The sequence below is a fragment of the Sphingomonas echinoides ATCC 14820 genome (assembly GCF_000241465.1).
Taxonomy (GTDB): Bacteria; Pseudomonadota; Alphaproteobacteria; order Sphingomonadales; family Sphingomonadaceae; genus Sphingomonas; species Sphingomonas echinoides.
Genome location: NZ_JH584235.1, coordinates 768,118 through 823,996, shown reverse-complemented (window position 1 = coordinate 823,996; position 55,879 = coordinate 768,118). Strand labels below are relative to the sequence as shown.

The 55,879-nt window shown below is 65.4% G+C and carries 56 protein-coding genes and 1 tRNA gene (1 of these 57 cut by a window edge); 32 read left to right on the top strand and 25 right to left on the bottom strand.

The window, feature by feature from the left end:
- Both dnaE and ON00_RS03855 read left to right on the top strand, forming a co-directional pair.
- Nucleotides 1-439, top strand: the 3' portion of a protein-coding gene (dnaE, locus tag ON00_RS03860; RefSeq protein WP_029622415.1) for a DNA polymerase III subunit alpha. Its footprint begins 3,140 nt before the window's first position; 439 of the gene's 3,579 nt are visible here — the last part of the coding sequence; its start codon lies beyond the left edge, outside the window; the stop codon is at nt 437-439.
- A gap of 92 nt (nt 440-531) precedes the next feature.
- Complete coding sequence (locus ON00_RS03855) at nt 532-2,115, top strand: long-chain fatty acid--CoA ligase (RefSeq protein ID WP_010403299.1); 1,584 nt, start codon at nt 532-534, stop codon at nt 2,113-2,115.
- Nucleotides 2,116-2,234: 119 nt separating this feature from the next.
- Here ON00_RS03855 and ON00_RS03850 read toward each other — a convergent pair whose 3' ends face one another.
- From ON00_RS03850 to ON00_RS03840, 3 genes are read right to left on the bottom strand one after another with little or no spacing between them, the layout of a single operon-like run.
- A complete protein-coding gene (locus tag ON00_RS03850; RefSeq protein WP_010403297.1) occupies nt 2,235-2,528 on the bottom strand; it encodes a DUF167 domain-containing protein in 294 nt (97 codons plus the stop codon).
- Nucleotides 2,528-3,871, bottom strand: coding sequence for an alginate export family protein (locus ON00_RS03845; protein WP_010403295.1), 1,344 nt, complete (start codon nt 3,869-3,871; stop codon nt 2,528-2,530). The genes ON00_RS03850 and ON00_RS03845 overlap by 1 nt, the downstream gene beginning before the upstream one ends.
- Before the next feature lie 44 nt (nt 3,872-3,915).
- The gene (locus ON00_RS03840; protein ID WP_010403292.1) at nt 3,916-4,989 is read right to left on the bottom strand and encodes a PA0069 family radical SAM protein; all 1,074 of its coding nucleotides are present in this window, start codon (nt 4,987-4,989) and stop codon (nt 3,916-3,918) included.
- 57 nt (nt 4,990-5,046) lie between these two features.
- On the opposite strand from ON00_RS03840, the gene ON00_RS03835 reads away from it, so the two are divergent.
- Nucleotides 5,047-5,382 carry a glyoxalase/bleomycin resistance/extradiol dioxygenase family protein gene (locus ON00_RS03835; protein WP_010403289.1) on the top strand — a complete coding sequence of 112 codons (336 nt, stop codon included), beginning with the start codon at nt 5,047-5,049 and terminating at the stop codon, nt 5,380-5,382.
- 61 nt (nt 5,383-5,443) lie between these two features.
- Complete coding sequence (locus ON00_RS03830; protein ID WP_010403287.1) at nt 5,444-5,947, top strand: YbjN domain-containing protein; 504 nt, start codon at nt 5,444-5,446, stop codon at nt 5,945-5,947.
- A gap of 4 nt (nt 5,948-5,951) precedes the next feature.
- Here ON00_RS03830 and moaB read toward each other — a convergent pair whose 3' ends face one another.
- From moaB to ON00_RS03815, 3 genes are read right to left on the bottom strand one after another with little or no spacing between them, the layout of a single operon-like run.
- Entirely contained in the window at nt 5,952-6,479 is a 528-nt protein-coding gene (gene moaB, locus ON00_RS03825) for a molybdenum cofactor biosynthesis protein B (RefSeq protein WP_010403283.1), read from the bottom strand.
- Nucleotides 6,469-8,289: a lytic transglycosylase domain-containing protein gene (locus tag ON00_RS03820; RefSeq protein ID WP_010403282.1), complete on the bottom strand. Its 1,821-nt coding sequence runs from the start codon at nt 8,287-8,289 to the stop codon at nt 6,469-6,471. The genes moaB and ON00_RS03820 overlap by 11 nt, the downstream gene beginning before the upstream one ends.
- A complete protein-coding gene (locus tag ON00_RS03815; protein ID WP_010403279.1) occupies nt 8,286-9,035 on the bottom strand; it encodes a uracil-DNA glycosylase in 750 nt (249 codons plus the stop codon). Before ON00_RS03815 ends, ON00_RS03820 begins: the two co-directional genes overlap by 4 nt.
- A 160-nt stretch (nt 9,036-9,195) precedes the next feature.
- Here ON00_RS03815 and ON00_RS03810 point away from each other — a divergent pair, with 160 nt between their 5' ends.
- The 7 genes from ON00_RS03810 (at nt 9,196) to ON00_RS03780 (ending at nt 17,361) form a co-directional block, all read left to right on the top strand.
- On the top strand, nt 9,196-10,839 hold the full coding sequence (locus ON00_RS03810; RefSeq protein WP_010403277.1) for an electron transfer flavoprotein-ubiquinone oxidoreductase: 1,644 nt from the start codon (nt 9,196-9,198) through the stop codon (nt 10,837-10,839).
- 72 nt (nt 10,840-10,911) lie between these two features.
- Entirely contained in the window at nt 10,912-11,736 is an 825-nt protein-coding gene (locus ON00_RS03805) for a 4-(cytidine 5'-diphospho)-2-C-methyl-D-erythritol kinase (RefSeq protein WP_010403275.1), read from the top strand.
- A 202-nt stretch (nt 11,737-11,938) separates the two neighbouring features.
- Nucleotides 11,939-12,673, top strand: a complete 735-nt coding sequence (locus ON00_RS03800; protein WP_010403273.1) for an N-formylglutamate amidohydrolase — start codon at nt 11,939-11,941, stop codon at nt 12,671-12,673.
- A 9-nt stretch (nt 12,674-12,682) separates the two neighbouring features.
- Complete coding sequence (gene ilvD / locus ON00_RS03795) at nt 12,683-14,404, top strand: dihydroxy-acid dehydratase (protein WP_010403271.1); 1,722 nt, start codon at nt 12,683-12,685, stop codon at nt 14,402-14,404.
- Nucleotides 14,385-14,792 (top strand): hypothetical protein, encoded by a 408-nt coding sequence (locus ON00_RS03790; RefSeq protein WP_040601578.1) that lies wholly within the window; start codon nt 14,385-14,387, stop codon nt 14,790-14,792. The genes ilvD and ON00_RS03790 overlap by 20 nt, the downstream gene beginning before the upstream one ends.
- Nucleotides 14,789-16,186: a bifunctional ADP-dependent NAD(P)H-hydrate dehydratase/NAD(P)H-hydrate epimerase gene (locus ON00_RS03785; protein ID WP_010403269.1), complete on the top strand. Its 1,398-nt coding sequence runs from the start codon at nt 14,789-14,791 to the stop codon at nt 16,184-16,186. The genes ON00_RS03790 and ON00_RS03785 overlap by 4 nt, the downstream gene beginning before the upstream one ends.
- The gene (locus ON00_RS03780) at nt 16,183-17,361 is read left to right on the top strand and encodes a class I SAM-dependent RNA methyltransferase (protein WP_010403267.1); all 1,179 of its coding nucleotides are present in this window, start codon (nt 16,183-16,185) and stop codon (nt 17,359-17,361) included. Before ON00_RS03785 ends, ON00_RS03780 begins: the two co-directional genes overlap by 4 nt.
- Nucleotides 17,362-17,429: 68 nt before the next feature.
- On the opposite strand, the gene truA is transcribed toward ON00_RS03780, so the two are convergent.
- Complete coding sequence (gene truA, locus ON00_RS03775) at nt 17,430-18,170, bottom strand: tRNA pseudouridine(38-40) synthase TruA (RefSeq protein WP_010403266.1); 741 nt, start codon at nt 18,168-18,170, stop codon at nt 17,430-17,432.
- Complete coding sequence (gene fmt / locus ON00_RS03770; protein WP_010403264.1) at nt 18,167-19,162, bottom strand: methionyl-tRNA formyltransferase; 996 nt, start codon at nt 19,160-19,162, stop codon at nt 18,167-18,169. Before fmt ends, truA begins: the two co-directional genes overlap by 4 nt.
- Before the next feature lie 55 nt (nt 19,163-19,217).
- On the opposite strand from fmt, the gene recR reads away from it, so the two are divergent.
- Both recR and def read left to right on the top strand, forming a co-directional pair.
- Nucleotides 19,218-19,814, top strand: a complete 597-nt coding sequence (recR, locus tag ON00_RS03765; RefSeq protein WP_010403262.1) for a recombination mediator RecR — start codon at nt 19,218-19,220, stop codon at nt 19,812-19,814.
- Between the two features lie 147 nt (nt 19,815-19,961).
- Nucleotides 19,962-20,492 (top strand): peptide deformylase, encoded by a 531-nt coding sequence (gene def, locus ON00_RS03760; RefSeq protein WP_029622413.1) that lies wholly within the window; start codon nt 19,962-19,964, stop codon nt 20,490-20,492.
- A gap of 102 nt (nt 20,493-20,594) precedes the next feature.
- Here def and ON00_RS03755 read toward each other — a convergent pair whose 3' ends face one another.
- Nucleotides 20,595-22,259, bottom strand: a complete 1,665-nt coding sequence (locus ON00_RS03755; protein ID WP_010403258.1) for a formate--tetrahydrofolate ligase — start codon at nt 22,257-22,259, stop codon at nt 20,595-20,597.
- Between the two features lie 146 nt (nt 22,260-22,405).
- On the opposite strand from ON00_RS03755, the gene ON00_RS03750 reads away from it, so the two are divergent.
- Nucleotides 22,406-23,902, top strand: coding sequence for a DNA recombination protein RmuC (locus tag ON00_RS03750; RefSeq protein ID WP_010403257.1), 1,497 nt, complete (start codon nt 22,406-22,408; stop codon nt 23,900-23,902).
- A 210-nt stretch (nt 23,903-24,112) separates the two neighbouring features.
- On the opposite strand, the gene ON00_RS03745 is transcribed toward ON00_RS03750, so the two are convergent.
- Together ON00_RS03745 and ON00_RS03740 are read right to left on the bottom strand one after the other, a co-directional pair.
- Nucleotides 24,113-24,394 carry an SWIB/MDM2 domain-containing protein gene (locus ON00_RS03745; protein WP_010403256.1) on the bottom strand — a complete coding sequence of 94 codons (282 nt, stop codon included), beginning with the start codon at nt 24,392-24,394 and terminating at the stop codon, nt 24,113-24,115.
- A gap of 193 nt (nt 24,395-24,587) precedes the next feature.
- Nucleotides 24,588-27,221, bottom strand: coding sequence for a TonB-dependent receptor (locus ON00_RS03740; protein WP_010403255.1), 2,634 nt, complete (start codon nt 27,219-27,221; stop codon nt 24,588-24,590).
- A gap of 239 nt (nt 27,222-27,460) precedes the next feature.
- Here ON00_RS03740 and folE point away from each other — a divergent pair, with 239 nt between their 5' ends.
- The 3 genes from folE to ON00_RS03725 are packed head-to-tail and all read left to right on the top strand — an operon-like array spanning nt 27,461 to nt 29,186.
- A complete protein-coding gene (folE, locus tag ON00_RS03735) occupies nt 27,461-28,081 on the top strand; it encodes a GTP cyclohydrolase I FolE (protein ID WP_010403254.1) in 621 nt (206 codons plus the stop codon).
- Between the two features lie 5 nt (nt 28,082-28,086).
- Entirely contained in the window at nt 28,087-28,833 is a 747-nt protein-coding gene (locus ON00_RS03730; protein ID WP_040601860.1) for an SDR family oxidoreductase, read from the top strand.
- Nucleotides 28,830-29,186 (top strand): dihydroneopterin aldolase, encoded by a 357-nt coding sequence (locus ON00_RS03725; protein ID WP_010403251.1) that lies wholly within the window; start codon nt 28,830-28,832, stop codon nt 29,184-29,186. The genes ON00_RS03730 and ON00_RS03725 overlap by 4 nt, the downstream gene beginning before the upstream one ends.
- Before the next feature lie 129 nt (nt 29,187-29,315).
- On the opposite strand, the gene leuA is transcribed toward ON00_RS03725, so the two are convergent.
- From leuA to miaA, 7 genes are all read right to left on the bottom strand, one after another.
- Nucleotides 29,316-30,974 (bottom strand): 2-isopropylmalate synthase, encoded by a 1,659-nt coding sequence (gene leuA / locus ON00_RS03720; protein ID WP_010403250.1) that lies wholly within the window; start codon nt 30,972-30,974, stop codon nt 29,316-29,318.
- 164 nt (nt 30,975-31,138) lie between these two features.
- Entirely contained in the window at nt 31,139-31,780 is a 642-nt protein-coding gene (locus ON00_RS03715; protein ID WP_245535529.1) for a TMEM175 family protein, read from the bottom strand.
- On the bottom strand, nt 31,777-32,406 hold the full coding sequence (locus tag ON00_RS03710; protein WP_010403248.1) for a YceI family protein: 630 nt from the start codon (nt 32,404-32,406) through the stop codon (nt 31,777-31,779). Before ON00_RS03710 ends, ON00_RS03715 begins: the two co-directional genes overlap by 4 nt.
- A gap of 126 nt (nt 32,407-32,532) precedes the next feature.
- Nucleotides 32,533-33,552, bottom strand: coding sequence for a ketol-acid reductoisomerase (gene ilvC / locus ON00_RS03705; RefSeq protein WP_010403247.1), 1,020 nt, complete (start codon nt 33,550-33,552; stop codon nt 32,533-32,535).
- A 185-nt stretch (nt 33,553-33,737) separates the two neighbouring features.
- Nucleotides 33,738-34,253, bottom strand: coding sequence for an acetolactate synthase small subunit (gene ilvN / locus ON00_RS03700; protein WP_010403246.1), 516 nt, complete (start codon nt 34,251-34,253; stop codon nt 33,738-33,740).
- A complete protein-coding gene (locus tag ON00_RS03695; RefSeq protein WP_010403245.1) occupies nt 34,253-36,010 on the bottom strand; it encodes an acetolactate synthase 3 large subunit in 1,758 nt (585 codons plus the stop codon). The genes ilvN and ON00_RS03695 overlap by 1 nt, the downstream gene beginning before the upstream one ends.
- 79 nt (nt 36,011-36,089) lie before the next feature.
- Nucleotides 36,090-37,019: a tRNA (adenosine(37)-N6)-dimethylallyltransferase MiaA gene (gene miaA, locus ON00_RS03690; protein ID WP_029622412.1), complete on the bottom strand. Its 930-nt coding sequence runs from the start codon at nt 37,017-37,019 to the stop codon at nt 36,090-36,092.
- Here miaA and serB point away from each other — a divergent pair.
- Nucleotides 37,012-37,893 carry a phosphoserine phosphatase SerB gene (serB, locus tag ON00_RS03685; RefSeq protein ID WP_010403243.1) on the top strand — a complete coding sequence of 294 codons (882 nt, stop codon included), beginning with the start codon at nt 37,012-37,014 and terminating at the stop codon, nt 37,891-37,893. The two genes, miaA and serB, sit on opposite strands and share 8 nt — an antisense overlap.
- Before the next feature lie 4 nt (nt 37,894-37,897).
- On the opposite strand, the gene ON00_RS03680 is transcribed toward serB, so the two are convergent.
- Nucleotides 37,898-38,896, bottom strand: coding sequence for an SPOR domain-containing protein (locus ON00_RS03680; RefSeq protein WP_010403242.1), 999 nt, complete (start codon nt 38,894-38,896; stop codon nt 37,898-37,900).
- 172 nt (nt 38,897-39,068) lie between these two features.
- Here ON00_RS03680 and ON00_RS03675 point away from each other — a divergent pair, with 172 nt between their 5' ends.
- Genes ON00_RS03675 through ON00_RS03665 form a run of 3 tightly spaced genes read left to right on the top strand, consistent with a single transcriptional unit; the run spans nt 39,069 to nt 41,704 of the window.
- Complete coding sequence (locus ON00_RS03675) at nt 39,069-39,785, top strand: ParA family protein (RefSeq protein ID WP_010403240.1); 717 nt, start codon at nt 39,069-39,071, stop codon at nt 39,783-39,785.
- A 1-nt stretch (nt 39,786) separates the two neighbouring features.
- Nucleotides 39,787-40,338: a hypothetical protein gene (locus ON00_RS03670; protein ID WP_010403237.1), complete on the top strand. Its 552-nt coding sequence runs from the start codon at nt 39,787-39,789 to the stop codon at nt 40,336-40,338.
- A gap of 22 nt (nt 40,339-40,360) precedes the next feature.
- Nucleotides 40,361-41,704, top strand: a complete 1,344-nt coding sequence (locus ON00_RS03665; protein WP_010403236.1) for an SPOR domain-containing protein — start codon at nt 40,361-40,363, stop codon at nt 41,702-41,704.
- Nucleotides 41,705-41,707: 3 nt separating this feature from the next.
- Here ON00_RS03665 and ON00_RS03660 read toward each other — a convergent pair whose 3' ends face one another.
- The gene (locus tag ON00_RS03660) at nt 41,708-42,943 is read right to left on the bottom strand and encodes a dihydroorotase (protein WP_010403235.1); all 1,236 of its coding nucleotides are present in this window, start codon (nt 42,941-42,943) and stop codon (nt 41,708-41,710) included.
- A complete protein-coding gene (locus ON00_RS03655) occupies nt 42,940-43,926 on the bottom strand; it encodes an aspartate carbamoyltransferase catalytic subunit (protein ID WP_010403234.1) in 987 nt (328 codons plus the stop codon). The genes ON00_RS03660 and ON00_RS03655 overlap by 4 nt, the downstream gene beginning before the upstream one ends.
- Before the next feature lie 148 nt (nt 43,927-44,074).
- Here ON00_RS03655 and ON00_RS03650 point away from each other — a divergent pair, with 148 nt between their 5' ends.
- Nucleotides 44,075-44,488, top strand: a complete 414-nt coding sequence (locus ON00_RS03650; RefSeq protein ID WP_010403232.1) for a hemerythrin domain-containing protein — start codon at nt 44,075-44,077, stop codon at nt 44,486-44,488.
- Here the strand turns inward: ON00_RS03650 and ruvX are convergent.
- Nucleotides 44,485-44,949, bottom strand: coding sequence for a Holliday junction resolvase RuvX (gene ruvX / locus ON00_RS03645; protein WP_010403230.1), 465 nt, complete (start codon nt 44,947-44,949; stop codon nt 44,485-44,487). The two genes, ON00_RS03650 and ruvX, sit on opposite strands and share 4 nt — an antisense overlap.
- Before the next feature lie 115 nt (nt 44,950-45,064).
- Nucleotides 45,065-46,168: a DUF3089 domain-containing protein gene (locus tag ON00_RS03640; protein WP_010403229.1), complete on the bottom strand. Its 1,104-nt coding sequence runs from the start codon at nt 46,166-46,168 to the stop codon at nt 45,065-45,067.
- 39 nt (nt 46,169-46,207) lie between these two features.
- Between ON00_RS03640 and ON00_RS03635 the strand changes: the two genes are divergently transcribed.
- From ON00_RS03635 to ON00_RS03600, 8 genes are all read left to right on the top strand, one after another.
- Entirely contained in the window at nt 46,208-48,091 is a 1,884-nt protein-coding gene (locus tag ON00_RS03635; protein WP_010403227.1) for a DUF4153 domain-containing protein, read from the top strand.
- 37 nt (nt 48,092-48,128) lie between these two features.
- Nucleotides 48,129-48,431, top strand: a complete 303-nt coding sequence (gatC, locus tag ON00_RS03630; protein ID WP_010403225.1) for an Asp-tRNA(Asn)/Glu-tRNA(Gln) amidotransferase subunit GatC — start codon at nt 48,129-48,131, stop codon at nt 48,429-48,431.
- Nucleotides 48,431-49,915: an Asp-tRNA(Asn)/Glu-tRNA(Gln) amidotransferase subunit GatA gene (gene gatA, locus ON00_RS03625; protein ID WP_010403224.1), complete on the top strand. Its 1,485-nt coding sequence runs from the start codon at nt 48,431-48,433 to the stop codon at nt 49,913-49,915. The genes gatC and gatA overlap by 1 nt, the downstream gene beginning before the upstream one ends.
- 70 nt (nt 49,916-49,985) lie before the next feature.
- Nucleotides 49,986-50,264 (top strand): AbrB/MazE/SpoVT family DNA-binding domain-containing protein, encoded by a 279-nt coding sequence (locus ON00_RS03620; protein ID WP_010403223.1) that lies wholly within the window; start codon nt 49,986-49,988, stop codon nt 50,262-50,264.
- Nucleotides 50,261-50,671, top strand: a complete 411-nt coding sequence (locus ON00_RS20075; protein ID WP_029622410.1) for a type II toxin-antitoxin system VapC family toxin — start codon at nt 50,261-50,263, stop codon at nt 50,669-50,671. The genes ON00_RS03620 and ON00_RS20075 overlap by 4 nt, the downstream gene beginning before the upstream one ends.
- The gene (gene gatB, locus ON00_RS03610; RefSeq protein ID WP_010403221.1) at nt 50,668-52,149 is read left to right on the top strand and encodes an Asp-tRNA(Asn)/Glu-tRNA(Gln) amidotransferase subunit GatB; all 1,482 of its coding nucleotides are present in this window, start codon (nt 50,668-50,670) and stop codon (nt 52,147-52,149) included. Before ON00_RS20075 ends, gatB begins: the two co-directional genes overlap by 4 nt.
- 35 nt (nt 52,150-52,184) lie before the next feature.
- Nucleotides 52,185-53,030 (top strand): hypothetical protein, encoded by an 846-nt coding sequence (locus tag ON00_RS03605; RefSeq protein WP_010403220.1) that lies wholly within the window; start codon nt 52,185-52,187, stop codon nt 53,028-53,030.
- Nucleotides 53,031-53,098: 68 nt separating this feature from the next.
- Nucleotides 53,099-53,479: a hypothetical protein gene (locus ON00_RS03600; RefSeq protein ID WP_245535528.1), complete on the top strand. Its 381-nt coding sequence runs from the start codon at nt 53,099-53,101 to the stop codon at nt 53,477-53,479.
- Nucleotides 53,480-53,547: 68 nt separating this feature from the next.
- On the opposite strand, the gene ON00_RS03595 is transcribed toward ON00_RS03600, so the two are convergent.
- A complete protein-coding gene (locus ON00_RS03595; RefSeq protein ID WP_010403218.1) occupies nt 53,548-53,760 on the bottom strand; it encodes a hypothetical protein in 213 nt (70 codons plus the stop codon).
- Entirely contained in the window at nt 53,757-53,936 is a 180-nt protein-coding gene (locus ON00_RS03590; RefSeq protein WP_010403216.1) for a hypothetical protein, read from the bottom strand. The genes ON00_RS03595 and ON00_RS03590 overlap by 4 nt, the downstream gene beginning before the upstream one ends.
- Nucleotides 53,937-54,067: 131 nt before the next feature.
- Between ON00_RS03590 and ON00_RS03585 the strand changes: the two genes are divergently transcribed.
- Together ON00_RS03585 and tig are read left to right on the top strand one after the other, a co-directional pair.
- Nucleotides 54,068-54,152 (top strand) — tRNA-Leu (locus tag ON00_RS03585).
- Between the two features lie 61 nt (nt 54,153-54,213).
- The coding region (gene tig / locus ON00_RS03580) for a trigger factor (RefSeq protein ID WP_010403214.1) at nt 54,214-55,879 on the top strand (1,666 nt) is incomplete at its 3' end.

Here is a 55,879-nt window from a genome sequence, read left to right as displayed (position 1 = left end):
GTCGGACCCGTCGGGCCAGTTCATGGCGACCTGCTTCGATGATGCGGTCGCCGCCGAGCTGGAGGAATGCGCGCGCACCGGCGGCTGCGGATTGGCGACGGTCGAGCTCGATCGTCGCCCTGGCGAGGAAACCCCGCGCGTATCGGTCAAGCGGCTGCAATCGTTCGAATCGCTCGCCTCCAACGCGCGCTTCTGCCTGGAACTTTCGGTCGATACGCCGGGCGCGATGGCGGCGCTCGCCAGCATGTTGTCCGAAGCGCGCGGCGCGCGCGGCGAAGTGTGGGCGACGGTGACGGTTTCGCCTGGCGAGACCACGCGCGTGCTGCTCGGGCGCGACTTTCTGCTCGACGGGGAGCTTGCCGCGCGGATCGAAGCCTTGCAGGATGTTTCAAACGTAGTGCTGAGAACCGCAGAGGCGCGGCTGGCACTCGTCGGATAATCCCCCTCCCGCCTGCGGGAGGGGTTAGGGGAGGGCACGCGACCGGGCACCATGATGCCTCCGCCACCCCTCCCGCAGGCGGAGGGATGTCTATGCTCGGTGGAATGCAGGATTTTGAATTGCGGGTGCCGCGGCTGCTGGACCACGCCGCGCGCGAACATGGCGCGCGCGAGATTGTCAGCTATTGGGCCGATGGCCGCGAAACCCGCAGTGATTGGGCCGGTGTCGCCCGCGATGCCCGCAAACTCGCGCAAGCCCTGGAGCGGATCGGGCTGAAGCCCGGCGACCGCGTCGCCACGCTGGCGATGAACCACAGCCACCATCTGGTCGCCTGGTATGGCACGATCGGGATGGGCGGGGTGATCCACACCATCAACCCGCGCCTGTTCGACGAACAACTCGTTTATATCGCCAACCATGCCGAAGACCGCGTGCTGCTCTATGACAAGCAGTTCCGGCCTTTGGTCGATCGGCTGAAACCGCTGTGGACCAGCATCGAACGCTATGTTTGTTTCGACGATGGCAGCTTCGACGCGCTGATCGCACAGGAGGATGGCGACTATCGCTGGCATGAAGGCCCGGAGCGGGATCCCTGCATGTTGTGCTACACCAGCGGCACCACCGGTAACCCCAAGGGCGTGCTGTACGAACACCGCTCGACCGTGATCCACGCCATGGCCGAAGTCGCGCCCTGGGTGTTCAACCTGTCGCCGAGCGCGGTCGTGCTGCCGGTGGTGCCGATGTTCCACGCCGCCTCCTGGGGCCTGCCCTTTGCCGGCGCGCTGGCGGGCGCGAAATTCGTTTATGCCGCGGTCAACGATCCGGCGGTGCTGTGCCGCCTGATGAACCAGGAAAAGGTGACGCATTCGGCAGGCGTGCCGACTGTTTGGCTGGCGCTGTTCGGCCATATCGATGCGACGGGCGAGGTGCCGCGCTTCCTGCGCCAGGCGACGATCGGTGGTTCGGCCGCGCCGCGCGCGATGATCGAGCGGATCATGGGCATGGGCGTCGAGGTCAAGCATCTGTGGGGCATGACCGAAACCTCGCCGGTCGGCACTGCGGGTTTCCAACCGCCGCATTGGGACGAGATGAGCGCCGATGCGCAGGTCGATCATGTCGGCAAGCAGGGGCAAGTGCCGTTCGGGATCGAACTGCAAGTGGTGGATGACGCAGGCGCGGTGCTGCCGCGCGACGGCACCAGTTCGGGCCGATTGCAAGTGCGCGGGCCGTGGGTGGTGAAGCGCTATTTCAAGGCGGCGGAGGACGCGGTCGATGCCGACAATTGGTTCGACACCGGCGATGTCGCGGTGCTCCACACCGACGGCACGATGCAGATCACCGATCGCGCCAAGGACGTCATCAAATCGGGCGGAGAGTGGATTTCCTCGGTCGATCTGGAAAATGCCGCGATCGGCTGCGCTGGGGTGGCGGAGGCAGCGGCAATCGGCGTGCCCCATCCGAAATGGGATGAGCGCCCTCTACTGATCGTGGTGCGCAAACCCGGCAGCGCGGTGACCCCGCACGAAATCCGCGCGCATCTGGCCCAGCATGTCGCGAAATGGTGGCTGCCCGACGACATCGTCTTCGTCGACGATTTGCCGCACACCGCGACCGGAAAATTGCTGAAAACCGCGCTGCGCGAGCGGTTCAAGGATCATGTGCTGGCGGCGGCCTGAGGTTTCGTCCGCTTACATAGCTCGGTCCCATCGCCGTTCGCTCCACGCGCGTCCCGCGCTTTGAGAGGAGCCCTTCGACAAGCTCAGGGCGAACGGGGATTCGCGGCAATGCTCCCGCGCTAGCGCGTCACCTGCACCACCTTGTCGCGCGCGGTCGCGCCGCGGACCAGCGTCAGCGCGGAGCGCGGGCGGCCCAGTGCCTTGGCGAGCAAGGCGAGGATCGCGTCATTGGCCTTGCCGTCCTCCGGCGTCACCGTCGTGCGGATGTTGATCACGCCCGGCGCGCCGTCTGCGGGCAGGCGGATTTCATTGGCACCGGCATTGGGCGTGGCGCGGATCGTCAAATGCCCGTTCGCGTCGATCAGCGCTTCCAGCTCCTCGCGCTCGGGCAGGCGGTTCTTGATCCGGCTCATCAGAAGAAGGCCGAGGCGTTGAGCGACAGATACAGCGTGTCGTGATCGTTCGATCGGTTGGGCGCTTCGGTCAGGAAGCGCCCTTTGGCCAGCCACACGCCGTCCGCCTCCAATTGCAGCCGCTTGGGGATCGCCCAGAAGCGCAGGCGCGCGTCGCTCTGCCACCCGGCGTCGCGGCCTGACTTCCCCGTCGCATCGACCACCGCCGTCGATGCAAACGCATCGCGCGCCGAGGCGAGCCACAATTTCTTGACCGACAGCATCGCGTCCAGGCGGCGCGACGGCGTCACCTCCAGCCGTGGCCCGAGCGACACCACATTGCTGCGCGTCACCGCATTATACAGGCCCGCCGGGGCGAAATCGCCGCGGCGCATGCCGTAGAGCGTGTCGAAGCGACGATAGCTGCCGTCGCGCCGGTCGCCCGAGGCATAGTCGCCTTCCACTGCGAAATGCGGCGTCCAGGCGGTCTTCCATTGATGGCCGACACTGGCATGGGCGAACCAGGCGATCACCGGCAGCCACGCCGCGTTGCCCGCCACGCTGGCGGAGATCGTGCCGGTCTGGCGCATCACCTCGATTTCACCATCGCTGTGGCCGGGGCTGGGCGGCGCGACCACGCGCGCGGTAAGCGTCGTCAAGTGCCGATCGCGCGTCGCCTGTCCCGGCCGGTCGCGTTCCTCGAAACGGTAGACGCCGACATCCCCGGCGATGCGCCCGAGCAGCGTGGGCCGCGCCACTGTCGCGCCCCAGATCCGCGTGTCGACCCCTTCGCGGTCCAGCGCGATGCGCCCGCTGCGCAAGCCCGCCGCATCATCGGGCAAGCGCTGTTGCGGCAGGAAGTAGAAAACGGTCAGGTTCCAGCGCTCGCCATCCGCGATATCGAAGCGCGCACCGGTGAAGCTGGTCGCGGTGTTGCGATAATCGTCGCGCGCGATCAGCCGACGCGAGCGCAGTTCGGCGGTCTGGCGGCCCAGCGTCAGATGGCCGAACAGGCCCTTGCGCGTCGCATCGCCCACATCCAGCCCGACAAAGGCTTCGATCGGTTCCAGCGTGTTGACTTCATTGGTCGACAGCGCACTGCGCGTCGGCGCATCGAGCGCGCGGCTGTCGGCGAGCGTCCCGCCCAGCGTCAGCGGGCCGGTGCGATACGTTCCATGCACGATGGTGCGCAACTGGGTCGAGGCTTCGTCTGCGGGCACATTCGCGCGCGCTTCGCCGTCGATCGTTTCGTAGCGCAGGCGGATGTTCGCCGAGACATCAACACCGTCTTGCGCGCGCGGCAACACTTGGCCGTGGGCCGGCACAGCGGCGACCAGCACCGTAAATGTCAGAAGCCCCCGCATCTCCGGCGCGCATAGCAAAGATCGCGGGCGACGCCCACCCGCCTTCAGCCAAACAAATCGCCTTGCGGCCCCGGCGGCGGGCGGAACAGGTCGCTGCGCAGCACCATCCGCTCCTGGTTCATCCCATGCTTGCGGCAGGCGATATGGAAGCGTGTGCGCAGCAAATCCGCCCACGGGCCACTCCCGCGCATCCGCGAGAAGAAGCCCGGATCGTTCTCGCGGCCCTGCCGGATCGAGGCGATCGTCGCCATCACCTTGCCCGCCCGGTCGGGGAAGTGCGTGTCGAGCCACGCCTTGAACAAGGGTGCGACCTCCCACGGCAGCCGCACCGGAATGAACGAGATCGACCGCGCGCCCGCTTCTGCGGCGCGTTCCACCAGATGCTCGATCTCGTGATCGGTGATTGCGGGGATGACCGGCGCGATCGAGACATGCGTCGGCACGCCCGCCGCGACCAGCGCGCGCACCGCCGCCAGCCGCCGCGTGGGGGCGGGCGCGCGCGGCTCGACCGTCATCGCGATTTTGGGGTCGAGCGAGGTGATCGAAATCGCCACCGCCGCCAGCCCCTTCGCCGCCATCGGCGCGATCAGGTCGAGATCGTGCACCACCCGGTCCGATTTGGTGGTGACGGTGAGGGGGTGGTTGGTCTCGGCCAGCACCGCGATGCACCCACGCGTGATCCGCCATTCGCGCTCGATCGGCTGATACGGGTCGGTATTGGTGCCAAAGGCGATCGGCTGCGCGACATAGCCGCGCTTCGCGAGTTCGGCGCGCAGCAGTGCGGGCGCATCGGGCTTGGCGAAGAGCTTGCTCTCGAAGTCCAGCCCCGGCGACAGGTCGTGAAACGCATGGGTCGGCCGCGCGAAGCAATAGATGCAGCCATGCTCGCACCCACGATACGGGTTGATCGAACGGTCGAACGGAATGTCGGGCGAGCTGTTGCGGCTGATAATCGTGCGCGGCCGCTCGACGGTGACGCTGGTGCGCAAGCGGGGCGGGGCACCGTCCAGACCCTCGCGATCATCCAGCCAGTCGCCATCCGCCTCGCGCTCGGGCAAGTTGAAGCGGCGGCTTTCACCATTGAGCGTTGCGCCGCGCTGGGGGCGTTTGTCGGCCATTGACAGCGTCTAGCAGATCGATGAGAACGTAACAAGAACATGTGGAGGGAATGAGCAATGGCGCGCTTGAACTATCTCGAACTGCCGGTCGGCGATCTCGCCGGGGCCAAGGCGTTTTATGCGGCGGCCTTTGGCTTCGACTTTACCGATTTCGGCCCGAGCTATGCGTCCACGATGAGCGGCGACACCGATATCGGCCTGCAAGCCGACGTCCCCGAACAGACCGCCGCCGCCTTGCCGGTGATCGACGTCGCGGATCTTGACGAGACTGAAGCGGCGGTGCTTGCGGCGGGTGGCATCCTTACGCGGGCGACCTTCGCCTTTCCCGGCGGGCGGCGCTTTCACTTCCGCGATGTCGCCGGGCATGAAATCGCGGTGATGCAGAGCGCGTGACCGGCTTGCCGCGCCGATGATGATCGATAGAAGAGGGGGAATATTCGCCGGGGGAGGTTTCATGATTCGACTGCGCACGCTCTTCGTTCTTGCAGCGGCGATGCTGCCGGTCGCGGCGCAGGCGGCGGACGACAAGGAGCGGCTGCTCGATCTGCGCCAGCCGCCGGTGGTGGTGCAGGCGCTGCAGGATGCTGGCTACAAGGCCGAACTCAAGACCAACAAGGCCGGCGAACCCTATGTGCTGAGCGGTGCCAACGGATCGTCCTTCACCATCGAATTTTACGGCTGCACCGGGGTGAAGGACTGCAACTCCTACCAATTCTCCAGTTGGTACAAGGCCGAGCCGCTGTTCACGCCCGAACTGGCCAATGCCTGGAACGTGTCGAAACGCTTTCTCAAAGTGTCGATCGGCAAGGATGGCGCGTTGAACGAGTGGATGGATTTCTCCGCCGTCGGCAAGACCACCTTTGCCAATTTCGCCGACATCGTTGATTGGTATCAGACGATGGACGCCGACCTCACCAAATTCCTCGACGAAAAACGCGCGGCGGCGAAGGCGAAATGACCCGTCACCGCTCGCGCAAACGCGGCATCAGCTCGACGAAATTGCACGGGCGGTGGCGGCTGTCGAGCTGGCTTGCCAATATGCCGTCCCAGCCGTCCTTCACCGCTCCGGTCGATCCCGGCAGCGCGAAGATATAGGTGCCGCGCGTCACGCAGGCGCAGGCGCGCGATTGTACGGTTGAGGTGCCGATCGTCTGGAAGCTGAGCCAGCGGAACAGCTCGCCAAAGCCGGGGATCATCTTGTCGGCCACGCGCTCGATCGCCTCGGGCGTCACGTCGCGCCCGGTCACGCCGGTGCCGCCAGTGGTGATCACGCAATCGATCTGCTCGTCATCGATCCAGCGGTGCAGCGTGCCGACGATGAGGTCGACATCGTCGCGCACGATCTCGCGTGCGGCCAGCACATGCCCCGCACCCTCCAGCCGCGCGACCAAAGTGTCACCCGAACGATCCTCGGCGAGGCCGCGCGTGTCGGAAACGGTGAGGACGGCGATGCGGACGGGCTGGAAGATCAGGCTTTCGTCAATCGGCACGGGCGATCGCTCGTCCTGAAGTGCTGGTCGCCGTGGTGCTCGCCATCGTGCGGCCGGAGGACGCGCTCGACGTCAGGCGAACCGCCGCAGCCCCCGGCAAACCGGGGAAGCGCGGCCACAGGCCCTGCGACAAAGCGGCACGGCTGACCGAGGCGGTTTTGCCAGTCTGCGCCTCATAGACCCAATAGTTGCGCAGCACCGTGGTCACGTAACCGCGCGTCTCCCAGAACGGGATCGATTCGATGTAGAGCAGCGGATCGCCGCCATCGCGCGCTTGCGCGTTCCACGCCTCGACCGGCCCGGGTCCGGCATTATAGGCCGCAATCACCTTGGGCAGCAGGCCATCGGTGCAATGCTGGTCGCGCAGTTGCTCGAGATAGCTTTGCCCGACTTCGAAATTGGTGCCGGGTCGGGAGAGGGCGCTGCGGTCGAAATTGCGGCCCTGTTTGCGCGCAATGTCGGTCGCGGCACCGGGGCGCACCTGCATCAGGCCGTAAGCCCCCGCCGGGCTGACGACATCGGTGCGGAAGCGCGATTCCTGCAGCGTGTGCGCAAATACCAGCGCCTTGTCGACGCGCCAGCCGCCATCGGGGGCCCAATTGGGCGCGGGGAAGCGCGCCTCGACCGGCGGCGTCGCGCCGACCGGGCCATTGTGCGACAGCCAGATCAACGTGGCAGGCAAATCGAGCGCGGCGGTCAGGCGGACCAAAGCGGGATATTCGGCTGGGTCGCCGATCCGCGCCTGTTGCCGGATCACGCTATCGGCGAGCGCGGTCTCGCCAATCTCGACCAAGGCCGCCGCAACGCGCACATTCGGACGGCGACCAAGCGTCTGCCAGTCGCTCGCGACCACCGCCGCCATCGGGTGCGCGGCGGTTTCGCGGATGCCGAGCGCCTGGCGTGCGAGCAGGCCGTAAAAAGTCTCGCGATATTGCGCGGCGTTCTTCAGCCGGTTTTCGACGCGATCGGGCCGCGCGCACTGCATGTCGGCGCGGGCCGCCCAATAGAGTGCCGCCGCGCGCAGATCGACATCGCTGGCGCGGGCGGCGACACCCTCGAACAGCGTAGCGGCGGCGGCGCAATCATGCTGCCGCCACGCCGCCAGCGCGCCCACCCACTGGCCCTCAACCGCGAAATCGCCATATCCGGCGGCGGCCTTCTGTGCCATCGCGCGGGCGTTGGTATCGTCCCCCGCCAGGAAATACATCCAGGCGATCTTGCGCTGCCATTCGGTCTGCAGGTCGCTGGAAAGCCCCGGCGTCGCCTCGAGCAAGGCCTGCGCATCCGCCCCGCGATCTTCCTTGATCATCGGCTGCATCTTCAGCGCGAGTTCGACCGCGAGCAGATCGCCCTTGCCGAAGCTCTTCGCGCGCTTGCGGGCCGGCGCGCCGTCGATCCAGGTGAGCGCGCGCGCTTCGGGCAGCGGCGGCAGGCCGACGCCGCCGCGCGAAGCGGCCATCGTCAAGATCTGCTTGGCCTGGGGCAATTCGGGTGCGCTGGCGAGCAGCTTCATCAGCGGGTCGAGATCGGCCTTGGGGGAACCCTTGGCGGTCAGCAATTCGGCCTGGGCGATCGCATGGAGCGGGCCGGGCTTGAGGGCGGCGAGTTGAAGCTGGGCGTCCTGCCATCTCTGGCTGCGGATGCTGGCGAAGACCGCGCGATAGCCTTCGCGCTGTTCGACATCGAGCTGGGCGGGGATGGTGGGGCGGGCACTGGTCGTCTCGACCGAAACGGGGGGCTCGCCGGCCGCATAAGCGGTCGCGGGAACGGTAAGGGCAAGCGTGGCGAGGGCCGCCAGTCTAGCGCTCATGCGTCCAATCCTGCGATCAGCATCTGCAAATCCTTCCACGCGCGCGCCTTTTCGGCGGGCCGTTCCAGTAAGAGTCGCGGATGGAAACTGGCCACCACCTCGACCAGCTTACCCATGCCACCTTCCGGGTTAATCGGGTGCAAAGTACCGCGCGCACGCGCTACGTCCATCCCGGTAAATCCACGACTCGGCGCATTCCCTAACAGAAGCACCCGTTTCGGCGCGACCAGCGCGACATGATGGCGCGCAATCTCGACCAGCCGGGTTTCGATTTCCGGCGCGATTCGGCCCGCCATCGGGCGCACCGTGCACATCGGCGCGAGGTAGACCGAGTCGCGACTCCGCCCGATCGCGGCCAGCATCCGGTCGAACAACCGCCCGACTGCGCCGCTCAGTAGCACGCCGGTATCGCTATCGTCGCGATCGGGCACATCCACCAAAATCATGATGTCGGCGGCGGGATTGCCCGATGCCGCGATCGGATCGCCGCGCCACGCCGCCTCCGGCGCATCGGGACCGATGCGCCATGCGAGGAACGCCTCGAGCGTCGCGGGCAGTGGCACGATGACCGGTGCCGCTACGGCACGCGGGGCCGGGCGTTGTGGCTGCTGTGTGGGCGGGGCGGGCGGTGCCGCCGTCCAGTCGCGCGGGTCTTCGTCGACCAGCGTGTCGATGCCGACATCGCGCCACCATTCCAGCGCGCTCGCTGCCGCCAAACGCCAATCGATATTCTGGTCAGCCCCCATGCGTTCCTTTAGACTCCTATGTTGACGTGAAGGTCAATTCGCTGGCACGCGGAGATGGACAGGACGTTCCGCGCGCACGACGAGACTGCGCAGTCGGCGTCCGCGACGGAGATGAGATGTGAGCAGCCAAGACACTGGGGCCGAGAACCACCGCGAATCCATGCCCTATGACGTCGTGATCGTCGGGGCTGGCCCTGCCGGTCTGTCGGCGGCGATCCGGCTGAAACAGGTCGCGGCCGAAAAGGGCGCGGAGCTGTCGGTCTGCATCCTCGAAAAAGGCTCCGAAGTCGGCGCGCACATCCTGTCGGGCGCGGTGATCGATCCGCGCTCGCTCGATGAGCTGATCCCCGATTGGCGCGAAAAGGGCTGCCCGCTCGCCGACGTGCCCGTCACCGACAACCAGCATTGGATGCTGTCCAAGACCGGCAAGATTTCGGTCCCGCATTTCCTCACGCCGCCCTTCATGCACAATAAGGGCACCTATACCGGCAGCCTTGGCAATCTGTGCCGCTGGCTGGCGTCCCAGGCCGAGGAACTGGGCGTCGAGATCTTCCCCGGCTTTGCCGCCGCTGAAATCCTGTACAATGACGATGGCTTGGTAAAGGGCGTCGCCACTGGCGACATGGGCGTGGCGCGCGATGGCACGCACAAGCCCGATTATACGCCGGGCCTCGAAATCCACGCCAAATACACTTTCTTCGGGGAAGGCGTGCGCGGCCATCTGTCCAAGCAGATCATCCGCACCTTCGATCTGGCCAAGGACAGCCAGCCGCAGGTTTACGGCATCGGCATCAAGGAATTGTGGGACATCGCGCCTGAGAACCATGTGCCGGGCCGCGTTATCCACACGCAGGGCTGGCCGTTGAACGAGACAGAGGGCTCGAATGGCGGTGGGTTCCTGTATCATCAGGCCAATGGGCAGGTCGCGCTCGGTTTCGTCACCTGGCTCAGCTATTCCAACCCCTATCTCTCGCCCTTCCAGGAAATGCAGCGCTGGAAGACCCACCCCGAGATCGCCAAGATCCTCAAGGGTGCCAAGCGTGTGTCCTATGGCGCGCGCGCGATCAGCGATGGCGGGTTGCAGTCGATCCCCAAGCTGGTCTTCCCCGGCGGCGCGCTGATCGGCTGTTCGGCGGGCTTCCTCAACGTGCCGCGCATCAAGGGCACGCACACCGCGATGAAGAGCGGCATGATGGCGGCGGAGGCTGCGGTCGACGCGATCCTGTCGCAGCGCCAGCATGATGAGCTGGCGGCGTATCCGGAGGCGTTCGAGGCGAGCTGGGTCAAGAAGGAGCTGTCGATCGTCCGCAACGTCGTGCCGCTGGTCGAAAAGTTCGGCGAGTTGATCGGCTCGGCGCTGGCGAACGTGACGATGTGGGCGGAATATATCGGTCTGAAAATGCCCTTCACGATGAAGCACCATGCCAACCACAAGAGCCTGTGGCGCAAGGATCAGGTCAAGCCGATCGCCTATCCCAAGCCCGATGGTGTGTTGACCTTCGATCGTCTCTCCTCGGTGTTCATTTCGAACACCAATCATGAGGAGGATCAGCCCGTCCACCTGACGCTGAAGGACCCGAACATCCCGGTCGAATACGACCTGCCGATGTATGACGAACCGGCGCAGCGCTATTGCCCGGCGGGCGTGTACGAAATCGTCGGGCAGGATGAGGGCAACCCGAAGTTCGTGATCAACGCGCAGAATTGCGTCCACTGCAAGACCTGCGACATCAAGGATCCGACGCAGAACATCAACTGGGTCGTGCCGGAGGGCGGCGGCGGACCGAATTATCCGAACATGTGATGGGGGCTTCCCCGGCGAAGGCGCGCATCGCTGTTTTCAACCGGTGTGATCTTGTTCTAGGGGCTGCCGCCGATGATCACCGAAAACGCCCCCGCCAAGATCAACCTCGCGCTGCATGTCCGCGCGCGCCGCGCCGATGGCTATCATGAGCTGGAAACGCTGTTTGCCTTCGTCGCGGATGGCGACACCGTTACGCTGGAGCCGGGGCCGCTCTCGCTGACCATCACCGGCCCGTTCGCGCATGGCCTGTCGGGCGAGGGCGACAATCTCGTCACGCGCGCCGCGCGCGCCTTTGCCGATCGCTTCGGCGTGGCCGTGGGCGGGGCCTTGACGCTCGACAAGCATTTGCCGGTCGCCTCGGGCATTGGCGGCGGCTCCGCCGATGCGGCGGCCGCGCTGCGCGCTTTGGCGCGGCTGCACGAGATCGCGATCGACGATCCGCGCTTGTTCGAAATCGCTGCCGCGCTTGGCTCGGATGTCCCCGCTTGCCTGCTCGGCCGCACCGCCATGGGGCAGGGGCGCGGCGAGCGGCTGGAAGCGCTGGAGGGTTTGGGCGGCATGGCGGCCTTGCTGGTGAATCCCGGCGTCGCGGTGTCGACCGCGGCGGTGTTCAAGGCGTGGGACGGCGTCGACCGCGGTCCGATGCCGCCGGGCGATGTGCTGGCGATGGCATTGGGCGGCCGCAACGATCTCGAAGCCCCGGCGCGCGCACTCGCGCCCGCGATCGATGCCGTGCTCGACGCGCTCGCCATTGGCGACCCGCTGCTCGCGCGCATGTCGGGCTCGGGCGCGACGTGCTTTGCGCTCTATGCCGATGAGGCCGAGCGTGCCGCTGCTGCCGCCAGGATTCGCGCGGCGTGGCCCGCATGGTGGTGTCTCGAAACGCGACTCCTGTGACAGTTTCGCGTGCCATTGTGGGGCAATTGGCCTGGCCCGGACGCGCGGATCGCCGGAAATGCGCGCTTGGCATTGGTCTTGCTGTGATCCGTTCGAACGGGTCCGCCGCCCCCAGCGGAGCGCCCGTTGATGGTCCACGGTCCCCCCGCGCGCCATCTTTGCAGCGGGACGGCGGGGGCAACCTCGCCGTCCCCTCGCGCGCATGACCGCCCCGCGCTATATCCCCGGTATGCCGGGCGCGATCCTGCTGATTTGCGATCACGCGTCCAATGCGGTGCCGCCCGACATCGACCTCGGCATCGCACCCGACATGTTCGGCAAGCATATCGCGATTGATCTTGGCAGCGCTGCGCTGACCGAGGCGTTGGCCGAAGCGCTGGACGCCCCCGCCATTCTTGCCAGCGCGTCGCGACTGGTGATCGATCTCAACCGACCGGTCGATTCACCCGGACTCATTCCGCTCGTCAGCGATGGCCATCCCATCCCCGGCAATGTGGATGCCGACCGGGCCGACCGCATTGCGCGGCTTTATGTGCCGTATCACGAGGCCATCGCCTCGGCGATTGCGGTGCAGAGGCCGGTGTTGCTGGCAGCGATCCACAGCTTCACGCCGCAGCTCGAAAGCGTCGGCGGGCCGCTGCGCCCCTGGGAAATCGGCATATTGTCGAACAACGACCGCCGCGCCGCGGAGATCGCGCTGTCGCTGCTGACGGCGCAGGGTCTGGTCACCGGCGACAATGAACCCTATTCGGGCCGCCTGCTCAACGCAACGCTCGACCGGCACGGCGAAGCCAATGGAATCGCTAGCCTTTCGATCGAAATCCGCAACGATCTGATTGCGGATGCGGGCGATGTTGCGCGTTGGGCCATGATCCTCGCGCCAATTTTAGCCGAGATACGTAACAGACTTGCGTCGAACGGGGGTTTGGCGACATAGGCTTTCGCCATGACTCGCACCTTCGACAAAGCCAAGCTCCCCAGCCGTCACGTTTCGGTTGGTCCCGAACGCTCCCCGCATCGCAGCTATTATTATGCGATGGGCATCGCCGAGGAGGACATCGCCAAGCCGTTCGTCGCGCTCGCCTCGGCCGGCAACAACTCCGCGCCGTGCAACACCAAGCTCGATGCGCAGGCCGATGCCGCGCAGGCCGGCGTCATCACCGGCGGCGGAATGCCGCGGCGTTTCAATACGATAACCGTTACCGATGGCATCGCCATGGGGCATCAGGGGATGAAGTCCTCGCTCGTCAGCCGCGAAGTGATTGCGGATTCGGTCGAACTCAGCGTGCGCGGCCATTGCTATGATGCGCTGGTCGGCTTTGCTGGCTGCGACAAGTCGCTGCCGGGCATGATGATGGCGATGCTGCGGCTGAACGTGCCGAGCATCTTCGTCTATGGCGGATCGATCCTGCCCGGCCGTTTCCATGATCGCGACGTCACTGTGGTCGATGTGTTCGAGGCGGTCGGCCAATATGCGGCAGGCGGGTGCCCGCTGCAGGAGTTGATCGAGCTGGAAAAGGTCGCGTGCCCCGGCCACGGCGCGTGCGGCGGCCAGTTCACCGCCAACACCATGGCGTGTGTCGGCGAGGCGATCGGCCTGTCGCTGCCCAATTCCAACATGATGCCCGCCCCCTATCGCGGCCGCGACGAGATCGCGATCGCGGCGGGTGAGCAAGTGATGGAGCTGATCGCGCGCAACATCCGCCCGCGCGACATCTGCACGCGCGAAGCCTTTATCAACGCAGCGCGCGTTGTCGCGGCGACGGGCGGATCGACCAACGCCGCCTTGCATCTCCCTGCGATGGCCAATGAAGCGGGCATCGACTTTGACTTGTTCGACGTGGCAGAGGCGTTCAAATCAACGCCTTATATCGCCGATCTCAAACCCGGTGGTAAGTATGTCGCCAAGGATATGTATGAGGCCGGTGGCGTCTACATGCTGATGAAGACGATGCTCGAAGGCGGCTTCCTAGACGGCAACTGCCTGACGGTGACGGGTAAGACGCTGGGCGAGAATATCGATCAGGTCACCTGGAACCCCGACCAGAAGGTCATTTACGACGTGAAGACGCCGCTGTCGGCGACGGGCGGCGTGGTCGGCTTGCGCGGCACGCTCGCCCCCGATGGCGCGATCGTGAAGGTCGCGGGGATGCACCGGCTCCAGTTTACCGGCCCGGCGCGCGTGTTCGATTGCGAGGAGGAGTGTTTCGCCGCAGTCGAGGCGCGCCAGATCAACGAGGGCGAAGTCATCATCATCCGCTATGAAGGCCCCAAGGGCGGCCCCGGCATGCGTGAGATGCTTTCGACCACGGCTGCGCTTTATGGCCTTGGGCTGGGCGAAAAGGTCGCGTTGATCACCGATGGGCGCTTCTCCGGCGCGACGCGCGGCTTCTGCATCGGCCATGTCGGGCCGGAAGCTGCCGAAGGCGGGCCGATCGGCCTGGTCGAAAATGGCGATATCATCCGCATCGATGCCGAAGCGGGCACGATCGACCTCGATGTCACCCCGGAAACGCTGGCTGCGCGCAAGGCGGCCTGGGTACCGCGCGTCAACGATTACCAGGCGGGTGCGCTGTGGCGCTATTCCCAGACGGTCGGGCCTGCCTATAAGGGTGCCGTTACGCACCCGGGAGCCAGCGCCGAAACTCATGTCTACGCGGATATCTAGTCTAGTCCTGCTGGCCCTTTCGCTCGCCGCTTGCGGTGAGCAACGTACCGATCACGCCACGCTTGCCAAAGTGGAGGCCGAGCAACGCCAGGCGCGCGACGATAGCGGGAACATCGTCTGCGCGCCGCGCGGCTCGGCGGATTTCGCGCGAACCTGTACGGTGGACCGGAGCGAGACCGATGCCGGGCTGGTGCTGACCGTGCGCCACCCGGACGGGGCGTTCCACCGCTTGCTGGTGACCAAGGACGGGCGTGGCGTGATCGCGGCGGATGGTGCGGAGACCGCCGTGGTGACGATCATTGCCAATGGCGAGATCGAGGTCGCTTTGGGCGGGGACCGCTACCGTCTTCCCGCCACCGTTAAAGGCAAGGCCGCGGCCGCATCATGACCCCCATTGCAGGGCAGCCGATCCTGACCGCCGCCGAAATGCGCGCGGCCGAACAGCGCGCGATCGATGCGGGAACCAGCGTTACCGCGCTGATGGAGCGCGCCGGGGCGGGCGTGGCCGAGGCAGTGCGGCGGCTGGCGGGGGATGCACCGGTGCTGGTGCTGTGCGGACCCGGCAATAATGGCGGCGACGGCTATGTCGCGGCGCGGATTTTGCGCGCGAACGGCGTGGCGGTGCGCGTGGCGGCGACGGGGGCTCCGATGAGCGAGGCCGCGATCCAAGCGCGCACCGGGTGGGACGGGCCGGTCGAAACGCTAGCCGATGCCGCCCCTGCGCCCGTTGTGCTGGATGCGATTTTCGGGACCGGTCTGTCGCGGCGGGTCGATGGCGGCATTGCCACGCCGCTTGCCGCGTTGGTGCAGGCGGCACGGCTTTCGATCACGGTCGATGTGCCGACCGGCCTTGCCACCGATACGGGCGACGCGTTGATCGATACCGTCAGCCACTTTGATATCACGCTCGCACTGGGTGCGTTGAAACCGGTGCATGTGCTTGCGGCTTCTGCGCAAATTTGCGGAACGGTGCGATTGGTGGAGATCGGCCTGGACACGCGCAGCGGCGCGCGCGCGGAGGTGATCGATCGCCCCACGCTGCAAGCCCCCGGCATCGACAGCACCAAATATACGCGCGGCATGGTGGCGGTGGTCGGCGGGATCATGCCCGGAGCCGCTGCGCTCGCGTCCGAGGCGGCGATGCGCGCGGGAGCGGGCTATGTGCTGTTGCTGTCGGACACGCTGCCGCCGAACACGCCGCACGCGCTTGTGTGTCGGGCTTGGGCACCGGACGCGCTTGCGGACGCGCGGATCGGGGCGATCCTGATCGGCCCTGGTCTGGGGCGCGACGATGCCGTGCGATCGAAGCTCGCAGTGGCGCTGGCGAGCGATCGCCCGCTGGTGATCGATGGCGATGCGCTGCATTTGCTGGAGGGCCGGACCTTCCATGATCGGCGCGCGCCGACGATCCTGACCCCGCATGGGGGCGAGTTCGTCGCGGTGTTTGGCGCGTGGAGCGGCAGCAAGATCGAGGCGGCGCGGGCCGCCGCAGCGACATCGGGGGCGGTGGTGGTGTTCAAGGGGGCAGACACGGTCATCGCCGATCCGGACGGCAGCGTCGTGGTGGCTCCGCACGGCTCGTCCTGGCTTTCGACCGCAGGCACGGGTGACGTGCTGGCGGGGGCGGTCGCCGCGCTGGCGGCAAGCGATTCGCCGCTGGCGAGGCATGCGCGCGCAGCGGCAGCGGTGTGGATGCACGGCGCGGCGGCGCGGCGGTTGGGCAGCGCGTTTCTGGCGGACGATCTGGCGCGTGAAATATCGGCAGTAAGGGCGGCGTTGTGAGTGATGTGATTGTGCGGGTGGCGGCGCGGGGCGATGGTGTGACCGCCGATGGTCGGCACGCTGCCTTTGCCGCACCGGGTGACACGCTGACGCCCGACAATGTCGTGATTCCGGGGCCGCACCACCAGACTCCGCCATGCCGTCACTTTCCCGTGTGCGGCGGGTGTCAGCTTCAGCATTTGGATGATGCCAGCTACGCCGATTTCCTCACCGATCGCATTTCGGGCGCGCTCGCCGCGCAGGCGCTGACCGCGCCGCTTCGACCGCCACTCCTGTCCCCCGAACGCACGCGGCGGCGGGCCGCGTTGCATGCTGAAGTCAAAGGCGGCGCGGTACGGTTGGGGTTCAGCGAACCCGCCAGCCATGCGATCGTCGATGTGCAGGAATGCTGGATCCTAACGCCCGCTTTGCTTGCGGTGCTGGCACCCTTGCGCAAACTGCTCGCGCGCGCGCTGAAGGGGCGGGCGCGGCTGCATGTGACCGAGGTCGATCAGGGCATTGACCTGTTGATCGAGGGCAAGCTGGCCGAGGGGCTGGCGATTGCCGAAGGGATCACGACGTTTTGCGGGGCGCACGGTATCGCGCGCTTGGCGGTCGATGACGGGATCGGCCCGGAAACGCGCTGGGAGCCCGAGCCGGTGACGATCACGCTCGGTGGCGTGGCGGTGCCGTTCCCGACCGCCAGTTTCCTGCAAGCGACGCGCGAGGGCGAGGCGAGCCTGGTCGCGGCGGTGCGCGAGGCGGTGGGCGCGGTGCGCGTGAGCGCGGATCTGTTCGCCGGCCTGGGCACGCTGGCGCTGTCGCTGCCGGGCAAGGTCTATGCTGCCGAGGCGGGGCGCGACGCGATCTTCGCGTTGAAGGCAGGCGCAGCGCAGGCGGGCCGGGCGGTGTTCGCCGAACATCGCGACCTGTTCCGGCGTCCGCTGACCAGCGCGGAATGCGACCGCTTCGAGGCGATCGTGCTCGATCCGCCGCGGGCTGGCGCGCGCGAGCAGGTGACGCAACTGGCGGCATCGAAAGTGCCGGTGGTCGCCTATGTTTCGTGCAATCCCAGCAGCTTTGCGCGCGATGCGGAGATATTGTGCAAGGGTGGTTACACGCTCGATTGGGTGCAACCGGTCGGCCAGTTCCGCTGGTCGACCCATGCCGAATTGGCGGCGCGTTTCAGCCGATAGCCTCTTAGCGTCTTCGCGGCTTCGCGTGATCCATTTTCACGCGAAGCCGCGAAGGCGCGAAGAAGGGTTCAGGGATAATCGGCGCGTAGGAAATACAGGCCGTCGGGCGGCGCGTTGAAGCCCAATGCGGTGCGGTCGCGCGCTTCCAACGCGGCGGTGATGTCCTCAGGGGTCCATTTCCCTTCGCCGACCAACGCGAGGCAGCCGACCATCGAGCGCACCTGATGATGCAGGAAGGAGCGCGCAGAAGCGAACACGCTGATCCGATCGCCTTCCGCCACCACATCGAGCCGGTCGAGCGTGCGCAGCGGGCTGTCGGCCTGGCAATGCGCCGAGCGGAAGGTGGTGAAGTCATGCCGCCCCACCAGCCGCGCGGCACCATCCGCCATCGCCGCGACATCGAGCGGGGCAGGGATGCGCCACGCCAGCCCGCGCTCGACCGTCAGCGGCGCGCGGCGCGTGACGATGCGGAACTCGTAATGCCGCCCGATGCACGAAAAGCGCGCGTGCCAGTCATCGGGCACGATTTCACAGTCGAGGATCGCGATCGGGTCGGGCCGCAGCTTGGCGTTGAGCGCTTCCATCAGGCGAAACGGAGTGAAGGGGCGGGTCAGGTCGAGATGCGCGCGCATGCCAAGGCCGTGGACGCCGGCATCGGTGCGACCGGCGGCGTGGACCGCGATCTCCTCCCCGGTGATGGCGTGCGCGGCGCGTTCGATCGCGGCCTGCACGCTTGGCCCATGATGCTGGCGCTGCCAGCCCATATAGGGGCGTCCGTCGAACTCGACCGTCAGCGCGAACCGCGTCAAAGCTGTGTGCCCGCAGGGATGGGGAAGCCGCGCAGGAGTTCGTCGGTGGTCATGACGCCACGCCCGGCGCGTTGCAGCAAGGTCGGGCGGATCGCGCCGCTGCCGCAGGCGATGGTGAGAAGCGTGTCGAGCACTTCTCCCTCTCCCCGCTGGCGGGGAGAGGGGCTGTGCGCATCGTCGGCGTTCTGCTGGACTTCCCCTCTCCCGACCTCGCTACGCTCGGCCACCCTCTCCCCGCTTGCGGGGAGAGGGAGAAGGTCTGCCGCCAGCACTTTGATGCGTTCGCCCTGAACTTCGAAGAACGCGCCCGGCACTGGGTTGAAAGCGCGAATTTGCCGCTCGACCGCGTCGGCCGATTGCGTCCAGTCGATCCGCGCCTCGGCCTTGTCGATCTTGGCGGCATAGGTGACGCCGTTCTCGGGTTGCACCTCGGGCGGATAGGCGTCGAAGTCGCTTAGCACCTCCACCATCAGCCGTGCGCCCATCGCGCTCAATTCGTCGGTCAGCGTGCCCGCTGTCTTGCTGTCGATCGCGGTCGTGTCACGCAGCAGCACCGGGCCGGTGTCGAGCCCGGCTTCCATCTGCATGATGCACACGCCCGTTTCTCCGTCGCCCGCGAGGATCGCGCGCTGGATGGGGGCCGCGCCGCGCCAACGCGGCAGCAGCGAGGCGTGGACGTTGAGGCAGCCGCGCGCAGGCGCGTCGAGCACCGCGCGGGGCAGGATCAGGCCATAAGCGGCGACCACCGCGACATCGGCCCCGAACGCGGCAAATTCGGCCTGCGCTTCGGCATCACGCAGCGTGACGGGGGTGCGCACGGCAATGCCGAGCGCTTCGGCACGCGCCTGGACCGGGGAGGGCGTGAGCGCCTTGCCCCGTCCGGCGCGGCGCGGCGGTTGGCTGTAGGACGCCACGACATCATGTCCGGCATCGACCAAGGCTTGCAGCACCGGCACCGAGAAGTCCGGGGTTCCCATGAAAATGATCCGCATGGCGACATGCTCTGGCCGCTTGCGCAGGCGCAACGCAACCCCCTATCTGTTCTCTATGGCCTCTCCCGAAATCGAAGCGCTGACACAGGCCCTTGCCAAATTGCCAGGGTTGGGGCCGCGCTCCGCCCGACGTGCGGTGCTGCACTTGCTGAAGAAGCGGGAGGCGGCGCTGGGGCCGTTGCTGAGTGCGTTGATGGCGGTTGAGGAACGGCTCTCAACCTGTTCGATTTGCGGCAATATCGACACCACCAATCCCTGTGGCGTATGCGCTGATCCGCGCCGCGATGCGCGCGCGCTGTGCGTGGTGGAGGAGGTGGCCGATCTGTGGGCGTTGGATCGGTCGCGGCTGTTTCCGGGGCGGTTCCATGTGTTGGGCGGACGGCTGTCGGCGCTGGAGGGCGTGCGGCCCGAGGATCTCGCGATCGATTCGCTGGTGCGCCGCATCGCCGAGGGCGGGATCGACGAGGTCGTGCTGGCGATGAACGCGACGTTGGAGGGGCAGACCACGGCGCATTACATCATCGAGCGGATCGAGCGCTTTCCGGTGCGCATCACCCAATTGGCGCACGGCCTGCCGGTGGGCGGCGAACTCGATTATCTCGATGAAGGCACGCTGGCCCAGGCACTGCGCGCGCGCCGACCGGTGGGGTAATTTACACAGCGGAACGTGTTCTTCGGGTCTTCGCGCCTTCGCGCCTTCGTGCGAAAATTGAATCACGCGAAGGCGCGAAGACGCAAAGCTATCAAGAGTGGAGGCTCCGAACTTGACGGACGGCTGTTGCCTTCCTAGCTCGCAGGAATGGCTGTCCTAGAAATTCTTGAAGTCCCGCATCCCGGTCTCCGCGCCGTCGCCAAGCCCGTTGAAACGGTCGATGATTCCGTGCGGAAAATCGTCGCTGACATGTTCGACACGATGTACGCCGCGCGCGGGATCGGTCTCGCTGCGACGCAGGTTGCGATCGAGCAGCGCATTGTCGTGATCGATCTGCAGGAGCCCGAAAGCGACGCGGAAGATGCCAAGCCGGTGCGCAAGCCGCTCGTTTATATCAACCCGGAACTGCTGTCGCTGAGCGAGGAAACCTCCTTCTATAACGAAGGCTGCCTGTCGATCCCCGAGCAATATGCCGAAGTGGAGCGCCCGACCCGGTGCCGCGCGAGCTGGCTCGACGAGCAGGGCGCGCGCCACGAGGCCGATTTCGATGGTTTGCTGGCGACGGCGTTGCAGCATGAGATCGACCATCTGAACGGCGTGCTGTTCATCGACCACATCTCCGAGCTGAAGCGCGATATGCTGCTCAAGAAGCTGGCAAAGCAGCGCAAGGCGGCTTGACCGATTCTCCCTCTCCCCTTCAGGGGAGAGGGTCGGGGAGAGGGGCAGTAACGGCGGTTGCGGTCTGTGCTGCCCCTCTCCCGTGAAGGGGAGAGGGACAGATTAGAACAGCCCCTCAATCTCGCCCTCAGCCCCGAACCGGATCCCCTCTGCCGCCGGAACGCGCGGCAGGCCGGGCATCGTCATGATCTCCCCGCAGATTGCCACGACGAAGCCGGCACCCGCGCTCAGCCGAACCTCGCGCACCGGCACGACATGGCCGGTCGGCGCGCCGAGCTTGGCCGGGTCGGTCGAGAAGCTGTATTGCGTCTTCGCCATGCATACCGGCAAATGCCCGAAACCCGCGGCTTCCCAGCGGGCGAGCTGCGCGCGGACCGAGGCATCGGCAATCGCTTCCTCGGCGCGGTAGATGCGGGTGGCGACGGTGTTGATCTTGTCGAACAGCGATAGCGCGTCCGAATAGAGCGGGGCGAATTGACCGGCCTTATGGTCGCACAGCGCCACGACCGCTTCGGCCAGCGCTTCGGCCCCAGCACCGCCTTCGGCCCAATGCGTGCAGAGCACGGCTTCGCAGCCTTGGGCGGCGGCGATTTCCTCGATCACGGCAAATTCAGCGGGCGTATCGCCGTCGAAGCGATTGACCGCGACCACCACTGGCACTCCGAAGGCGCGGACATTTTCAATGTGGCGCGCGAGATTGACGCCACCGCGCCGCACCGCCTCTGCATCGGGCGCGTTGAGATCGGCCTTGGCGACGCCACCATGCATCTTGAGCGCGCGTACCGTCGCCACGATCACCGCGGCTGCGGGCTTCAAACCGGCCTGGCGGCACTTGATATCAAAGAACTTTTCCGCGCCGAGATCGGCCCCGAACCCGGCCTCGGTCACCACATAATCGGCGAGACCCAGCGCAGTGCGCGTGGCGATCACCGAATTGCAGCCATGCGCGATATTGGCGAACGGCCCGCCGTGGATGAGGGCAGGGGTGCCCTCCAGCGTCTGGACGAGGTTGGGCTTGATCGCTTGCGCGAGCAACACCGCCATCGCGCCATCGGCCTTCAGGTCGCGCGCGGTGACCGGACGCCGGTCGCGGGTATAGGCGACGACGATGCGCCCGAGCCGGGCTTCGAGATCGTGCAGGTCACTGGCGAGGCACAGAATTGCCATGACTTCGGAGGCGACGGTAATGTCGAACCCGCTTTCGCGCGGGTAGCCATTGGCGGGGCCGCCGAGCGATTGGGCGATGTCGCGCAAGGCGCGGTCGTTCATGTCGAGCACGCGCCGCCACACGATCCGGCGCACATCGATGTCGAGTGCGTTGCCCCAATGGACATGGTTGTCGATCATCGCCGCCAGCAAATTGTGCGCGCTGGTGATGGCGTGGAAATCGCCGGTGAAATGGAGGTTGATGTCTTCCATCGGCACCACTTGCGCATAGCCGCCGCCGGTCGCGCCGCCCTTGGTGCCGAAGCAGGGGCCGAGCGACGGTTCGCGCAGCGCCAGCATCGTCTTGCGCCCGGTGCGGTTGAGCGCGTCGGCAAGGCCGACCGACGTTGTCGACTTGCCTTCGCCGGCCGGGGTCGGGCTAATGGCGGTGACCAGGATCAGGCGGCCGTGCGCGGTTGAGGCGGGCAGGCGGGAGAGGTCGATCTTGGCCTTGTGATGGCCGTAAGGTTCAACCGCTTCGGGCGGGATCCCGGCGGTGGCGGCGATCGCGCCGATGGGTTGCAAGGTGGCGGCGCGCGAGATGGCGATGTCGGTCAGCATAAGCGCGCTGTAGCAACTCCTCCCCGGTACGGGGAGGGGGACCGTTTTGCTTCTTCAGCAAAAGGGTGGAGGGGGCGTGCCGGGGAGGATTTACGGCGCGGGTCGTGGTAGCTACAGGTTCACAGAATGTTCCAGAGAGATTTCGTATGACGGGTGTGACGATGGCCTTGTTTGGAGTGGCGGCCTTGCTGGTTGGCCTGGCGATCGGTTTCCTGCTCGGGATCCGCGGTACGGCGCAGGCCCGCGCCGAGCGCGATGCGCGCAATGAGGATTTCAAGCGCGCGATCGTCGATCTGGCGAGCGCCGAGGAACGGGCGCGAGAAACCGCCCAATTGCGCACCGAGCTGGCCGCGATCCGAGATGAACGCGATGTCGCGCGGCTGGAAAACACCGCATTGAAGACGCACAGTTCGGCCTTTGAAAGCCGCCTTGCCGAAATGCGCGAGGCCGATGAAGCGCGCCTCCAGATGGTGCGCGAAACGCATGAGGCCCGCATCGCCGAACTGCTCCACGCCAAGGAACTGCTCGCCGCGCAATTTGCCGAAGTGTCGAACAAATTGCTCAACGAGGCGCAGGAGGTTTTCCTCAAGCGCGCCGATGAGCGTTTCCGCCAGTCGGAGGAAACCGCCGGGCAGAACCTCAAATCGATGCTGCAGCCGGTCAGCGACCGCTTGCTGAAATATGAGGAAGCGGTGACCAAGGTCGAAAGCGAGCGGCTGAGCGCCTTCGACCAGCTCAAGGGGCAGTTGGAAGGGCTTCGGGTTGGGCAGGAGAAGGTCTCGTCGGAGGCGGCCAAGCTGGTCAATTCGCTGCGCAACGCGCCCAAATCGCGCGGGCGCTGGGGCGAGCAGCAATTGAAGAACGTGCTCGAAAGCTGCGGCCTGTCCGAACATACCGATTTCCAGACCGAAGTGTCGGTGTCGGGCGGTGACGAAGGCGGGCGGTTGCGCCCCGATGCTATCGTCACCGTGCCGGGCGGGCGCAGCCTGGTGATCGACGCCAAGGTTTCGCTCAATGCCTATCAGGATGCGTTCGGCGCGGTCGACGAGGCCGAGCGCGCGCGTGGCTTGGCGCTGCACGCAGCGGCGATGCGCGCACACGTCAACGGGCTTGGCAACAAAGCCTATTGGAGCCAGTTCGCCGATGCGCCCGATTATGTCATCATGTTCGTGCCCGGCGAGCATTTCCTGTCCGCAGCGCTCGAGCAGGACCCGACCTTGTGGGACTTTGCGTTCGACAAGCGCGTGCTGCTGGCGACGCCAACCAATCTAATCGCGATCGCGCGCACGGTGGCGGCGGTGTGGCGGCAGGAGCGGCTGGCCAAGGAAGCCGCCGAAATCGGGCGACTGGGCAAGGAAATGCATGACCGCCTTGCCAAGGTTGCCGACGATTTGCGCAAGGTCGGTGCGGGGCTGAACAGCGCGGTCAACAATTTCAACAGCTTTTCCAACTCGTTCAACGGTCGCCTGATGGTGACCGGGCGCAAATTCCGCGACCTGAACATCGAGACGGGCGCGCGGGAACTGGAGGATGTAGCGCCGGTGGAAGCGCTGGCGCGCTATAGCGACAGCGAACCGCTGCAACTGGCGGAGCCGGGTGTGGTGTCGGTGGGGGAGGCTGAGGCCGAGGTGGCCAAGCCGTAGGGCGGGTGTTTCTCGCGCCTCCCCTCCCTGGAAGGGAGGGGATTGAGGGGTGGGTCGGCTGATGGTGGGCGTTGCGCCCGCTTACGGGCCTACCCACCCCCAGCCCCTCCCTTTCAGGGAGGGGAGGAGGAAGATTCAGGCCCCCAAACGCAAAACGCCGACATCCGGGGGGATGTCGGCGTTCGACGGTTCAAACCTGTCCGGGGAGGATCAGGCCTTCATGTGGCCTGCCAGGTGCTTGTTCATTTCGAACATCGTCACCTTGTCCTTGCCGAAAACCTTCTTCAGCTTTTCGTCGGCGACGATCTCGCGCTTGTTCTCCGGGTTCTGGAGATTGTGCGCCTTGATATAGGCCCACACCTTGCTGATGACTTCGCTACGCGGCAGCTTGTCGGTGCCGACGATCGCGCCGAGCTCGGCCGAGGGGGTGATGGGCGCGAAGATGCCGCCGGTCTTGGGCGCATCGCTCTTCGCGGTTGGGGTCTTGGCCATTATGTGTCCTTCCTGAGTGTCGTTACAACCGACATCGGTTTCACGCCTTGAATAGCGCTGCGCTCCTTGTGCGCTGCCTTTTTGCCCTTGTCACGCCTTACAATGCCCTGAAATGCGTCAGTTTCGCGGTTGTAACGCAAAAAGACCCGCTCTCCGGTTCGGAGAGCGGGCCGTTAAGCACCAAAAGCTTTGCTCAGAATTTGAAGCGGATCGTCCCGCCATAGGTAACCGGCTGGTTGGGATAGGCCGAAACGCTGCCCGATTGCGCCACCGACGAGAAGATCGTCGTGATATAGTGGTTGTTGGTGACGTTGCGCCCCCAGGCCGAAACTTCGAGCCCGTTCTCGAACTGCAGCGTCGCGGCAAGGTTGAGTTCCTTGACCTCACGCTCAAGGGTGATGACGCCCTCGGCGATCTGCACCGGCGTCTGATAGTCAAAGTCGCCGCGCAACAACAGCTTCATTCCGTGCGACAGCGGCTGGGTATAGGTAGCCCCCATCGACGCCGCGAATTCGGGGATGCCAGCCGGGCGCGTGCCTGACAGATTGACCGGCCCGACCGTATACGTCCCCGCCACGATCGCACCGCCGGTGGGGAAGGAATCGTATTTCGGATCGAGATAGGTCACCGCACCGTTGAGCGTCAGCCGCGGAACCGGGGTCACGCTGCCGTCAAACTCGACGCCGAAGGTCGATTGCTTCGGCGCATTGAGCAGAGAGAAGCCAGTCCCGGTGAAGACGTTGCTCTGGAAACCGGTAATCTGCTGCTGGAACACCGCCATGTTGAAGGCGAAGTTGCGATATTGTCCCTTGATGCCGCCTTCGATCACGCGCGACTTTTCAGGGCCGGCAAAACGCGAGCCCGAGCCGAGATTGACGACGGCCAGGCCGGCGGTACGCAGCGCGACCAGATCGGCCGCCGTCGGGCGGCTGTCGCGTGACAGGTTGACCGAGCTCGCCTTGAAGCCCGTCGCATAGGTGACATAGGCGTTCAAATGGTTGTCGAGCTTGTACGCGGCGCGCAGCGTGTAGGAGAAGTTGCTGTCATTGGTCTTGCCGGGTTCGACCGCGTTGGGCACGTTTTGGAACGGCGGCAAGAATTGCAGCGGGCGCAGCGCGGCCAGCGGGTTGGCGGCGGGGTTATTCTGGTTGGCATTGGCATTGGCCTGCGCGCCCGCGTTGATCGCGTTGAACGCCGCCGGATTGGCTCCGGCAAACGCCCCGATCTCGGCTGCGGTCGCCGACCGGCCGAGCCCCAATTGCGTCCCGATCAACTGTGCAAGGCCGCCCTGGTACAGCAACTGGTTGCGGAAGGGGGCATATTGCGGCGCATCGAAGTTGATGCTGGAGAACACGTCGGTGCTGACGACGTTGGTGGTGAAGTGCTTGCGGTCGTCGGTATAGTTGAACCCGGCGGTCAGCGTCAGGCGATCGACGGGTTTGAAATCGGCCGTGCCGAAAATCGAAAAGGACTCGTCTTTCAGCGTATAGGATTCATTCAACCCGTCGCCGGTGCGGAAGAAGGTGCCGGTATATTTCGCCGGATTGCCCTCGAGCGCGCCGAAGGTCGATTCCAGCGTGGCGACGCTGAGCGCACCCCCGGTCGCGCCCTGGATCAGCGCATTGCCATAGGGGCGGAATTGCGAGCCGAAGGTGATCTGGTTCTTCTGGTTGATCTTTTCGTTGAAATAGAAGCCGCCGAGCAGGAAGTTGAGCGGCCCTTCGAAATCGGTGGCGAGGCGCAATTCCTGCGTGAACGTATCGATGCCGACATTGGCCGAGTTCCGCCCGATCAAATCGGCACCGGTGAAATCCGAATCCTGGTTGGTGGCGCTCTTCACTTCACGATAGGCCGTGATCGAGGTCAGGGAGAACTTTCCAAGATTGTAATCGGCCTGGACCGATCCACCGTAATTCTCGATTTTGTTGCTCGACAGGAAGTTGTTGTAGACCTTGTATGAGAACACATTCTGCGGATCGAGCCCGTTGCCACCGGCCAGCGCCTGGACGATCGCGCCGGTCGCGCCATTGATGAGATTGCCGGCCACGCAGCAATTTTCGTCGATCTTGTCATAATCGCCGATCACGCGGATCTTGAAGTCGGCATTGGGCTGGAACAGCAATTGCCCGCGAATGCCCCAGCGGTTGCGATCGTTGACGTTGGTCTTCTGCAAGGCGTCATAGGCGTACCCGTCGCGCCGATTGTAATTGCCGCCGATGCTGAACGCGAGCGTATCGCTGATCGGGCCGGTCACCGCGCCCTTCAGGACGACGGCGTTGTAATTGCCATAGGTCGCCTCGGCATTGCCCGCGAATTTGAAAGCGGGTTCGGCGGTGACGATGCTGATGATGCCGGCCGACGCATTCTTGCCGAACAGCGTCGATTGCGGCCCGCGCAGCACTTCGATGCGCTTCAGATTGGGCAAGTCGGAAATCTGCGCGGCCGAGCGCGAGCGATAGACGCCGTCGATGAACACGCCGACCGACGGCTCGATCCCGGCATTGTTGGCACCGTTGCCAAAGCCGCGGATGATGAAGTTGGTGTTGGCCGAGCTTTGCAGCTGGTTCACGCGCAGCGACGGCACGACGCTTTGCAAATCCTTCAGATCGCGAATTTGCGCTTGCTCGATGGTTGCGCCACTGGTTACCGACACCGCAACGGGCGTGTCGAGCAAGGTCTGCTCGCGCTTGGTCGCGGTGACGACGATGTCATCGCCATCGACCGTGGTTTGGGGCGCAGGGGCCGGGGGAGGAGTGGTTTGCGACAATGCGGGCGTGGCCGAAAGCATCGCCAAAGCCGACGCGGCAAGCAATTCGAACTTCTTCATGATGGCATCCCCTTGATGGTCAGCCCCAATCTAATGTCGGGTGCTGGTTTTCGAATGTACGGTTTGTGAAATAGCGTGTCGTTGAATCGCCCGTCAATGACATAATAGTAGGGGAACTGCGGCTTTGCCCAGCTGTGGTCAAAATAGAACAGTCTCCCGGGCGACCGGAATTTATGTTGCAGTACGGCAAAACCCACTTGCCGTAACGTCAATCGCACTGATCGGGGTAAGGGAAGATAATGGACGATAGTTCCGACGCTGGCGGCAATGGTGATCTGGTGGCCGGGCCAGCGAAAATTCCTGTGCCACACGAGGTGGCCGAAGCGGTCCGCACGCTGATCCGCTGGGCCGGCGATGACCCTGCGCGCGAGGGATTGCGCGAAACGCCGCAGCGAGTCGCGCGGGCGTGGAAGGAATATTGCGCCGGCTATGGCGACGATCCAGCGATCCATCTCGCGCGGATTTTCGAAGAGGTCGGCGGCTATGACGAGATCGTGCTGCTGAAGGACATTCCGTTCCAGTCGCATTGCGAACATCACATGGCCCCGATCATCGGCAAGGCGCACATTGCGTATCTTCCGGGCAATTACGTCGTCGGTATTTCGAAGCTGGCGCGCGTGCTCCACGCCTTTGCCCGCCGCCTGCAAGTGCAGGAGCGGCTGACGGCGGAGGTCGCGGATTGCATTTGGGACAATCTCAAGCCGCAGGGTGTGGCGGTGGTGATCGAGGCGAGCCATGCCTGCATGACCGCGCGCGGCGTGCGCACGCCGGGCGTGGCGATGGTCACCAGCCGGATGATGGGCGTGTTCCGCGACGATGAACGCAGCCGCAAGGAAATCCTCGCCTTGATGGGATGCTGATCGCGATGCCGCGAACCGTTTTGGTGACCGGTGCCGCCCGCCGCCTTGGCGCGGTGATTGCGCGGCATCTGGCCGGGGAGGGGTGGCGCGTTGCGATCCACCACCTCCATTCGGCCGAGGATGCGGACCGACTGTCGGCGGCCTTGTCGGGCTCGACCGTGCTGACGGGTGATCTGTCGGACCCGACGGTGCCGGGCGCGTTGGTGGAGGCGGCGCGGGCGGCGTTTGGCGGGCCGCTCACCGCGGTGGTGAACAGCGCGTCGCTGTTCGACTATGACACCCCGCCGCAGGTAAACGCCGCGTTGTTGCGCGACCATTATGCCGTCAATCTGGCGGCCCCGGTGCTGCTGGCCAATGCCTTGGCCGCGCAGGACGATCTGGCGGAGGGGGCGGTGGTCAATCTGCTCGACCAGAAGATCGTCAATCTCAACCCCGATTTCTTCTCTTATACCTGCGCCAAGCTCGCGCTGGCGGGCGCGACCACGATGCTGGCGCAGGCGCTGGGGCCGCGTATCCGCGTCAATGCGGTGTCGCCCGGCCTGTCCTTGCCCAGCGCCGATCAGAGCGACGCCGAATTCGCCGAAGCGGCGCGCAAGAACTTGTTGCAGCGTCCGGTCGACCCGGTCGACATCGCCCGCGCGGTCGCCTTCCTGCTGGAGGCGCGGGGCGTGCAGGGGCAGAATGTGTTCGTCGATTGCGGCCAGCGCTTCCTGCCGCGCGCGCGTGACGTGATGTTCGAGGGGCGGGTATGACGGTTCGGTTCACCACCATGCTCGAGGGCCTTCAAGTGACGATGGGGCTCGGCATCCATCCGCACGAACTGGCGGCGCGGCAAAGGGTGATCGTGTCGGTGCGGATGGAGGTGGTCTATCCAACGCCCCCCGCTGAGGACCGCATCGATGCGGTGCTCGATTATGATTTCGTGCGCGCAGGCGTGAAGGCGCTGGTCGCGGACCGCCATTTCCATTTGCAGGAAACGCTGTGCGAGGCGATCGCGGCGCTGTGCCTTGCCGACCCGCGCGTCGAGCGCGTGACGGTGCGGACGTCGAAGCCGGACGTGTACCCCGATGCGGCGGTCGGGTGCGAGATTGTGCGCGGGCGGTAGCGCACACCCGGTCTCGTCCGATTGCGCCCCGTTCGGGCTGAGCCTGTCGAAGCCCCGCTCTCCCCTGGCGAGGCCGGAGTCTGCGAAGACGGGCCCTTCGACAGGCTCAGGGCGAACGGGAAGGGGGGGCTAAACCCGGTTGGCTGCGCTAAGCACCGCGCGCACCGAGGCGGTGGCGATGTCGGCGTCGATCCCGACTCCGAACACGGTGCGCCCATCCCCGGTGCGGCATTCGACATAGGCCGCGGCTTGCGCATCGGCACCGTGGCCGATGGCGTGCTCGCTATAGTCGACCACGTCGAGCTGCGGGCCGGTTGTCTCACCCAGCGCCGCGATGACGCCCGAGATCAAGCCATTGCCGCGCCCGGAGATCGAGCGCTCCTCGCCATCGACCGCGACATGGCCGACGAACAGCCGGTCGCCGACGCTGCCGCTTTCAGTATAATCGAGCAGCCGGAAGCGATCTTCGCCGCGCGCGAGATAGGTTGCCTCGAACAGGCCCCAAATATCGCTCGCGTTCATTTCGCGGCTGGTTTCGTCGGCGAGGCGCTGGACGTGGCGGCTGAAATCGGCCTGCAGGCGCTTGGGCAGTTTCAGGCCCTTATCCTGCTCGATCACCCAGGCGACGCCACCCTTGCCCGACTGCGAATTGACGCGGATCACCGCTTCATAACTGCGACCAAGATCGGCCGGATCGATCGGCAGATAGGGGACTTCCCACAGCGTATCGTTCTTGGCTTCCTGTGCGGCAAAGCCCTTCTTGATCGCGTCCTGATGGCTGCCCGAGAAGGCGGTGAACACCAGATCGCCCGCATAGGGCGTGCGCGGATGCACGGGGAGCTGCGTGCAATAGGTAACGGTGTTGACGATCGCGTCGATGTCCGAAAAGTCCAGTTTCGGATCAAGGCCTTGCGTGTACATGTTGAGCGCGACGGTCACCAGGTCGCAATTGCCGGTGCGCTCGCCATTGCCGAGCAGGCAGCCCTCGACGCGGTCGGCGCCCGCCATCAGCCCCAGTTCGGCGGCGGCGACGCCGGTGCCGCGATCGTTATGCGGGTGCAGGCTGAGCGCTACGCAATCGCGGCCCCGGATGTTGCGGCCAAACCATTCGATCTGGTCGGCATAGACGTTGGGCGTCGCGCATTCGACCGTGGCGGGCAGGTTGAGGATCAATTTGTGGTCGGGCGTCGGGCGCAGCACGTCCATCACCGCCTCACACACTTCAAGGCTGAAATCGAGCTCGGCGGTCGAGAAGGTTTCCGGGCTATATTCGAAAAACCAGTCGGTGTCGGGCTGGGCGGCGGCCTGGTCGCGCAGGATCATCGCGCCGTCGATGGCGATCTGCTTCACTTCTGCGCGAGTCATGCCGAACACGATCTTGCGCCACGCCGGGCTGACGGCGTTGTAGAGGTGAACGATCGCCGCCCGCGCGCCGCGCAGCGACTGGAAGCTGGTTTCGATCAAATCGCGGCGTGACTGGGTCAGCACCTGGATCATCGTATCGTCGGGGATGCGGCCGCTTTTGACGAGGCCTGAGATGAAATCGAATTCGGTCGCGCCGGCGGCGGGGAAGCCGACTTCGATTTCCTTGATGCCGACCTTTACGATCAGATCGAACATCCGGGTCTTCTTCTCGGCGTCCATCGGGTCGATCAGCGCCTGATTGCCGTCGCGCAAATCGGTCGAGAGCCAGCGCGGGGCAGTGGTGATCGTCTGCGACGGCCAGCGCCGATCGGGCAGATCGATGGTCGGGAAGGGGCGGTATTTGGTCGAAGGGTCACGCAGCATGGTTGGTCTCGCTCGGATATCGCGGATCGACGTTCGGGGGCGGTCTGTCCCTTAGGCGGGTCGCGCGCAGCCCGGGGGCGCGCAGCGAGGGGCGCGCCTAAGGGCGCGTAAGTCGAAGCAGCGAAAGAAGCAGAGCCTGCGTCATTGTCCGGCGCGTTAGCAAGTCACGGGGTAGGCTGTCCAGTCCGGGATTCAAACAGTCGATCAAACGGACTGTTGGGCAGGAACCACAGCACCGCCACCAGCATCGCGCAGGCAATGCCGAGCCAGGGCGAGACGAAGCTGAGCGGCATGCCCGCCAGATAGAGGAGGATTGCGACGATACCCTTGCGCAGCGTCGCCACGTGATAGCGAGTGGCGCGTACGCCTTGCACGCCGGTTGCGCGGATCACGCGCTGTAGCCAAGCATAAGCGATGGAGGGGACGAACATGGTGACGAGATAGACGAGGGTCGCATCGCGGCTGAAATGCTGCTCGCCGAGATAGGCGGTCGAGAACGGCACCAGCGACAGCGCGAACAGCAGCGCCATGTTCGACCAGATAAGACCGTTGCTGACCACGCTCGCATGGCTGAACAGCCGGTGATGGTTCGACCAGTAAAGCGCGACGTAGAGATAGCTGAGCGCGTAAGCGAAGAAGATCGGCCATAGTGACCATAAATGCCCGAGCCCCGCCTCCACCGGCGGGTGCAGCTCGAGCACCATGATCGTGACGATGATCGCGATCACCCCGTCCGAAAACGCCTCGACGCGGCCCACGCCGGGGCGGCCTTCGGTGTCCTCGGACGGGGGGATCGTTGGGCTCACTGAAGCTCGAACGCCGCGTTGATGACCAGCACGGTTTCATCCGACACGACCGGCACATATTTGCTGACGCCGAAGTCCGAACGATGGATCACCATCCGGCCAAGGAAGCCGATCGAGGCCTTCTTGCTCATCGGATTGGTCGCCGCGCCGAACAGCTTTGCGCGGAAGGTGACGGGCTTGGTCACGCCGTGCAGGGTAAGCGTGCCATCAACTGCCACCGCATCGCCGCTGATCTGGGTGACCTTGGTCGAATGGAAGGTCGCGGTCGGGAATTTGGCGGCGTCGAACCAGTCGGCGCTTTTCAGTTCGCCGGTCAGCACGCTGCTGGTGGTCTGCACGCTGGCGATCGGCAGGGTGACGTCGAGCTGGGTCTCGGCGGGCTTGGCCGGATCGAGCTTGAGCGTACCGCTGGCATCCGAAAAGGTGCCGGCATACGGCGAAATACCGAAATGGCTAACGCTGAAGGTCACCTGGGTGTGGTGTGGCTCAACCGCATAGGTGCCGGCCTTGACGTCGGTTACGGTGCCGGCACCGCGCAGCATTTCGGGCGGTGCCATTTGCGCGACGACGGGGGCACCAAAGAGCAATACGGCGGCGGTGGCGGTGTAGAGATGGGTAAGGCGCATTGCGGTCTCCTGTTACGTGGGGCGCAAATGCGGTGCAACAGGTGGAAGCGTCAAACGCTGTTTCGGCAACGATCCGTTTCGTGGAGGGCGCGTGACGCGCCCTCCACCGGAGCTTAGGAATGCGGTTCAGTTCTTGGTCTGGTCCACCAGCTTGTTCGCGCCGATCCACGGCATCATCGCGCGCAATTCCGTGCCGACCTTCTCGATCGGATGCGCGGCAGCCAGCTTGCGCGCGGCCTTCAGTTCGGGCTGGCCAGCGCGATTGTCGAGCACGAAATTCTTGACGAAGCGGCCCGACTGGATGTCGGCGAGGACGCGCTTCATCTCGGCCTTGGTCTCATCGGTGATGATGCGCGGGCCGGTGGTGATGTCGCCATATTCGGCGGTGTTGCTGATCGAATAGCGCATGTTGGCGATGCCGCCTTCATAGAGCAGATCGACGATCAGCTTGGTCTCGTGCAGGCACTCGAAATAGGCCATTTCCGGGGCATAGCCCGCTTCGACCAGTGTTTCGAACCCGGCCTGGATGAGGTGGGTGATGCCGCCGCACAGCACGGCCTGCTCGCCGAACAGATCGGTTTCGCACTCTTCCTTGAAGTTGGTCTCGATGATGCCCGAGCGACCGCCGCCGACGCCCGATGCGTAAGCGAGGCCGATGTCATGCGCGTTGCCCGACTTGTCCTGGTGGATCGCGATCAGGCAGGGGACGCCGCCGCCACGCACATATTCGCTGCGCACAGTGTGGCCGGGGCCCTTGGGCGCGATCATGATGACGTCGAGATCGGCGCGCGGCTCGATCAGGCCGAAATGCACGTTGAGGCCGTGCGCGAAAGCGATCGTCGCGCCCTGCTTCAGGTTCGCGTGGAGATCGTCGGCATAGATGGCGGCCTGATGCTCGTCGGGGGCGAGGATCATGGTGATGTCGGCCCAGGCAGCGGCTTCGGCATTGGTCATCACCTTGAAGCCGGCGTCGGTCGCCTTCTTGGCGGTCGCAGACCCGGCGCGCAGCGCAATGGCGATGTCCTTGACGCCCGAATCGCGCAGGTTCTGGGCATGGGCATGGCCCTGGCTGCCATAGCCGACGATGGCGATCTTCTTGGTCGAGATCAGGTTCAGATCGGCATCGGCATCATAATAAACGCGCATTCTTTGGTTCCCTATCAAAGCCCTCTCCCCGTGGGAGAGGATACGAAGACTTGGCCGCTTTGCCGCCTAGTCGGAGTTGGTGAGGGTGATGGGTTGGGGCGCCGTCGCCCTCACCCTCCCACCGCTTCGCGGCGGGCCCCTCCCTCTCCCGGCGGGAGAGGGGTATTCATTTCAAATCGCCCGCTTCAAATCGCTTTGTCCCCGCGGGCGATGGCGACGATGCCGGTGCGCGCGACTTCGCACAGCCCGACCTGTCGCATCAGCGCGATGAAGCCATCGATCTTCTCGCGCCCGCCGGTCAGTTCGAACACGAAGCTGTTGATCGTGGTGTCGACCACGCGCGCGCGGAACACGTCGGCAAGGCGCAGCGCCTCGATCCGGTGTTCGCCGTGCCCGGAGACCTTGAGCAGCGCCAGTTCGCGCTCGACATGCGGCCCGAGCGCGGTGAGGTCGGTCACCGAATGCACCGGCACCAGCCGGTCGAGCTGTGCCATGATCTGTTCCATCACATGCGCGCTGGCCGAGGTGACGATGGTGATGCGGCTGACGGCCTGGTCGGCGGTAACGTCCGACACGGTCAGGCTCTCGATATTGTAACCGCGTGCGGTGAACAGGCCGGCGATGCGGGCGAGAATGCCCGGCTCGTTATCGACCATCACGGCCAGCGTGTGCCGCTGCGTTTTTTCTTCGGTGATATGCATTAGACCAGCGCCTTCGCTTCGTCGTCCATTTCGCCCGACACTTCGCTCGATGCGAGCAGCATGTCGGTATGGGCTGCGCCTGAGGGGATCATCGGGAAACAGTTGGTGAGTTTGGCCACGCGGCAATCCACCAGCACCGGCCCGTCATGATCGAGCATCGCGGCGATGCCGTCGTCCAACTGATCATTGCCTTCGATGCGGATGCCCTTCCAGCCATAGGCTTCGGCCAGCTTCACGAAATCGGGCAGCGTGTCCGAATAGCTTTCGGCATAGCGGCTCGAATAGGTCAGTTCCTGCCACTGGCGGACCATGCCCATATATTCGTTGTTGAGGATGAAGATCTTGACCGGCAGGCGATATTGCATCGCCGTTGCCAGCTCCTGGATGTTCATCTGGATCGAGGCCTCGCCGGCAATGTCGATCACCAGCGCCTTGGGGTTGCCGAGCTGCGCGCCGATCGCGGCGGGCAGGCCATAGCCCATCGTGCCGAGCCCGCCCGAGGTCAGCCATTTGTTCGGGCCTTCGAAGCCGAAATGCTGTGCGGCCCACATCTGATGCTGGCCGACTTCGGTGGTGATGATCGGGCTGCGCTTGTGTGTCGCCTCCCACAAAGCGCGGATCGCGCGTTGCGGCATGATCTCGGAACCGGTCTCGGCGAAATCGAGGCTCTTCACCGCGCGCCAGCCCGCGATCATCCGCCACCATTCGGCGAGATCGGGCTTGGGATGGCGGCGCGCCTTGAACACGCGCACCATGTCTTCCAGCGCATGGCCGACATCGGCGACGATCGGCAAATCGACGCGGACATTCTTGTTGATCGACGAGCGATCGATATCGACATGGATCTTGCGCGAATAGGGGCTGAAGGCATCGAGCCGCCCGGTCACGCGATCATCGAAGCGCGCGCCGAGGCAGACGATCAGATCGGCCTTGTTCATCGCCAGATTGGCTTCGTACGTGCCGTGCATGCCGAGCATGCCGAGCCATTGCGGGCCGCTCGCCGGATAGGCACCCAGGCCCATCAGCGTCGAGGTAACGGGGGCACCCGTGATCCGCGCCAGTTCGCACAGCAATTGGCTGGCCGCCGGGCCGGCATTGATGATGCCGCCGCCAGTATAGAGGATCGGGCGCTCGGCAGCAGCGAGCATGTCCACCGCTTGCTCGATCGCGCTCTGGTCGGCCTTGACCTGCGGGCGATAGGTCTTGTGGCGGATCGGGCCGGGCTTGGTGTAGCGCGCGGTGGCGACCTGAACGTCCTTCGGGATGTCGATCACGACGGGGCCGGGGCGACCCGAGGTGGCGATGTGAAACGCCTCGTGGATGGTGTTGCCGAGCTTGGCCGGATCCTTCACCAGATAATTATGCTTGGTGCAGTGGCGCGTGATGCCGACGGTGTCGGCCTCCTGAAAGGCGTCGGTGCCGATCAGCGTGGTCGGCACCTGGCCGGTGATGACCACCATCGGGATCGAATCCATCAGCGCATCGGTGATGCCGGTGACGGCATTGGTCGCGCCGGGGCCCGACGTGACGAGCACGACACCGGGCTTGCCGGTCGAGCGGGCATAGCCCTCTGCGGCATGCGTTGCGGCTTGTTCGTGGCGCACCAGAATATGCTTGATTCGGCCGCCTGCGGCATTGTGGCGGAAGAGCGCGTCGTAAATCGGTAGCACCGCACCACCCGGATAGCCGAACACGACCTCCACGCCGAGATCGCCCAGCGCCTCGATCAGGATGTCTGCTCCGCTTTTCTCGGTCACGTTCGGTCTCCTTTTGCGCTGCGGCCTTTAGCAGCGTTGGAGCGGCGCTGCTAGTTGCACGAAATGTACGTGTCAACCACTAATCATGTAATAATATGTCTATTTCATGCATTAGTTCGATTGTTTCTAACATATGACTGCGCCGCCAGCTGGGTGGGGGCTGGTTGCGGAACCAGGTATATTGCCGTTTCGCATATTGCCGAGTGGCGATGCGGGTTAGGTCAAGTGCTTGATTTTCGGTCATTTCGCTGGCCAGAACCGCCAGCATTTCGGGCACGCCGATCGCGCGGCGGATCGGTGCGGAGGAGGGGATGTCGGCGCGGTCGCGCAATGCCGCGACTTCCGCGCGCGCACCGTCAGCAAACATCGCCGCCGCGCGGGCATCGCACCGCGCCATCAGCCAGTCGCGATCGGGCAGCAGCACCAGCGCGGCGAGCGAAACGCGGTCGCCGATGCCACCGCTGCGCGCCGCTTGCCACTCCGTCAGTGGCTTGCCGGTCGAGCGCACCACCTCCAACGCGCGCGCCACCCGGGTGGTGTCGGCGGGGGCGAGCCGGGCGGCGGCGGGCGGATCCAGCACGGCAAGTGCAGCATGGGCCTCCGCCACCGGCAGCGCGCGGACCGCCTCGCGAATCTGCGGATCGATCTCGGGCACAGGTGCGATGCCGTCGAGCAGGGTACGCAGATAGAGGCCGGTGCCGCCCACCAGTACCGGCAGCTTGCCTGCAGCGTGCGCCGCGTCGATCTCGCGCGCGGCCTCGTTCGCCCAGCGCGCGGCCGAATAGCTGTCGGCACCATCGACATGGCCGAACAGCCGGTGCGGCACGAGCGCTTCGTCCTCCGCAGTCGGGCGTGCCGTCAAGACGCGCAAATCCCGATAGACCTGCGCCGAATCCGCATTGATGACCACGCCGTCGTGTCGTTCGGCAACCGCAATCGCGAGAGCGGACTTGCCGCTGGCGGTTGGCCCTGCGATGAGCGCGAGCCTTGGGAGGTGACGTGTGTTCATTGCGACGCTGATAGCATCGGATAGTCTGGCTGCGGGTGAAATTTCGGCGGCGATGGACCGGCTGGAAGCGGCTGGCTGTTCGCCGGTCGCGCAGGGCTGGATCGAGCAGGGCAAGGCGGCGGACATTGCGTTCGGCCTGGCCTCGGATGCCGCGCGCACGGCGCTGGAGGGCGCGTTTCCCGGCGTCGACGTCGTCGTGCAGCAGGCTGAGGGCCGCGAGAAGAAGCTGCTCGTCGCCGACATGGATTCGACGATGATCACCGTCGAGTGCATCGACGAACTCGCCGATTATGCCGGGATCAAGCCGCAAATCGCGGCGATTACCGAGGCGGCGATGCGCGGCGAGCTCGATTTTGAAGGCGCACTCGATGCGCGCGTCGCGTTGCTGGCGGGGCTGGACGAGGCGGTGATCGAGCGCTGCCTCGCCGAGCGCGTGACGATCATGCCGGGCGCTGTCGCCTTGATCGGCACGATGCGCGCGCGCGGGGCCACCGCCATTCTCGTTTCGGGCGGTTTTACGCGCTTTGCCGAGCCGGTGGCGGCGCAGATCGGTTTTCACCGCGCCATCGCCAATCGGCTCGAGATTGCGGGTGGTGTGCTGTCGGGCACCGTGACCAAGCCGATCGTCGGCTCTGACACCAAATTGCAGACGCTGTTGGCGGCGATGGCCGAGCTGAACCTGCCGCCCGAGGCGACGCTGGCGGTGGGCGATGGTGCCAATGACCTGGCGATGATCCGCGCCGCTGGCCTGGGCGTCGCGTACCACGCCAAGCCTGTCGTCGCCGCAGCGGCGGATGCGCGGATCGATCAGGGTGATCTGTCCGCCTTGCTCTACGCGCAGGGCATCCCCCGCGCGGAATGGGTCGTCGCGTAACGCGCTATGGGTTGACCGGCACGCACGGACGCACCGCGCCGCATGCCGCCGCTGCTGCCGCGCGCGAAGGATAAGGCCCGACCAGCACGCGCGTCAGCGCGCCGCTCTTGACGTAGCTGACGCTCGCCCCGGCAAACCGTCCGCTGACTTGACCCCACAATTTGCGGGCATTGCCGGGATCGCCAAACGCGCCAAGCTGAACGTGCCAGCCGCCACGCCCAGCCGCCGGGGCGGGAGCCGCTTCAGCCACTGCGGCGGCACGGGGCGGTACGCGCGGCTTCGTTGGCTTGGCGGCGGGCGGTGGAGCGAGCGCGACGATCTGGGGCCGGTTGCCGACATTCGGATCATATTGCGACGGCGGCAAGTCGGTGGCGCGCATCGCGGTGCTGGTGCCGCGCCCGGAGATTTCGGGCGGAAGCTGCGGGCGTTGCGCCTCGGCTTCATATTGCCGGGCGAGCAGCAACCCCTGCTGGCGCTGGTCGGTCGGGATCAGTGTATCCATTTGCGCCTGCACTTCGGACGCGCCGGGCGTGCTGGCGGCCGCCGAGCGCACCAGCAGCGCATAGGCGCGCGGCCAGTCCTTCGCGACGCTGTCGCCATTGAACAGCATCGTCCCCAACACCAGCTGGGCACGCGGCTCGCCGCGCTTCGCCGCCTTTTCGAGCCAGGGCAGCGCCTCGGCGCGCTTTTTCTGGTCGAACAGCACCAGGCCATATTTCGCCTCTGCCTCGGCATGGCCTTGAAGCGCGGCCTTGCGGAACCAGCTTTCGGCCATCGGAATGTCGACCGGAACGCCGCGACCGAGCGAATAGGCTTGCCCCAAGTTGAACTGTGCATCGGCGTCGCCAGCAATGGCCGCCGGCCGCCATTGCTCGACGGCCTTCTTATATTCGCCCCGGCTCCACGCATCGACGCCCTCGCGCACGTCCGCAACGGCGGGTGCCGATGCCGCACCGATTGCGAGCAAGAGCCCGGCCATGCCGAGGATGAGCGCCTTGCGCATAACAATGGTCCCGTTCCGTTTCTTCAATCGATCATGCCCTGTAGCCGCATCATGGCAAAGATTTTGTTACCCACGCTCATCCTAAAGAGGGAGCGCAGCCCCGGTCGTTAACCGTTCCTTGAGGGATGGCATGGCAGGCATGGCTCTCGATTAGCGGGAGTGAAAGGGGCTCATGCGCGTCCTCGCGATGGCATCTCAAAAAGGCGGATCGGGCAAGACAACCTTGTCCGGGCATCTGGCCGTTCAGGCGCAGCTCTCCGGGGCTGGCCCCGTCGTCCTGATCGACATCGATCCGCAAGGGTCGCTGTCGGATTGGTGGAACGAGCGGCAGAGCGAATTTCCGGCCTTCGCCCAGACCACGGTCGCGCGGCTGGCGGCCGATCTGGAGGTGCTGCGTCAGCAGGGCTTCCGCCTGGCCATGATCGACACGCCGCCCGCCATCACCATGGCGATCCAGAGCGTGATCGCGGTGGCCGAGCTGATCGTCATCCCCACACGCCCGAGCCCGCACGATCTGCGCGCGGTCGGGGCGACGGTCGATTTGTGCGAACGCGCGGGCAAGCCGCTGCTGTTCGTCGTCAATGGCGCGACGCCCAAGGCGCGGATCACCTCCGAAGCAGCGGTTGCCTTGTCACAACACGGCACGGTCGCGCCGATCACGGTCCACCACCGCACCGATTTTGCGGCCTCGATGATCGACGGGCGCACGGTCATGGAAGTCGATGGCAATGGCAAATCGGCGCAGGAAATCCGCGATCTGTGGACCTATATTTCTGATCGCCTTGAAAAGAATTTCCGGCGCACCGTGTTCGCCGCCCCCAATGTCGCCAATGGTTTCGGGGCACAGCGTCCTGCAGCGGGTGGTTTCGGCCGCCGGGTGGTGAGCTGACATGAACATGTTCGGCCAACAAAAACCGCTCGCCTCGCTGTCCTCGACGCTGCTCGCACGCAAGGGCCAGGCCAAGCCTGCGATGCGCCCGCAGGGTTTTGGCGGGTTCGGCACGATGCCGGGCGCGCAGGATGATCTCGGCTGGAACGACATGGGTGGCGATCATCCGCCGGTGGTGGAGCCTGCGCCGATCGTGGCGGCAGTCCCGCCGGTCCCGGTTCCGCCGGTCCTGATCCAGCGCGAGGTGCTGCACGAAGAATTTGCCGCGCCCGAGCCGGTCGAGACCGCACGCCCGATCGCGATGAAGCCGGTATCGGTCGCCACCGCCAGCCGGATCGAACGCGAAACCAAGAAAAAGCATGGCAAGAGCCGCCCGAAATCGGCCTTTACGCTGCGGCTCGATCAGGATCGCCACCTGCGGCTGCGGCTGGCCAGCGCGCTGCACAATGCGTCGGCGCAAACGCTGGTCACCGAAGCGCTCGACCATTTCCTGCAATCCCTGCCCGAAGTCGAGGATCTGGTGCGCCAGCTCCCGACCCGGGCGAAGCGCTGACAACCCTGAAGGGGGAGATACGATGAAGACTCGGTCCGCCATCACTTTCGGTCCCCTGACATTGGGGGTCGCGCTCTGCCTCGCTGGCGGCACGCTTGCCGCCGTCACCACCGCGACGATCGCCGCAGCCAGCGCGCGCGCGCAATCGCGGGCGGAAAAGCAAGGGCGTGAGGAATTTGCGGCTGCGCAAGCCGCGCTCTCACATGGTAAATTCGACGTTGCGATTCGGCATGCCGAGGCCGCGGTTGGCGATCAGCCGCAGGTTGCGGCCTATCGCCTGCTGCTTGGCCAAAGCTATCTGAAGGGCGGCCGCTTTGCTTCGGCGCGCGATGTGTTCGCCGATGTGCTGACGCTCGACGATGGCAACGGGAAGGTGGCGCTGAACCTGGCGCTGGCGCAAATCGCAACGGGCGATTGGGCTGGCGCGCGCAAGACGCTCGACACCCATGCGGCGACGATCCCGGTCGCGGATCGTGGCCTCGCAATCGCGCTGGCGGGCGATCCGGCGACGGCGGTCGAAGTGCTGGGGCCCGCCGCGCGCGCACCCGAGGCCGATGCCAAGATCCGCCAGAACTTTGCGCTGAGCCTGGCGCTCGCCGGGCGCTGGCGCGAGGCGCAGACGGTGGTGGCGATGGACGTCGCCCCCGCCGATGTCGCCAGACGCATCCTCGATTGGTCGACCTTCTCGCGCCCGACTTCGGCGTCGGATCAAGTCGCGACCTTGCTTGGCGTGACGCCTGTGGTCGACCCCGGCCTGCCGGTCGCGCTCGCCTTGAATGGCCGTCCCGCCGCAACGGCGATGGCCGCAGCCGAAGCCCCGGTCGATGCCTTCATGCCCGGCAAGCCCGAAGCTGCGCCTGCACCGACGCCAGCACCGGTCGCGGTCGCCGCAGTCGAGCCGGACGCGAAGCCGGTCGTTGGGCCGAGCATCGCCGGTGTGGTGTTTGCTGAACGCAAGGAAGTCGTGCAGGCGTTGCCCGTCGCGGTTGCCAACACCCGCGCAAAGCATGGCGCGGTTGCGCCGCGCGCGGCCGTCGCCGTTGCGGTCACCTCGACTCCGCGTGCTGTCGCCAAGGGCAGTTTCTATGTCCAGCTTGGTGCCTATCAGACTGCGGGCGTCGCGCATGACGCCTGGGGCCGCGTTTCGCGCCGCTTTGCCGGTTTCGCCGGACACACGCCGCAGGGCATGAGCGTCACGACCAAGGGCAAGAGCTTCTATCGCTTGTCGGTCGGCGGGTTCGCGCGCGGCGATGCGGTGGCGCTGTGCCTGGGGTATCGCGCGACGGGCGGAAGCTGCTTCGTGCGCGCAGGTGCCGGCGATCAGGTCGCGATGTGGGCCAAGGGTCGCGAACTGGCGTCGCGCTAAGCCTTATGCCGGCAAGGGGAGCGCGTTGCCGCCCTTGAACACGCGCACCACCTTGCCCTGAACCGGCAACCCGTCGAACGGCGTGTTGCCGGCCTTGGCGTGCAGGCGGCTGCCATCGACTTGCCATGGCGCTTGCGGATCGAGCACGATCAGATCGGCGGGCGCGCCGATGGCGAGCGTGCCGGTGGCCACGCCCAGCACGCGTGCCGGATTGGCGGCGAGCAAGGCGAACAGCCGCTCGATCGTAATCGTCTCGTCGCACACCAGCCCCAGCCCCAAAGCGAGCAGCGTCTCGGCCCCCGCCATGCCCGATGCCGAATCGGCGAAGGGCAGGCGCTTTTCTTCGGGCCCATGCGGATCATGGCCCGAACAAAGCACGTCGATCGTGCCATCGGCCAAAGCCGTCAGCGCCGCTTGCCGATCGCTTTCCGAGCGCAGTGGCGGCGACAGATGCGCGAAGGTGCGGAAATCGCTCATCGCAATGTCGGACAGCATGAAGTGCGCGGGTGTGATGCCGCACGTCACCCGCACGCCGCGCCGCTTGGCCGCGCGGACCAGATCGAAACCGGCGGCGGTCGTGACTTGGCGAATGTGCAGTGCAGCCCCGGTTTCCTCGGCCAGCATCAGGTCGCGCGCGATCGCCAGCGGCTCGGCAATGGCGGGGGCGGCGGGCAGGCCCATGCGCGTCGCGGTTTCGCCCGCCGTCGCCACCGTGCCCGCCGTCACGCCGCCATCTTCGGCATGGGTGATGACGGCGAGGCCCAGGTCGCCCGCATAAGCCAGCACTTTGCGCATCACGCCCGAATCTGCGATCCAGCGTGCACCGGTGCCGACCGCGCGCGCGCCCGCATCGCGGTTGATCGCCATTTCGGCAAGATCAGTGCCCGCCAGCCCGCGCGTTGCCGCCGCGATCGGGTGAATCCACAGGCCGGGGCGCCCGATCAGCGCGGCGCGCTGCACGATGCCGGGGTCGTCGAGCACCGGCGACTGATCGGGCATCAACCCGACGCGGACGATGCCACCGGCATGGAAAGCGGGCAGGTCGATCGCGAACACGCCCAGATCTACGATCGCCGGGGCCAGCACCAGGCCGCCACAATCGATCGTCTCGATCCCTTCGGGCACTTCGATCAGGCCGGTCGCGACGATCGTGTCGCCCTCGATCAGCACGCCGCCCGCCGAGACGCCCGCAACCGGGCAGACCAGCGTCGCGTTGAGCAGGGCCAGCATCCGGCTCATGCCCAGCCCGCCACGCCGCGCGAGCGCCGCGTCAAGACGTCCAGACAGGCCATGCGCACCGCCACTCCCATTTCGACCTGTTCGGTAATCGCCGAGCGGGCGTGATCGGCCACGACCGAATCGATTTCGACGCCGCGGTTCATCGGACCCGGATGCATCACCAGCGCATCGGGCTTGGCGCGCGCGAGCCGCTTTTCGGTGAGGCCGTAGCGCAGATGATATTCGCGGTTGGAGGGGACGAAGCCGCCATTCATCCGCTCATTCTGCAAGCGCAGCATCATCACGACATCGGCACCCTCCAGCGCTTCGTCGAAATCGGTGAAGGGGGTGACGCCCATCCGCTCGATCGCGGCGGGCATCAGCGTGGTCGGCGCGCACACGCGCACTTCGGCAGCGAGCGCGGTCAGCGCGAGGATATTGGAACGCGCAACGCGACTGTGCAGCACGTCGCCGCAAATCACCACGCGCTGCCCCGCGATTGCGCCGCGCCGCCGTCGGATCGTCAGCGCATCGAGCAGCGCCTGCGTTGGATGTTCGTGCTGCCCGTCACCGGCGTTGAGCACCGGGCAATCGACCTTGCCCGCGATCAGCCGCACCGCGCCCGAGGACATGTGGCGAATGACAATCACGTCGGCGCGCATCGCGTTGAGCGTCATCGCCGTGTCGATCAGCGTTTCGCCTTTCTTCACCGAGCTTTGCGCCGCGTGCATGTTGACGACATCGGCCCCCAGGCGCTTTCCGGCGATTTCGAAAGACAGCAAGGTCCGCGTCGAATTCTCGAAGAAAGCGTTGATCTGGGTCAGCCCGCCGAGTCGCTTGTCGCTGATCGCGCGCGTGCGATTGGCGGCGACCCAGCCATTGGCCTCATCGAGCAGAAACACGATTTCGTGCGGCTGCAATCCCTCGATTCCGGTCAAATGCCGGTGCGGGAACACGGCACGCCCGGGGATGAGCGAGGCGGGGCGGTGATCGGAGGGCTGCATCGAGAGTGCCGGGTAGCGGCGCCCGCGCGCGGTGACAAGGTGGGCCTTTCAATCCGTCGCGCAAATGATAATGTTTGATAATATTTCATTAGGATAGGAACGATACGCAGACGTAACGTCGGTTTGGACGCTGGGGCGGGGGATCGTATTGATTAAGCGTGCGGTTCTGTCCGACGAGCATCGCGAACTCGAGGCGTTGGCAAAGCGTATCTTGGTCGAGGTCGGGGGCGATGGCCCGAGCGTGGAATTGTCGTCGCTGCGCTGGCGGCTCAATCGCGTGCTGACCAAGCACCTCGCGCTGGAGGACCAACTCCTGTATCCGATTTTACGCGCGAACCCGGTGACGGCTTCGCTGGCAGAGCAAGTGCTAAAGGAGGTTGGCGGGACCGCAGCCACCTATGCGGCATATCACGCGGCGTGGCCGATCGAGCGCATTCAGGAGGATTGGGAGGCGTTTCGCGCGGCAACACGCGATGTCATGACCGTGCTGCGGCGACGCATTTTGCGCGAGGAGCGCGATCTTTTCCCACGCGCCTCCTGGCCCGGGGCGGACGGCCGCTAAACCGCCACCAGCGCATCGATCGCGCCCTGCAAAATATAGGCCGCTGCCATCTTGTCGACCAGTTCGGCGCGTTTGGCGCGGCTGGCGTCCTGTTCGATCAGCGTGCGCGTGACCGCGACGGTCGACCAGCGTTCGTCCTGCAGGAAGATCGGCAGGCAGAGGTCGGCCATGTTGCGGGCAAACGCGCGGCTCGATTGGCTGCGCGGGCTTTCGCTGCCGTCGGAGAGGTTGAGCGGCAGGCCGATGACGATGCCCTTCACTTGCTGCGCCGCGATCAGCTCGGCGAGCGCGAGTTTGTCCTTCTGGAACTTGGTGCGGCGGATGAGCAAAGCGGGCGAGGCGAAGCTCCACCCGGCGTCGCACAAAGCGGTGCCGATCGTCTTGGTGCCGACATCGAGGCCGATCAGGCGACCACCGGCGGGGAGGGCTGCGCGGAATTCGGTGCGGTCGGTGGTGATCATGCGCACCTTCCGTTCGTGCTGAGCGTGTCGAAGCACAGCTCTCCACACGCGACCGGTCCGCTTGCGGAAACGGGCCCTTCGACAGGCTCAGGGCGAACGGGGCGGGGGGGCGGCATCATTGCTTGTCGAACGCCGCCAGCCGCCGTGCCGCGTCCGCCCGCACGTTCGCCCAGAACAGGCTGTAGTCATAGACGTGGTAATTGTTGCCGGGCAGCACATAGCCGCCGAGCGCGGGCGGGGTGCCGATCAGCAACAGGCCGCGCGCATCGCAGCGCGCTGGGACGCGCCTGGGTTCGATCGTCGCGCTGGCGAGATCGGGGGCGGGGAACAGCGTGCCGAGATTGGCTTCGGCGGGGGCGGCGGCATCGGGCGTGCCGGTGAGCGGGTTGGTGCAGATCATCGGCGTGCCGCGGCGCGGTTTGCCATCGGTGCCGCTGCTGGCGGCATAAGCATCGAGGATCAGCGCGGGGTCGGCAGGCTCGGCGAAGCTCTGCCACGACAGCAGGCACCCGGCCTGATCGGCGGTGCGGCATTCGGGCAAGCCGAGCGTCGGCACATCGACGGTGCGCGAGACCGGCCAGCCGATGAGATAGGCCGCGACGATGCGCCGGGCGAGCGGCTTGCCCGCGACCTTCTCCCGCAACAGCCGCAGCAGATGCAGTGCGCCTTGGCTGTGCCCGGCGAGGATGATCGGTCGATCGCCCGCTTGCGTAAGGAAGGCGTCGAAGGCGGTGGCAACGTCGCCATAAGCAAGGTTCAGCGCCTGGTTGGCGGCGGCTTGCGTCGTCAGGAACGCACCGAAGGTCGCCTGCCGATAGCGCGGTGCCCAGACCGCGCCGACTTGGTTGAACACGCTCGCCTGCGCGCGGAGGAACAACTCGGCGCGGGCATTGGCCTCGGCATCGTCGAGCGGCGCATTCCAGCGTGCGCGGTTGAGGTAGGAGGTCGGGTGGATGAAGAACACCGCCGCCTTGCTGTCCTTGCCCGGGGTATAGCCAGCCGGGGTCCACAAGGCAGGATTGCCGGGCTTGTCGGGCCGCGCCAGCCACATATCGGCGCGGCCATAAGCGGCGGCGGGCTCGGGCGGCAGGGCGACGAAGGCGGCGCGCGGCACCATCGCCAGCCGGATCAGATCGACGCCCCAGATCGCATAAGCGAACGCGCCCGCGATCACGAGCACGATCAGGACCGCAAAGGCATAAAGGAATTTGCGTGCCACGCGCGGGGTCAGCCTTTCTGGAGGAGCGATGCACTGGTCATGCGATTTCCGTGCAGCAGGACGACGGCGCTTGCAATCGCCTTGGCGCTGGCGTTCCGTCCGGCGCGACTGTTGGGGAGCATGGCGATGGACCGATCGGGCGATTTCGAAGCGGATGCGGGATGGCGGTTGCGGCCGCTGATCCTGGCCATCGTGGGCGCGCTGGCGGCACTGGTGGTGCAGCAGTTGCTCGATGTCGGTGGTCCGGTTCGCTATCCCGCGATCGACCCGGAAAATTGGCGAATCGCGTTGGCGACGGCGGTTGGCACCGGCGCTGCCAGCTTTGGCTTCGCGCTGGAGCGGCAGCGCGCGCCTTGGGCGGTGCTGTTCGGACTGGTGGTCGGCGCGGTTGCCGGGCTGGTGTTCTACTGGAATGGCGGCGGCTGGGGCCTGTGGCATGACTGGCACAGCGCCAGCCTGTTCCTGTCGATCGCGATCGCGGTGCCCTTGTTCCAGACCGCGCGGAACGAGGCGGCGTGGCGATTTCCCTATGCCGATGTCCACGGCAATGCCTGGACCAATGTCGTCTTGTGGTGCGCGTGCTGGCTGTTCACCGGCGTCGTGTTCGCGCTCGCGTGGCTATTGTCATCGCTGTTCGATCTGATCGGACTGCATTTCCTGCGCGATCTGTTGCAGCACAATTGGTTCAATGCGCTGTTGGTCGGCGCGAGTTTCGGGGCGTCGCTCGGGTTGCTGCGGGAACGCGACGGGGTGCTGCGGCTGCTGCAGCGCGTGGTGACCGCGGTGTTGGCGGTGCTGGCACCCGTGCTGGGGCTGGGGCTGCTGGTGTTTCTCGTCGCCTTGCCGTTCACCGGGCTGAATGCGCTGTGGGAGGCGACCAAATCGACCACGCCAATCCTGCTGAGCTGCGTCATCGGCGCGCTGATCCTGGCCAATGCGGTGATCGGCAATGGCGAGCAGGAGGAGTTGCGCAATCCGGTGTTGCGTGTCGGCGCGATGGTGCTGGCGCTGGCGACGCTGCCGCTGGCGGTGATTGCGGCGATCGCGACGGGCCTGCGCATCGATCAATATGGCCTGACGCCGGACCGCTTGTGGGCGGTGGTGTTCGTTGCTTTGGCCACGGCTTATGGTGTCGCGTATCTCGTCGCGCTGGTGCGGGGGCGGATGCACTGGGGTGCGTGGGTGCGGCCGAGCAATTTGCGGCTGGCGTTCGTCGTCGCGGGTGTCGGGCTGGTGCTGGCGACGCCGCTGCTGAGCTTCAATGCGCTGTCGACTGCGGACCAGGTCGCGCGGCTCGAATCCGGCAAGACGAGCCCTGAAAAATTCGACTGGGCGGCGCTGGCGTTCGATTTCGGTGATCCCGGCAAGGCGGCGCTGAAGCGGCTGGAAGGATCGAAGAATGCGGTGATCGCGGCGCGGGCCAAGGGGGTGTCGAGCAAGACCAATCGCTGGGACGTCGCGGCGATCGACCGCACGCAGACCGACGCGGATCTGCTGGTGAAGCGGTTGCGCGTGCTGCCGGTGGCGGTGCCCGTGCCGCTCGCTTTGCGGACCCAGCTCACCGATTGGCAGGGGTGTGGCACGGATCGAGAGGATCGCTGTATGCTACTTTACACGCCAGGTGCCAGCGAGGCGGTGTCGCTGTCGCAAAGGTGCATCGACAATCTCGCGCGCAATCCCAGAGAAAAAGGCGTGCGGGGTGTTCCGGTGATCTCGGACGCGCGACCGGGCTGCGGCGCGGCGCGCTACCAACGGACGGGCAACACATGGGAGCGTCTCGATGAAAACGCGCAAGCCCCGCTCACGCCCGCCGAGCGCGCTGCGCTGAAAGCCGGGGATGCCGCAGGCAAGGTGGAGATCCGCGCCGTGCCCGCGCGGCGCGTCTTTGTCGGGGGCGTTCCGGTCGGCGATCCGTTCGAATAGGTTGCGCAAGGCTTGGGCGCTCTGCTAGCCGCGATCCATGCCAGTCGACATCGCCACCGTCCGCAAGATCGCGAGTCTTGCCCGTATCGCCATTACCGAGGAAGACGCCGCGCGCATCGCGCCCGAGCTCGACAACATCATGGGATGGATCGAGCAATTGGGCGAGGTGGATTGCACCGGCGTCCAACCGATGACCGCAGTCATCCCCAACCATCTGCGCCTGCGCGACGATGTCGTGAATGCCGATCCGCTGACTGGCGGTGGCATTCGTGACGCCGTGCTCGCCAATGCGCCCCAGGCCGAACACGGTTTCTTCACCGTGCCCAAGGTGATCGAATAATGACCGACCTTACCGATCTTGGCGTAGCCGCCATCCGCGATGGCGTGCGCGACGGCAGCTTTTCCGCGCGCGAAGTGGCCGAGGGCTTCATTGCCAACGTCTCCGCCGCCACGGCGCTCAACGCCTTCCTCGTCGAAACCCCCGATCATGCGCTGGCCGCCGCCGACGCCGCCGATGCCGCGCGTGCCGCTGGCGAAACGCTGAAGCCGCTGGCGGGCGTGCCGATCGGCATGAAGGATCTGTTCTGCACCAACGGCGTGCCGACCACCGCCGCCAGCCGCATATTGGAGGGGTTCACCCCGCCTTATGAATCGACCGTCTCCGCCAATCTGTGGAAGGCTGGCGCGGGGATGCTGGGCAAGCTGAACCTCGACCAGTTCGCGATGGGATCGTCGAACGAGACCAGCGCGTTCGGCAACGTGATCTCACCGTGGCGGCGCAACACTGGCGATACCGCGCCGCTCGCGCCCGGTGGGTCTTCGGGCGGGTCGTCCTCGGCGATCGCGGCGCGGCTGTGCCCGGCGGCGACCGGCACCGATACCGGCGGATCGATCCGCCAGCCCGCCGCCTTTACCGGCATTTCCGGCATCAAGCCGACTTATGGCCGCTGCTCGCGCTGGGGCACGATCGCCTTTGCCTCGTCGCTCGACCAGGCCGGACCAATGGCGCGCGACGTGCGCGACTGCGCGATCATGCTCGAGGCGATGGCCGGGTTCGATGCCAAGGATGCTACTTCGCTCGATTTGCCGGTGCCCGCCTGGGAAGCGGGATTGTCGGGCGATCTCAAGGGTAAGCGCGTCGGTATTCCCAAGGAATATCGCGTCGACGCCATGCCGCCCGAGATCGAGGCATTGTGGCAGCAGGGCATCGAGTGGTTGAAGGATGCGGGGGCGGAGATCGTCGAAGTCTCGCTGCCGCACACCAAATATGCGCTGCCGGCCTATTACATCATCGCGCCCGCCGAAGCCTCGTCCAACCTCGCCCGCTATGACGGCGTGCGCTATGGCTTGCGCGACTTGCCCGAGGGCGCAGGCTTGCAGGACATGTATGCCGCCACCCGCGCCGCCGGTTTCGGTGACGAGGTGAAGCGCCGCATCATGATCGGCACCTATGTTTTGTCGGCAGGCTTTTACGACGCGTACTTCACCCAGGCTTCGAAGGTCCGCACGCTGATCGCGCGCGATTTCGAACAGGCTTGGGCCAAGTGCGACGTGCTGCTGACCCCGACCGCCCCTTCCGCCGCTTTCGCGCTGGGCGAGAAGTCGTCCGATCCGATCGCGATGTATTTGAACGACGTGTTCACCGTGCCATCCTCGCTCGCTGGTTTGCCAGCGATGAGCGTGCCGGGCGGGCTGGACGGGCAGGGGCTGCCGCTGGGCTTGCAGATCATCGGCAAGGCGCTGGATGAGCAGAGCGTGCTCAACGCGGGACTCGCGATCGAGCAACGCGCGGGCTTTACCGCACGCGCGGAGCGTTGGTGGTAGCGTGAATGCCGCTGACCGAAATTCACGGAGCAATGTGGACGGTATTACGCGAAAATGGTAATACCCGCCTATGAGCAAGGTGAGCAATCTCACGGTCAAAGGCCAAGTCACCATCCCCAAGGATGTTCGCGACGCGCTCGGGCTTAAGCCGAATGAACCGGTCGAGATCGATTGGCGGGGTGGAGACGAAGCGGTGATTCGCAAGCCGAAGCTGGATCGCGAGGCTGAAGTGCAGCGCCTGATCGCCGAGATGCGCGCGGCATCCGATCGCTTCGCGCATCTTCGTGAGAACCGGTCGACCGATGAGATCATGCAGGACATCCGTGGCGACGATCCCTTCCTGTCGTGATTCTTGTCGATACCAATGTGTTGATCGATCTGCGGGATCGCGATCCGGCATGGGAGCCGTGGTCGATGCGCGCGGTCGCGCTGGCGCGGCTTGCAGGGCCTGTCGGGACGACTGCGGTCACCGTTGGAGAGCTTGCCTCACGTGGGGGTACGCTGGTGGAGTTGCGAGAGCTGTGCTCGGCGTTCGGGATTCCGCTCTTGCCGTTGAGCGTTGCTGGAGCGTACCACGCCGGACAGGCGCACCGCGCCTATCGGGCTGCGGGGGGTGGGCGCGAGAAACTCCTCGCCGATTTCCTGATTGGCGGCGAGGCCGAAGCCCTTGGCGCACAATTGTTAACACGTGACCCTCGCCCGTATCGCCGTTATTTCCCAGACCTGACCCTTATCACACCCGAGACCGACGCATGACTGAATCCCCCTACACCATCCGCGGCGAAACCGGCGACTGGGAGGTCGTGGTCGGCCTCGAGGTCCATGCGCAGATCACCACCAACGCCAAGCTCTTCTCGGGCGCGGCGACCGCGTTTGGTGCCGAGCCCAACACGCAGGTGTCGCTGGTCGATGCTGCGATGCCGGGGATGCTGCCCGTGCCCAATCGCGAGTGCATCCGCCAGGCGGTGCGCACCGGCATGGCGATCGAGGCGCAGATCAACCGCTGGTCGCGGTTCGACCGCAAGAATTATTTCTATGCCGATTTGCCGCAGGGCTATCAGATCAGCCAGCTTTACCACCCGCTGGTGGGCGAGGGCGCGATCGACATCAGCCTGGACGACAAGAACCCCGACGCGCACGGCAAGCGCATCGGCGTCGAGCGTATCCATGTGGAGCAGGATGCCGGCAAATTGATGCACGATCAGCATCCGACGCGCTCTTATGTCGATCTCAACCGCTCGGGCGTGGCGCTGATGGAAATCGTGTCGAAGCCCGACATGACGTCTCCTGCAGAGGCAGGGGCTTATCTGCGTAAGCTCAGGTCGATTCTGCGCTATGTCGGGTCGTGCGACGGCAATATGGAAGAAGGCTCGATGCGCGCCGACGTCAACGTTAGCGTGCGCAAGGCGGGCGAGCCGTTCGGCACGCGGACCGAGACCAAGAACGTCAATTCGGTGCGCTTCGTGATGGCTGTGGTCGAGCAGGAAGCGCGCCGTCAGGTCGAGGTGCTGGAGGATGGCGGGCGCATCGTCCAGGAAACGCGGCTGTACGATCCCGATCGCAACGAAACCCGCTCGATGCGCTCGAAGGAAGATGCGCACGATTACCGCTACTTCCCCGATCCCGATCTGTTGCCGCTCGAACTCGACGAGGCGTTCCTTGCCGAATGTCGCGCGTCTTTGCCCGAACTCCCCGACACCAAGCGGCGGCGCTATGAGGCGCTCGGCATCACGCCCTATGCGGCGGCGGTGCTGACGGCGGAGGTCGAGGCAGCACGCTGGTTCGATGCACTGCTCGATTGCGGCGCAGCCCCGGTCGCGGCGGCGAACTGGACAACGTCGGAGCTGTTCGGCGCGCTCAACCGCACCGGCAAGGACATTGAAAACGCGCCGGTCAGCCCGACCCAGGCCGCCGAACTGCTCGGCCTGATCGCCGATGGCACGCTGTCGAGCACGCTCGCCAAGCAGGTGTTCGAAATCATGCTCGAAACCGGGCAGGGTGCCGCCGCCGTGGTCGAGGAACATGGCCTCAAGCAGACCAGCGACACCGGCGAAATCGAACGCGTCATCGCGGAAGTGATGGCCGCCAACGAAGACAAGGTGGCCGATTATCGCGGCGGCAAGGACAAATTGTTCGGATTTTTCGTCGGCCAGACGATGAAGGCAATGGGCGGCAAGGCTAATCCGGGCGTGGTGAATGAAGTGCTGAAGAAAGCGCTTTCGCAACCGGAATAACCCGCTTATTGTATTCCTCATTCCGGGGGGATGAGATGATCAGGAAGGTCTTTGCGCTGTGCGCAGGTTGCTTGGCGTGGGCGTCTGCAACTGCGCAGGTGTTCGACAATCATGCTGTCATCGCGTTGCGGGAAGCCGGTTTGGGTGAAGCAACGCTTCTGACTAAGATCAACAGTTTGCCCTGTGCATATGACGTCTCAACCGATGGTCTGATCTCGTTGAAGAAGGCCGGTGTCACGGATCCCGTGATTGCGGCCATGGTGAGCCGTTGTATTGCGTCCTCGCGCGCGCAGGGGATCGACAATGGTTCGATGGACCCGCTCGTCAAACACGCGCCCGGTATCTATCTCGCGCAAGATTGGCTGGCCGACCAACGCGTTGTGCTTCTGCGGCCAGCCACGGGCAGCGGGACTCGGACGACGGGTAACGGGAGTGTCCTGTTTCCGCTCAAGTCGATGCTGACCTTGCCGCAACCTGCCAGTCAGTATCATGCGCTTTCTAAGCGGCCGACTTTCTATTTCTACTTCGACACAGCCGACAGGAATGTCAGCGATTTCGGCGTGGAGCGGTCTGTCGCCGCGCAGTCGCCGAGCGAGTTCAGCCTGGTCCGCTTTCGAATCAAGGGAAATGCACGGGAGATCGAGGTCGGACGGCTTTCCGCCTACTTTTCCATAAGCTTGCGTAAAGGGGTGAACGCCAAAGACACGACCGCATTTGTGGCGACCGAGGTCGGGGACGGGATTTTCAAGGTCAGCGCGTCGGATGACATGCCGCCCGGGGAATATGCTTTTATTTTTTCCGGGGAGAGCGGACGTTCGCGCGTGTATGATTTTTCGGTCGCACCCGAGACTGGTTCCGCGAAGGTAGCGGCTCCGAAGTAAGTGGCGCTTCACCGTGAGTCCGCTGTCCATAGAATATGAATTTGTGCGTCTTTGCTGGTGATCCGGCAATGTTAACGGCCAGTGATACTGGCTTTTTGTATCTGGGGGAGGAATTTGTGAAGATTCGATTGGCTGTTGTTTTTCTTTCGGCGCTTGTGGCTGGATGCGCATCCACTCAAACTGTTCTGAGCGGGCCCGTGACGGAAACCTTTCACTCGCCGCAATCCATGAAGGAAGTGGCGTTTTGTCTGGCGAACAAGAACAATACTGCAGCACTCGAGCAGGAGGATGGCTCGCGGGTCGTTCTCATCAAGAATGGCTATGGTGGGGTGTCGCTGGCTTTCTCGATTTATCCCGAAGGCACGGGTAGCCGCATCGATTACAGAAAGAAATTTGGAACGATCGGCGGCGTCTGGAAGCAGTGCGTCGGCAAGACCTCTGCAAACTAAATCGAGTGGTCGCGTTTGTGTTGCGAGGTGCGCCTGCGTTCGTTGCGGGCGCACCTCGTTTTTGACGGTTACTGCCCGTCATCCCCTTGATTCTTCACCACCCCACCCGTTCCGCCGACACCATCGGGCATCCCGGCGGAGGTGAAAGCATCAGGCTCCTTGCCGCCTTCGCCGCGCTCGACGGCATCCTTGCGGGCTTCGACTTCCTGCTGGAGGTCGCTGCGCGGGTCGGTGTCGTCGCGGGGATCGTCGAGCGGGCCCTTGTTGATATCCGCGCTCATGCGAAATCCCCCGTCAGGCCGGTGTCGGTTGGCTGGAACGGTTCGTCGCCCGGCGTCGCATCGGGGGCCGGAAAGTCCACGTCGGGCGTCGGGCTTGGCAATTCGGTCGGCACCGGGTCGGGCTGGCCGGGCTGGCTCGGGAAAGGGGGCAATTCGGTCGGGGGCGTGCTGGCCATGATGATTCTCCTTTGTCCGGAACAACGCGCGAGCATCGTCGGCGGTTGCGCAATATAAAGCCAGTCTGTTTGCGCGCTTGCCCCCGGCCATAGGGCTGGTATAGACGCGCCCCACACCGGCGGTGTCCCATGCGGGCGTGGCGGAACTGGTAGACGCAGCAGGTTTAGGTCCTGCCATCGCAAGATGTGGGGGTTCGAGTCCCTTCGCCCGCACCAGGCCGCTCGTGGCAAACGGGCGGTAGCCATCAGAAATTCCTGTAAAAGGCACGACTTGAGTATGCAGACTGTCGAGACGTTGAACGAGGGGCTGAAGCGCGCCTACACGCTGAAGATCACCGCGAAGGACATCGATTCGCGTGTGGACGCCGAACTGAAGCGTGTCGCGCCGACGGTGCGGATGCCCGGCTTCCGCCCCGGCAAGGTTCCCGCGAACCTGGTGCGCAAGATGCATGGCGAGGCGCTGATGCAGGATGCGCTCAACACCTCGATCCAGCAGGGCATCCAGGACCTGATCGCCGAGCACAAGTTGCGCCCCGCGCTGCAGCCCTCGGTCAGCCTCGATGACGGCTATGAACTCGGCAAGGATGCCGATGTGAAGGTCGAGCTCGAAGTGCTCCCTGACGTGCCGACGCCTGCGATCGACAATCTGAAGCTGGAGCGCCTGACCGTTCCCGCAGACGAAGCTGTCGTGCAGGAGCAACTGCAGAAGTTCGCCGACCAGCAGAAGCGCTGGGAAGAAGCCGATGCGGCCTATGACGCCAAGACCGGCGATCTCGTCGTGCTCGATTTCGTCGGCAAGGTCGACGGCGTCGCGTTCGACGGTGGCACTGGCGAGGACATGTCGGTCGAAATCGGCTCGGGTCGCCTGATCCCCGGTTTCGAAGAGCAGGTCGTCGGCGTGAAGGCCGGTGACGAGCGCCAGATCAACGTGACCTTCCCCGAGGATTATCAGGCCAAGGAACTGGCCGGCAAGGCCGCGACCTTCGACCTGACGGTCAAGACGGTGAAGACCGCAGGCGAGACCAAGATCGACGACGAACTCGCCACCTCGCTCGGCCTGCAGAGCCTCGAGCAGCTCACCGGTTTGCTCAAGGGCCAGATCGAGCAGGAACTGAACGGCCTGACGCGCACCCACATGAAGCGCAAGCTGCTCGACCAGCTCGCCGAGGGCCATGATTTCGAAGTGCCGCCGTCGATGGTCGAAGCCGAATTCGAGCAGATCTGGCAGCAGCTTCAGCACGAAGCGACGCATGAGGAAGATCCGGCGGCAGCACTCGCCGAGATGGAATCCGAGCGTGACGATTACCGCAAGATCGCCGAGCGCCGCGTGCGCCTGGGCCTGTTGCTGAGCGAAATCGGCCAGGCCAACGGCGTCGAAGTCAGCCAGCAGGAAATGAACCGCCTGATCGCGCAGGCTGCGCAGCAATATGGCCCCGAGGACCGCAAGCGCTTCCTGCAATACATCCAGCAGGAGCCGATGGCGGCAGCCCAGCTCCGTGCGCCGCTGTACGAAGACAAGGTCGTCGACTTCCTGTTCGAAAAGGCCGAAGTCAGCGACCGCGAAGTGACCCGCGCCGAGCTGGAAGCGGCGATCGAGAGCGAAGAGGGCTTCTCGACCGGTACGCACACCCACGACCACGAAAACCACAAGCCCAAGGCCGCCAAGAAGGCCGCGCCGAAGAAGGCCAAGGCTTCGGCGGATGACGCCAAGGAGCTGGAAGCCGCCGACATCGAACCGGCAGCGCCTGGCGATGAGCTGGTCGAAGCCGAGCCGGTGAAGAAGGCCGCGACCAAGAAGGCCCCCGCGAAGAAGGCCGCTGCGGCTGAACCCGCCGCCGAAGCTGCTCCGGCCGAAGAGGCTGCTCCGGCACCCGCAAGAAGCCGGCCGCCAAGAAGAAGCCCGCCGCCGATACTGCGGAATAAGCCAAAAAGCCCCTCCCCCT

Bases quoted from the DNA above. Each gene is read 5' to 3' on its own strand.
- ON00_RS03855 (WP_010403299.1), top strand. From the start codon at position 532: ATGCTCGGTGGAATGCAGGATTTTGAATTGCGGGTGCCGCGGCTGCTG.
- ON00_RS03850 (WP_010403297.1), bottom strand. From the start codon at position 2,528: ATGAGCCGGATCAAGAACCGCCTGCCCGAGCGCGAGGAGCTGGAAGCG.
- ON00_RS03845 (WP_010403295.1), bottom strand. From the start codon at position 3,871: ATGCGGGGGCTTCTGACATTTACGGTGCTGGTCGCCGCTGTGCCGGCC.
- ON00_RS03840 (WP_010403292.1), bottom strand. From the start codon at position 4,989: ATGGCCGACAAACGCCCCCAGCGCGGCGCAACGCTCAATGGTGAAAGC.
- ON00_RS03835 (WP_010403289.1), top strand. From the start codon at position 5,047: ATGGCGCGCTTGAACTATCTCGAACTGCCGGTCGGCGATCTCGCCGGG.
- ON00_RS03830 (WP_010403287.1), top strand. From the start codon at position 5,444: ATGATTCGACTGCGCACGCTCTTCGTTCTTGCAGCGGCGATGCTGCCG.
- ON00_RS03820 (WP_010403282.1), bottom strand. From the start codon at position 8,289: ATGAGCGCTAGACTGGCGGCCCTCGCCACGCTTGCCCTTACCGTTCCC.
- ON00_RS03815 (WP_010403279.1), bottom strand. From the start codon at position 9,035: ATGGGGGCTGACCAGAATATCGATTGGCGTTTGGCGGCAGCGAGCGCG.
- ON00_RS03810 (WP_010403277.1), top strand. From the start codon at position 9,196: ATGCCCTATGACGTCGTGATCGTCGGGGCTGGCCCTGCCGGTCTGTCG.
- ON00_RS03805 (WP_010403275.1), top strand. From the start codon at position 10,912: ATGATCACCGAAAACGCCCCCGCCAAGATCAACCTCGCGCTGCATGTC.
- ON00_RS03800 (WP_010403273.1), top strand. From the start codon at position 11,939: ATGACCGCCCCGCGCTATATCCCCGGTATGCCGGGCGCGATCCTGCTG.
- ilvD (WP_010403271.1), top strand. From the start codon at position 12,683: ATGACTCGCACCTTCGACAAAGCCAAGCTCCCCAGCCGTCACGTTTCG.
- ON00_RS03790 (WP_040601578.1), top strand. From the start codon at position 14,385: ATGTCTACGCGGATATCTAGTCTAGTCCTGCTGGCCCTTTCGCTCGCC.
- ON00_RS03785 (WP_010403269.1), top strand. From the start codon at position 14,789: ATGACCCCCATTGCAGGGCAGCCGATCCTGACCGCCGCCGAAATGCGC.
- fmt (WP_010403264.1), bottom strand. From the start codon at position 19,162: ATGCGGATCATTTTCATGGGAACCCCGGACTTCTCGGTGCCGGTGCTG.
- recR (WP_010403262.1), top strand. From the start codon at position 19,218: ATGGCCTCTCCCGAAATCGAAGCGCTGACACAGGCCCTTGCCAAATTG.
- def (WP_029622413.1), top strand. From the start codon at position 19,962: ATGGCTGTCCTAGAAATTCTTGAAGTCCCGCATCCCGGTCTCCGCGCC.
- ON00_RS03755 (WP_010403258.1), bottom strand. From the start codon at position 22,259: ATGCTGACCGACATCGCCATCTCGCGCGCCGCCACCTTGCAACCCATC.
- ON00_RS03750 (WP_010403257.1), top strand. From the start codon at position 22,406: ATGACGGGTGTGACGATGGCCTTGTTTGGAGTGGCGGCCTTGCTGGTT.
- ON00_RS03745 (WP_010403256.1), bottom strand. From the start codon at position 24,394: ATGGCCAAGACCCCAACCGCGAAGAGCGATGCGCCCAAGACCGGCGGC.
- ON00_RS03740 (WP_010403255.1), bottom strand. From the start codon at position 27,221: ATGAAGAAGTTCGAATTGCTTGCCGCGTCGGCTTTGGCGATGCTTTCG.
- folE (WP_010403254.1), top strand. From the start codon at position 27,461: ATGGACGATAGTTCCGACGCTGGCGGCAATGGTGATCTGGTGGCCGGG.
- ON00_RS03730 (WP_040601860.1), top strand. From the start codon at position 28,087: ATGCCGCGAACCGTTTTGGTGACCGGTGCCGCCCGCCGCCTTGGCGCG.
- ON00_RS03725 (WP_010403251.1), top strand. From the start codon at position 28,830: ATGACGGTTCGGTTCACCACCATGCTCGAGGGCCTTCAAGTGACGATG.
- leuA (WP_010403250.1), bottom strand. From the start codon at position 30,974: ATGCTGCGTGACCCTTCGACCAAATACCGCCCCTTCCCGACCATCGAT.
- ON00_RS03710 (WP_010403248.1), bottom strand. From the start codon at position 32,406: ATGCGCCTTACCCATCTCTACACCGCCACCGCCGCCGTATTGCTCTTT.
- ilvC (WP_010403247.1), bottom strand. From the start codon at position 33,552: ATGCGCGTTTATTATGATGCCGATGCCGATCTGAACCTGATCTCGACC.
- ilvN (WP_010403246.1), bottom strand. From the start codon at position 34,253: ATGCATATCACCGAAGAAAAAACGCAGCGGCACACGCTGGCCGTGATG.
- miaA (WP_029622412.1), bottom strand. From the start codon at position 37,019: ATGAACACACGTCACCTCCCAAGGCTCGCGCTCATCGCAGGGCCAACC.
- ON00_RS03680 (WP_010403242.1), bottom strand. From the start codon at position 38,896: ATGCGCAAGGCGCTCATCCTCGGCATGGCCGGGCTCTTGCTCGCAATC.
- ON00_RS03675 (WP_010403240.1), top strand. From the start codon at position 39,069: ATGCGCGTCCTCGCGATGGCATCTCAAAAAGGCGGATCGGGCAAGACA.
- ON00_RS03670 (WP_010403237.1), top strand. From the start codon at position 39,787: ATGAACATGTTCGGCCAACAAAAACCGCTCGCCTCGCTGTCCTCGACG.
- ON00_RS03665 (WP_010403236.1), top strand. From the start codon at position 40,361: ATGAAGACTCGGTCCGCCATCACTTTCGGTCCCCTGACATTGGGGGTC.
- ON00_RS03660 (WP_010403235.1), bottom strand. From the start codon at position 42,943: ATGAGCCGGATGCTGGCCCTGCTCAACGCGACGCTGGTCTGCCCGGTT.
- ON00_RS03655 (WP_010403234.1), bottom strand. From the start codon at position 43,926: ATGCAGCCCTCCGATCACCGCCCCGCCTCGCTCATCCCCGGGCGTGCC.
- ruvX (WP_010403230.1), bottom strand. From the start codon at position 44,949: ATGATCACCACCGACCGCACCGAATTCCGCGCAGCCCTCCCCGCCGGT.
- ON00_RS03635 (WP_010403227.1), top strand. From the start codon at position 46,208: ATGCGATTTCCGTGCAGCAGGACGACGGCGCTTGCAATCGCCTTGGCG.
- gatC (WP_010403225.1), top strand. From the start codon at position 48,129: ATGCCAGTCGACATCGCCACCGTCCGCAAGATCGCGAGTCTTGCCCGT.
- gatA (WP_010403224.1), top strand. From the start codon at position 48,431: ATGACCGACCTTACCGATCTTGGCGTAGCCGCCATCCGCGATGGCGTG.
- ON00_RS03620 (WP_010403223.1), top strand. From the start codon at position 49,986: ATGAGCAAGGTGAGCAATCTCACGGTCAAAGGCCAAGTCACCATCCCC.
- gatB (WP_010403221.1), top strand. From the start codon at position 50,668: ATGACTGAATCCCCCTACACCATCCGCGGCGAAACCGGCGACTGGGAG.
- ON00_RS03605 (WP_010403220.1), top strand. From the start codon at position 52,185: ATGATCAGGAAGGTCTTTGCGCTGTGCGCAGGTTGCTTGGCGTGGGCG.
- ON00_RS03600 (WP_245535528.1), top strand. From the start codon at position 53,099: ATGTTAACGGCCAGTGATACTGGCTTTTTGTATCTGGGGGAGGAATTT.
- ON00_RS03595 (WP_010403218.1), bottom strand. From the start codon at position 53,760: ATGAGCGCGGATATCAACAAGGGCCCGCTCGACGATCCCCGCGACGAC.
- ON00_RS03590 (WP_010403216.1), bottom strand. From the start codon at position 53,936: ATGGCCAGCACGCCCCCGACCGAATTGCCCCCTTTCCCGAGCCAGCCC.